The following is a 56578-nucleotide window of genomic DNA, read 5'->3' as shown; positions in this document are numbered from 1 at the left end:
GTGCACCGCGTGGTCGAGCAGCTGCTCGCGCGCGGGGCACGGGCCGAGGACCTCCGTGCCGCCGTCGGCCCTGCCGTCTGCGGCGACTGCTACGAGGTGCCGGCCGCGATGCGCGACGAGGTCGCGGCCGTCGTCCCCGAGACGTGGGCGACGACCACGGCCGGCACGCCGGCGCTCGACCTGCCGGCCGGCGTGCTCGCGCAGCTGGCGTCGCACGGCGTGGCCGCCACCCGGGTGGACCGGTGCACGCTCACGGACACCGACCTCTACTCCCACCGTCGCGCCACCGCCCAGGGCACGACGACGGGGCGCCAGGCGGGGGTCGTCGTCCTGACCTGAGGTGTCGTCGTCGCCGGGGGCGGCCTGACGCGCCCGCGACGCGCGACACACCGGCGTGTCGTGCGCGGATGCCGCCGCGGGCGTGGTTAACGTCATGACACCCGTCCGGGACGGAGGGCGGGGGACGTGGCGACGAACGGAGCAAGGCGATGGGCGGAGCGCTTCGCAAGACGATGCTGTACCTGGGGCTCGCCGACGACCAGGGTGAGTCGGAGGAGTACCTCGACGAGTACGAGGAGCTGGAGGCACCGGTGCGCGACCGTGACGACTACCAGGCGCAGGTCACCCCGCTGCACCGCGGCGGAGGGAGCGAGTCGGTGATCGCCTCCGACCTGCGACGCATCACGACCATCCACCCGCGCTCGTACAACGACGCCCGTACCATCGGCGAGGCCTTCCGGGGCGGCACGCCGGTGATCATGAACCTCTCCGACATGGACGACGCCGACGCGAAGCGCCTCGTGGACTTCTCGGCGGGCCTGATCTTCGGGCTGCGCGGCTCGATCGAGCGCGTGACGAACAAGGTCTTCCTGCTCTCGCCGGAGCACGTGGAGATCGCGGGCGAGGAGCCGCCGGCAGAGAAGGCCCCCGGACGCGGGGCGTTCTACAACCAGAGCTGACCGCGCTCCCGAGAGCGCGGATCGCACGCCGATCGCACCGTCCGGCACGGGCCGGGGCAGTTCTGCCCCGGCCCTGCGTCGTGCTCGGGTAGGTTCGACCCGTGAGTCTCGTCTTCAACCTGGTCTACCTGGTCCTGTGGCTGTTCCTGCTGTGCCTCATCGTCCGGCTCGTCTTCGACTGGGTGCAGTTCTTCGCGCGCGACTGGCGGCCGAAGGGCGTGCTGCTGGTGCTGGCGGAGGCGGTCTACACGGTCACCGACCCGCCGCTGCGCTTCCTGCGCAGGCTGATCCCGCCCCTGACCCTCGGCCAGATCCGTCTCGACATCGCCTTCCTCGTGCTCTTCATCGGCACGGGCATCCTCATGCGGGTGGCGTCGTTCCTGGCTGCGGCGTGACCCCGTGGCAGTGACCTCGGCAGCGCTCGCGCTGTGACCTGGGTCGGGGTTCGCCCCGGCCGTCGAGGGGCGCCCTGGTGCTGACCTGTGAAGACGTCGTGTGGGCGCGACGACCCGGCCTCGTCGGGCAGGTCGCCCGCCGACACGTCCGCTACCGTGGTCATCCAGACGGCCCGGGAACCGGGTCCCACCGACCCTGCAAGAACGATGAGGTGAGACGATGGCGCTGCTGACGGCAGAGGACATCCTGAACAAGAAGTTCGCCGCGACCAAGTTCCGCGAGGGCTACGACGTCGAAGAGGTCGACGACTTCCTCGACGAGGTCGTGCGGACCCTCACGGCGGTCCAGGAGGAGAACGACGACCTCCGCTCCAAGCTCACCGCGGCCGAGCACCGGGTCGCCGAGCTGAGCCGCTCGGACGCTGCGCAGCAGGCGCAGCCCACGCCGACCCCGGCACCGGCCCCGACGCCGGCGCCCGCCCCGGCCGCCGCGAAGCAGCAGCCCGCGGAGCCGGAGTCCGCCACCGGGATGCTCCAGTTGGCCCAGAAGCTGCACGACGACTACGTGCGGTCCGGTCAGGAAGAGGGCGACCGCCTCATCACGGAGGCCAAGTCCGAGGGCTCGCGCATCGTCCGCGAGGCCGAGGAGACCAGCCACCGCACGCTCTCGCAGCTCGAGCAGGAGCGGTCGCTCCTCGAGCGCAAGATCGACGAGCTCCGCCTCTTCGAGCGCGACTACCGCACGCGTCTCAAGAGCTTCCTGCAGAACCTGCTGGGCGACCTCGACGCCCGCGGCTCGGCCCTGCCGCCGCAGCGGCAGAACGCCAACGCCGGTCGCGGCTCGGAGCTCTGAGCGGGGGGCCGTCACCCCGCGCACCCCGCTCCTTCGTCACGCCTCACGCCGAGCGGCCCGCACGACACGCACGCCTCTACCGCGCGTGCTGTTGTGCGGGCCGCTCGGCGCACTTACGCTGCGGTGACTCGTCGTCGACGCACCAACGAAAGGGCACCGATGGCCAAGCTTTCGACCACCACGCGCGCGGCACTGCGCGAGAACTTCCCGCACCTCGCGCGCGACGTGAAGTCCTTCCCGGTCCGTGACGGCGAGGACCCCTGGACCCTGCACGAGGTGGAGGAGCTGGCGGCCTTCCTGCTCGAGGAGAAGGAGCGCCTCGAGCGCGAGCTCGCGGCCGCCGACCAGGAGCTGTCGGACCTGCTGCGCAACTCGGGCGACGGCGCGGGCGACGACCAGGCGGACTACGGCTCGAGCGCGCTCGAGCGCGAGCAGGAGCTCACCCTGGTGAACAACATGCGCGACCTGCTCGCCCAGACCGCGCACGCCGTCGACCGCATCCGCAAGGGCACCTACGCCACCTGCGAGATCACGGGGCTGCCGATCGGCAAGGCGCGCCTGCAGGCCTTCCCGCGCGCGACGCTCTCGGTCGAGGCGAAGGCGCGCGAGGAGCGTCGCTGACCGGACGGTCCCGGCCCGACGACCGGCGCGGTCCGCCTACACTTGCGGACGATGTCGACCACGCCCGCCGGCTCCGCCCCGGCCCCTGAGCCCGCGCCTCGCCACGGCGCCCCCGAGATGCCCGGGTCGGACGCGCCCGCCGGCGACGCTCCGCAGGACGCCGGGGCGCCGGTGTCCGCGGAGCGTCGCCGGAAGCTGATCACGGGAACCTTCGTGCTCGCCGCGCTGGTGCTGCTGATCGACCAGCTGACGAAGTGGTGGGCCGAGTCCGCCCTGGTCTGGGGCGACGACCCGAAGCCGCTGATCGGCGAGCTGCTGCAGCTCCGGCTGATCTACAACCCCGGTGCGGCGCTCTCCATCGCCACGGGCATGACGTGGATCCTCACGATCGTGGTGGTGATCGTCGTGGTGGTCATCGTCCGCGCCATCCGCCGGATCGGCTCGACGGGCTGGGCGGTGGCCCTCGGGCTGCTGCTCGGTGGCGCGCTGGGCAACCTCGGCGACCGCTTCTTCCGCGAGCCCGGCTTCGCCCGCGGGCACGTGGTCGACTTCATCGACTACGGCGTCTTCGTCGGCAACGTCGCGGACATCGCCATCGTCGCCGCCGCAGTGCTCATCGTCATCCTGTCCTTCCGGGGGATCGGCCTGGACGGCCGACGGCACGTCGAGGACGGGGACGCCCTGCCAGAGCCGTCCGAGCCGGCAGCGCCGTCAGATCCGACAGAGGGGCGATGACCGTGCCGACCGGGTCCACCCGCACCCTGCCCGTGCCCGACGGCCTCGCGGGCGAGCGCGTCGACGCCGCGCTCGCGCGGATGCTCGGCTTCTCCCGCACCCAGGCCGCGGAGCTGGCGGCCGCCGGCGCCGTGCTCCTCGACGGGCGTGAGGTCGGCAAGTCCGACCGGGTCGTCGCCGGCGGCCGGCTCGAGGTCACGGTCCCGGACGCGCGGCCCGCGGCGCCGGTCGTCGCCGAGCCGGTGCCCGGCATGGGGATCGCCTACGAGGACGACGACGTCGTGGTCGTCGACAAGCCGGTCGGTGTCGCGGCGCACCCGTCGCCCGGCTGGACCGGCCCCACCGTGGTCGGCGCGCTGGCCGCGGCCGGCTACCGCATCGCGACGTCCGGCGCGGCGGAGCGGCAGGGCATCGTGCACCGGCTGGACGTCGGCACGTCCGGCCTCATGGCCGTCGCGAAGAGCGAGGCGGCGTACACCGGGCTCAAGCGGGCGTTCAAGGAGCGCACGGTCGAGAAGGTGTACCACGCGTTGGCGCAGGGCCACCCGGAGCCCACGACGGGCACGATCGACGCGCCGATCGGGCGCCACCCCAGCGCCGACTACAAGTTCGCCGTGGTCGCGGACGGCAAGCACTCGGTGACGCACTACGAGGTGCTCGAGATGCTGCCGGCCGCATCGCTCGTCGAGGTGCACCTCGAGACCGGCCGCACCCATCAGATCCGGGTGCACTTCCAGGCGGTGCGGCACCCGCTGGTCGGCGACCTCACCTACGGCGCGGACCCCGTGCTCGCGTCGAAGGTGGCGCTGGAGCGCCAGTGGCTGCACGCCGTGCGGCTCGGGTTCGAGCACCCGCTCACCGGCCGCTGGGTCGAGGTCACCAGCGAGTACCCCGACGACCTGGCGCACGCGCTCGAGGTCGTCCGCGGGGCCTACCGGTAGCGCCCTCTTGTGCCCCGCGGGGGGAGCCCTTAGCGTTCGTCGCGACAGGTGACACGAGTCACCTGCACCCTCGACGAGGAGGATGCATGTCTTCACCCTTCGCTTCCCGGGCGACGGCACAGGGCCCGGCGTCGGCGTCACGCGGGGGAGGCGGCCGTCGCGGCGCCTCCGCGATCGCCGCCGGAGCCGCCGTCGTGACCGTGCTGACCGGCGCCCTCGCCGTGCCGGCGCACGCCGCGCCTCCCCAGCGTGTCGATCCCACCGACCCCGACTTCGGACCGAACGTCACCGTGTTCGGCCCCGACACCCCGCAGGACGAGATCCAGGCGACCATGGACGCCCTGCACGCGGCCCAGGTCGACGCGGAGATGGGCTCCGACCGGCACGCCGTCTACTTCCTGCCCGGCAGCTACGGCACGCCGGAGGACCCGTTGCAGGTGAACGTCGGGTACTACACCGAGGTCGCGGGACTCGGGGCGTCGCCCGGGGACGTCGCGGTCCAGGGCGCCATCGAGGTGCGCAACCGGTGCCTCGGGGACGACGCGAACCCGAACTGCATCGCCCTGGTGAACTTCTGGCGCACCGTGGCCAACCTGCGCCTGGACGTGAACACCGCCGGCCAGGACGGCTGCAAGGCCACCGCGAACTTCTGGGCGGTGTCGCAGGCCGTCTCGATGCGCCGGCTCGACGTGCGCGGGCCGGTGTCGCTCATGGACTACTGCACCGCGGGGCCCCAGTTCGCGAGCGGCGGGTTCATCGCGGACTCCCGCTTCGACACCGCGGTGACCAACGGCTCCCAGCAGCAGTGGCTCACGCGCAACAGCGAGCTCGGCGGCGGCTGGTCCAACGGCGTCTGGAACCAGGTCTTCTCCGGCGTCGTCGGGGCTCCGTCCGACGCCGGCTTCCCCGCCGAGCCGTACACCGTGCTCGAGAGGACCCCGGTCAGCAGGGAGAAGCCCTACCTGTTCGTCGACGACCGGGGCCGCTACGCCGTGCGCGTCCCCGCGGCGCGCACACAGACCCGCGGCGTCTCCTGGGCCGACGGCGTGACGGCAGGGCGGACCGTGCCGATCACGGACTTCTACCTCGCACGCCCGGGTGACTCCGTCGCGACGATCAACGCCGCGCTCGCCCGGGGGAAGAACCTCCTGCTCACGCCCGGCGTCTACGACGTCGACCGGAGCATCCGGGTGACGCGACCGGACACCGTCGTGCTCGGCATGGGCCATGCGACGCTCACCGCCGCGCGCGGCGCGGTGCCGCTCGTGGTGGGCGACACCGAGGGCGTGGTGGTCGCGGGGGTGACGATCGACGCCGGCGCCGAGGAGTCGCCGGCGCTGCTGCAGGTGGGCAAGCGTCACGGCGCCAACCACCGGTCGGACGCCGCCAACCCGGCCACGCTGTCCGACGTGTACTTCCGGGTGGGCGGCCCCCACGTCGGCAAGGTCGACACGGCCCTGCGGATCGACGCCGACGACGTGCTCGTCGACCACACGTGGGTGTGGCGCGGCGACCACGGCGTCGAGGGGTTCCCGACCGACGGGTCCGCCGGCGTCAACGGCGACACGGCTCGCTGGCGCACCAACACGGGGCGCAACGGGGTCGTCGTCGAGGGGGACCGGGTCACGGCCACGGGGCTGTTCGTGGAGCACTTCCAGGAGCACAACACGATCTGGAACGGCGAGGACGGCAGGGTGGTGCTCTACCAGAACGAGCTGCCCTACGACCCGCCGACCCAGGCCGACTGGACGCAGCCGGACGGCACCCTCGGGTGGGAGGGCTACGTGGTCGGCGACGCGGTACGGCGTCACCGGCTCGACGGCGGCGGCGTCTACGTGTTCAACCAGAACGACCCGGGCATCGTCACCGAGAACGGCTTCGCCGTCCCGGACCGCCCTGGCGTGCGGCTGCACCACGTCATGACCGTCAACCTCAGCGCCGGGACGATCAACCACGTCGTCAACGGCGTGGGCGACGCGGTGCCGCCCTCGACGTCGGGGGCGCCGGAGTACGTCGTCGACTACCCCGCTCGCTGACCCGGGCGTCGTCGGACCCGTGCGGCCCGGCCGGAACCTCGGCCGGGCCGCACCCGTCAGGCGGAGCGGCGCACGACGACGTGGGCACCGTCGTCGGGCCACGGTGGCGCGTCGCGGCCGTCGAGCGCCGCGAGGACCTCCGCGGCCAGGTGCTCCGCCTGGCGTTCCACGGGCTGGGCCACGGTCGTCAGGGGAGGTGCGGCGACCCGGGCCCCGGGGGAGTCGTCGACCCCGATGACGGCGAGGCGGGACGGCACGGGGACCCCCGCCTCGCGTGCTCCGGCGAGGACGGCGAGCGCGACCTCGTCGTTGTAGGCGGCGACGGCGGTGACGCCGGCGCCGCACAGGCCGCGCACCGTGGTCGTCGCCGGCTCGCCCGTGCGGACGGCGACGGTCGCGGGCACGGCCAGACCGCGCGCGGCGCAGGCCGCGCGGAGGCCCGCGAGCCGGGCCCGGGCGAACCTGTCGAGGCGCGGGTCGTCCGTCGTGACGTACCCGAGCCGCGAGTGGCCCGTGTCGGCCAGGCGGCCGGCCTGGAGGGCGCCGATCCCGCGCTGGGAGGCGTCGAAACCGCCCGCCGCGGCGCCGTCGGCCGGCTCGACGGCACCCACGACGCGGATCCCGGCCCGTGTCATGGCACGCGCGTCGTCGGGCAGGAACGGGGCGAGACCCACGACCGCGAGCGGCGTCACGGCCCGCCACAGGTCGGTCAGGGCACGGGTGTCGCGATGGTGGTGCACGAGGACGAAGAGGCCCCTGGCGGCGAGCGCGTCCGTGAGGTGGTCGAGCAGGCTCTCGACCACCGGACCGACGGGCCAGTCCGGCAGGACGGCGACGACGAGGTCGCTGCGCCCGCGCCGCAGCGCCCGCGCGGCGGCGGAGGGTGCATAGCCCAGGCGCTCGGCAGCGGCGTGGATGCGCTCGCGGGTGGCGTCGGAGACCGACGCGCCGGGAGTGTCGTTGAGCACGTAGCTCACCGTCGTGCGCGACACCCCGGCCGCGCGCGCGATGTCGGCGCTGGTCACCCGCGGCACGTGGTCTCCTCTCCGGCGGCTGGGCAGCACTGTATCGGGGGCGCCCCGAGCGGCGTGCCGGACGTGTCGGGGGAGCCGCCTAGACTCGCCGCATGCCCGACGCAGGTTCCTCCACCGCCCAGCCGACCGGTACCTCCGAGGACGACTTCGTCCACCTGCACGTGCACACCGAGTACTCGATGCTCGACGGCGCGGCGCGGATGAACGACCTGTTCAGCGAGGTGTCGCGGCTCGGGCAGAAGGCGATCGCGATCACCGACCACGGGTACCTGTTCGGCGCGTTCGACTTCTGGAGCACGGCGCAGAAGCACGGGGTCAAGCCGATCATCGGCGTCGAGGCGTACGTGACGCCGGGCACCAGCCGCCACGACCGCACCAAGGTGCTGTGGGGCGAGCAGCACCAGCGGCGCGACGACGTCTCCGCGGGCGGCGCCTACACGCACATGACGCTCTGGGCGCGCGACAACGAGGGGATGCACAACCTCTTCCGCGCGTCGTCGCTCGCGTCGCTGGACGGCCAGATGGGCAAGTGGCCGCGCATGGACCGCGAGCTCCTCGAGACGTACGGCAAGGGCCTCATGGGCACCTCGGGGTGCCCCTCCGGCGAGGTGCAGACGCGGCTGCGCCTGGGCCAGTGGGACGAGGCGGTGCGCGCGGCGGGCGAGCTGCAGGACATCCTCGGCAAGGAGAACTTCTTCGTCGAGCTGATGGACCACGGGATCGAGATCGAGTCCCGCACGTACAAGGACCTGCTGCGCCTCGCGGAGCACATCGACGCGCCGCTCGTGGCCACCAACGACCTGCACTACACGAAGCAGGAGGACGCGCACTCGCACGAGGTGCTGCTCGCGGTGAACTCGGGCTCGACGCTCGACGAGCCGACCTACGACCAGGGCGGCAGCCGGTTCGCCTTCAGCGGCGACAGCTTCTACGTGCGATCGGGCGCGGAGATGCGCCGCCTGTTCTCCGAGCTGCCGCAGGCGATCGAGAGCACGCTGCTCATCGCCGAGCGCTGCGAGGTCTCGTTCGACACCAAGGCGAACTACATGCCGCGGTTCCCGGTGCCGGACGGCGAGGACGAGGTCAGCTGGTTCGTCAAGGAGGTCGAGGCCGGCCTGCGCCGCCGCTACCCCGACGGCATCGCCGACGACGTGCGCAAGCAGGCGAACTACGAGGTCGAGGTCATCATCCAGATGGGCTTCCCGGGGTACTTCCTCGTGGTGGCCGACTTCATCAACTGGGCCAAGGAGCAGGGCATCCGCGTGGGTCCGGGCCGAGGCTCGGCCGCCGGCTCGATGGTGTCCTACGTCATGGGCATCACGGAGCTCGACCCGCTCAAGCACGGCCTGATCTTCGAGCGCTTCCTCAACCCGGAGCGCATCTCCATGCCCGACGTCGACGTCGACTTCGACGAGCGCCGGCGCGCCGAGGTCATCCGGTACGTCACCGAGAAGTACGGCGACGACCGCGTCGCGATGATCGTCACCTACGGCTCCATCAAGGCGAAGCAGGCGCTCAAGGACGGCTCCCGCGTGCTCGGGTTCCCCTTCGCGATGGGGGAGAAGCTCACCAAGGCGATGCCGCCCGCCGTCATGGGCAAGGACATCCCGCTGTCGGGCATCTTCGACCCGAAGCACGAGCGCTACGCCGAGGCGTCGGAGTTCCGCGCGGTGCACGACGCCGACCCCGAGGCCCAGCGCGTGGTCGAGACGGCCCGCGGCATCGAGGGCCTGAAGCGCCAGTGGGGCGTGCACGCCGCGGGCGTCATCATGTCGAGCCACCCGCTGATCGACATCATCCCGATCATGCGGCGCCCGCAGGACGGCGCGGTCATCACGCAGTTCGACTACCCGACGTCCGAGGGTCTCGGCCTCATCAAGATGGACTTCCTCGGGCTGCGCAACCTCACGATCCTCGACGACGCGCTCGAGAACATCGTCATGAACGGCAAGGAGCCGGTGGCGATCGAGACGGTCGAGCTCGACGACAAGGCCACCTACGACCTGCTCGCCCGCGGCGACACGCTCGGCGTGTTCCAGCTCGACGGCGGCGCGATGCGCTCGCTGCTGCGCCAGATGCGGCCGGACAACTTCGAGGACGTCTCCGCCGTCATCGCCCTGTACCGCCCCGGTCCGATGGGCATGAACTCGCACATCAACTACGCCCTGCGCAAGAACGGCATGCAGAAGATCGAGCCGATCCACCCGGAGCTCGAGGAGCCGCTCAGCGAGGTGCTCGGCGAGACGTACGGCCTCATCGTCTACCAGGAGCAGGTGCAGCGCGCCGCCCAGATCCTCGCCGGGTACTCGCTCGGCCAGGCCGACCTGCTGCGGCGCGCGATGGGCAAGAAGAAGAAGGAGATCCTCGACAAGGAGTTCGTCCCCTTCGAGGCGGGCATGAAGGAGCGCGGCTACTCCAAGCCCGCGATCCAGGCGGTCTGGGACACCCTGGTGCCGTTCGCCGGGTACGCGTTCAACAAGGCGCACTCCGCCGGGTACGGCGTCGTCTCGTACTGGACGGCGTACCTCAAGGCGAACTACCCGACCGAGTACATGGCCGGCCTGCTGCAGAGCGTGCGGGACGACAAGGACAAGATGGCGCTCTACCTGGGCGAGTGCCGTCGCATGCACATCACGGTGCTGCCGCCCGACGTCAACGACTCCGCCGCCAAGTTCACCGCCGTCGGCGACGACATCCGCTTCGGCCTGACGGCGATCCGCAACGTCGGCGCCAACGTCGTGGACGCGATCATCGCCGCGCGCGAGGAGAAGGGCGCGTTCACCTCGTTCACGGACTTCCTCGACAAAGTGCCGGCCGTGGTCTGCAACAAGCGCACCATCGAGTCGCTCATCAAGGCCGGGGCGTTCGACTCGCTCGGCCACCCGCGCCGGGCTCTCCTCGTGGTGCACGAGCAGGCCGTGGACTCGGTCATCTCCGTGAAGCGCAAGGAGGCCGAGGGCCAGTTCGACCTCTTCGCCGGCTTCGGCGGTGCGGAGGAGGACGCGGCGATGACGTTCGCCGTCGACGTGCCCGACCTGCCCGACTGGGACAAGAAGCAGCGGCTCGCGTTCGAGCGCGAGATGCTCGGGCTGTACGTGTCGGACCATCCGCTGTCAGGCCTGGAGCACGTGCTGGCGCGGGCGGCGGACACGTCGATCGCGTCGCTGATGGCCGACGAGGGGCGGCAGGACGGCTCCCAGGTCACGGTGGCGGGTCTGCTCACTAGCGTGCAGCGCAAGATGAGCAAGAACGGCAACCCCTGGGCGGCCGTCACGGTCGAGGACCTCGAGGGTGCCGTCGAGGTGATGTTCTTCGGCGAGACGTACCTCGCGTACTCGACGATCCTCGCGGAGGACCAGGTCGTCACGCTGCGCGGCCGCGTGCGGCGCCGCGACGACCAGATGCAGCTGCAGGCGATGGAGGTGTCGCTGCCGGACACGTCCGCCGTCGCCGACGCGCCCGTGCTGGTCACCGTGCCGCACACCCGCTGCGTCGAGCCCGTCATGGTGCGGCTGCGCGAGGTGCTCGCCACGCACCCGGGCTCGGCGGAGGTGCACGTGAGCGTCGCGGAGCCCGGCAAGCGGACGGTGGTGCGCGCGGCGGACACGCTGCGGGTCGAGAAGTCGCCCGCGCTGTTCGGCGACCTCAAGGCCCTCCTCGGCCCGAGCTGCCTGTCGTGAGCGCGACACACGGCACGACCGGCATCGCCACCTGGGACGACGGCTCCGCCGGCCACAGCTTCCGCGTGGTGCCGGCGGCGTACGTCTTCCTGCGCCGCGAGGGCCAGGTGCTGCTGCAGCTGCGGCAGGGCACGGGGTTCAGGGACGGGCACTGGTCGGCGGCGGCGGCCGGCCACGTCGAGGCTGACGAGTCCGTGCGGGAGGCGGCCGTCAGGGAGGCCCGCGAGGAGCTCGGCGTCGTCGTCGACCCCGCCGACCTGGTGCCCGTGACGACGATGCACCGCGGGGAGCCCGGCGGCCCGGCGCTCGAGCAGCGGGTCGACTTCTTCTTCACGGCGACCCGCTGGACGGGCAGCCCGCAGATCCGCGAGCCGGCCAAGGTCGCGGACCTGCGGTGGTTCCCGTTCGTCGCGCTGCCCGAACCGGTCGTGCCGCACGAGCTGGTGGTGCTGCGCGCCCTGCACGACGAAGGCCGGCACGGCACCCGCGTGCCGCCGATCCTCACCGACGGCTTCTGACGGCACGACCGCCGGGCGGTCTTCGGCGGCCGTTCGGTGGCGGTCGGGTTCTGCGGCCACCCGGCGGGGGAGTCCTCTTAGCGCTCCTGCCGCCCGAACACGGTCAGGTCGAGCAGCTGCGCCTGCGTCATGATCACCTCGACGCCGCGGTGCGTGGTCTCGTTCGTGAGGGAAGACCCCGTCGAGTACCAGGGCACGCGGTAGCCCCATGAGTCCCACGACGGGCGCGACCTCGCCCCGGGGCCTGGGCCCTCGCAGAGGACGGCGAACGTCACGCCGCGATGGTGCAGGTGCGCGGCGTCCTGCACGCTCCAGATGCCGGCCGTGCAGCCCTCGCGCCGCCCCTCGACCGGCTGCCCGGAGTGCCGCACGTGCTCGTCCGCGACGGATGGTCGCGCCCGTCGACGACGTCGAGCAGCCGGACCGGCTCGTCGGGGCCGACGAGCAGGGCCGTCCGGTCGGTCGTGGGACCGCAGCACGCCTCCGGACTCATCGGTGGGCGGCCACGGGCGGCCGTAGGCTCGGGGCGTGTTCCGCCTCAACCCCGAGCAGCTCGTGTTCGTCACCGAGCGCCACCTCGCCACCCTCACCACCCTGCGCGCGGACGGCAGCCCGCACGTCGTGCCTGTCGCCTTCACCTGGGACGCCGACGCCGGGATCGCGCGCACCACGGCACGGCGCACGTCGACGAAGGTCGCCAACGCGCGCCGGGCGACGGCCGACGGGGGCCGGCCGCGGGCCGCGCTCTGCCAGGTCGACGGCGGGCGGTGGCTGACGCTCGAGGGGACGATCGAGGTGAGCGAGGACCCGGACGAGGTCGCGGACGCCGTCGTGCGGTACAGGAAGCGCTACCGGCCGCTCGAGCACGATCCCGAGCGCGTCGTCCTGCGCCTCACCCCCGACCGCGCGATGGCCTCCACCTACATGGCCTGATCGTCGTGGGCGCTCGTTCGGTGCTGTCGGCGCACGCCACGGCGCCGCACGAACGCCCACCACGGTCCGCATCAGGCGACGACGGCGGTCTCGTCCCCCTCGGGGAGCGCCACGGTGACGCGGTCGCCGCGGACGAGCTGGCGACCGCGCCGGGTCTCCGCCTCGCCGTTGACGCTGACCTCGCCGTCGGCGACCAGGTCGCGGGCGTGCGTGCCGGACTCGGCCAGCCCCGCGAGCTTGAGGAACTGGCCCAGGCGGATCATGTCGTCGCGGATCGGGACGTCCGTGGTTGCGTGCTCGGCGCTCATGCGTCCATTCTCCGGCACCGGCGCCCGGGCGGCGGTGCGCGCTGCCTAGACTGGCCGGGTGATCCGACGCATCGACCTCCGCGGGCAGGACCTGACCCGCACCGAGCTGCTCGGGGTGCTGCCGCGCCCCGAGGTCGGGGTGGACCAGGCGATCCAGGCCGTCACCCCGATCATCGCCGACGTCCGGGCCCGCGGCGCCGCCGCGCTCCGGGACCAGTCGGAGCGCCTCGACGGTGTGCGACCGGAGCATCTGCGGGTCCCGGCGGCCGCGCTGGCCGACGCACTCCAGGGGCTCGACCCGCAGGTGCGGGCAGGCCTGGAGGAGGCGATCCGCCGCGTGCGCGCGGTGCACGCCGCTCAGGTGCCGACCGAGCACGCCACGCAGCTCGCGCCCGGCGCCGTCGTGCGCCAGCGGTGGGTCCCGGTGCAGCGCGTGGGCCTGTACGTGCCCGGCGGCCGCGCCGTCTACCCGTCGTCCGTGATCATGAACGTGGTCGCCGCGCAGGAGGCCGGGGTGCCCGGGCTCGCCGTCGCGTCGCCCCCGCAGAAGGACGCCGGCGGGCTGCCGCACCCGACGATCCTCGCGGCCTGCGCGCTGCTCGGCGTCGACGAGGTCTACGCGGTCGGCGGGGCGCAGGCGGTGGCGATGTTCGCGTACGGGGCCGCCGGCACCGAGCCGCAGGACGGCGACGTGCTGTGCGAGCCGGTGGACGTCGTGACGGGCCCGGGCAACGTGTACGTGACTGCGGCCAAGCGCCTGGTGCGCGGCGTCGTCGGCATCGACGCCGAGGCAGGGCCCACGGAGATCGCCGTGCTGGCCGACGCCACCGCCGACCCGGGGCACGTCGCCCTCGACCTCATCAGCCAGGCCGAGCACGACCCGATGGCCGCCTCCGTGCTGGTCACTCCGTCCGTGGAGCTCGCCGGTGCCGTGGAGGCCCGGCTGAGCGACCTGGTGGGGTCCACCAAGCACTCCGCGCGCGTCCTGCAGGCGCTCGGCGGGCCGCAGTCCGCCGTCGTGCTCGTCGACGACCTGGAGCAGGGCCTCGCGGTGGTGGACGCCTACGGCGCGGAGCACCTGGAGATCCAGACCGAGGGTGCCGCGGCGCTCGCCGAGCGCGTGCGTTCGGCGGGGGCGATCTTCGTCGGCCCGTGGTCGCCGGTCTCCCTCGGCGACTACATGGCGGGCAGCAACCACGTGCTCCCCACCGGCGGCTCCGCGCACTTCTCCAGCGGCCTCGGCGTGCACGCCTACCTCAAGTCCGTGCAGGTCGTGGAGTACACCCGCGACGCGCTCGAGGAGCTGGCCGACCGCATCGTCGCCGTCGCGAACGACGAGGACCTGCCCGCGCACGGCGAGGCCGTCCGCGGGCGTTTCCTCTGAGCTGCGGCACCTGAGCTGCGGCACCTGAGCTGCGGCACCTGAGCTGCGGCACCTGAACATCGGCGCCTGACCGTCGGCGCCGGAGCGAGGCCGTCGCGTCGACGCCCTGCTCCCACGGCTCGGACGAATAGTGTGCCAAGCGCCACGTGGCTCACGCCGGCGGCCGCGTCGGAGGGCCGTGCGAGCATGGACGCATGCCCGCGCCGCCACCCCGCCTCGACCCGGTCGTGGTGGGCGACCTCGTCGGGAGCGCGGCGTTCCGGAGGGCCCAGGGCTACCAGCGCGCGGGCATGGTGCGCGCGTGGCACTGGGACCCTGACGCGCGGGAGCTCACGGCCCGCGTCGCGGGCAGCGGGAGCCAGCCCTACAGCTGCCGCGTGTCGTTCACCGTCGGGCCCGACGGGCGGTACGGCTACGAGGGATCGACCTGCAGCTGCCCGGTCCGCGAGGACTGCAAGCACGTCGCTGCCGTGCTGCTGCACGTCGGCGCTGACCCCGAGGCGGCCGACGCCGCGGGGGCCGACGCCGGTGACGACGACGTGCCCGTCGGCTGGCGCGGGCGCCTGGCCGGGGTGACCGGGGCCCGGGACCCCGGATCGCGCGAGCCCGCCGCCCGCGACGGCGGTGTCCTCCCGGTCGCGCTGCGGTTCCGGCTCGACGAGGCGTTCGGCGGCCTGCCCCCGGAGCTCTCGGTGCGGCCGGTCGTGCCCGGCCGCACCGGCTGGAAGGTCGCCCCCGAGGCGAGCTGGGAGGCGCTGGCCACCGGCCTGTACGCGTTCGCCGACGTGCGTGCGACGCCCGCCCCCGAGGTGCGACGCTGGTTCGCCGACCTGGGGTCCGCGCTCGGCGACGGAGGCGGGTTCGGTCGCGGCCGTCGTGCCTGGCGCCCCCTGGCCGCCGGCGGGCGCGGTCTGTGGGCGTTGCTGGCCGAGGCGGCCGACCTGGAGATCCCGCTCGTCGCGCACGGGTCGCGCGACGAGGTGCTCCTGGCGGACGCGGCGGAGCTTCGGCTGACGGTCGGGGCGGCGGACGGTGGGGTGCGCCTCGACCCGGTCGTGGCGTTCGACGGCGTCGACGCGGAGCCCGGGTCCCCGCTCGGCGCGGTGGGCGACACGGGCCTGTACGCGGTCGAGGCCTCCGACCGGCGGACCGTGCTTCGGCTCGGTCCCGCGCCCCGCCGGTTGTCCGACGCCGCGCGCGAGCTCGTCGTCGTCGGCCGGGTGGAGGTGCCGGGCGACGACGTGGGGGAGCTCTACGCCGAGCACCTCCCCGTGCTCCGCCGCGCCGTGCGCGTCGTGTCCGACGGGTCCGTCGCGCTGCCCGACCCGCCGCGTCCCGTGCTGGTCGCCGAGGTGGCCTTCGCGTCGCCGGAGCACGCGCTCCTGTCGTGGTGGTTCGAGTACCCGGCGCCCGGGCACCCGGCGCCGGGCGCGGGCTCGGCGCGTCGCGTCCCGCTGGACGGGGCGGCGTCGGACCCGGTGCGGGACCCGGACGCCGAGGCCGAGATCCGCGCCAAGGCCCAGGCGACCGTCCGAGGCGTGCCGGGCTTCGAGCGCTTCGACCTCGCCGGCCGGACGGAGGTGAAGGGCCTGGACGCCCTCGACCTCGCCCACGGCGTGCTCCCCGCGCTGGCGGCCGCGACGGACGTGCGCGTCGACGCGAGCGACGTGCCGCACTACCTGCACCTGGACGCCGCCCCCCGCGTCGTCGTCTCCGGGGCGCCCTCGGGGGACGCCGACTGGCTCGACCTCGGGGTCTCGGTGACCGTCGCGGGCAAGGAGATCCCGTTCGCCCGGCTGTTCACGGCCCTCGCGCGCGGCGACAAGCGGCTGCTGCTGGTCGACGGGTCGTGGCTGCGCCTCGACAACCCGGTGCTGGGCCGCCTGCGCGACCTCATCACGGAGGCCACCGCGCTGAGCGACCGGCCGGGCAAGGCGCGGGTCAGCCGCTACGACGCCGACCTGTGGGGCGGGCTCGAGGACGTCGCCGACGTCGTCGAGGCCGCGGAGGCATGGCGGCGTTCGCTGGCCGGCCTGCGTGCGCTCGCGGCGGGGGAGCGCGTCGCTGAGGTGCTGGACGTCCCCGAGGGCGTGCGGGCCGAGCTGAGGCCGTACCAGCGGCAGGCGTTCGAGTGGCTGGCCTTCCTCTGGCGGCACGGGCTCGGGGGGATCCTGGCCGACGACATGGGACTCGGCAAGACGGTCGAGGCCCTCACGTTCCTGGCGCACGCGCGGACGACGGCACCGGACGCCCCGCCGTTCGTCGTCGTGGCGCCCGCGTCGGTGGTGGGGAACTGGGTGGACGAGGCGGCGCGCTTCACGCCCGGGCTGCGGGTGGTGGCGATGCCCGCCACGTCGCGCACGCTCGGCACCGACCTGGCCGAGCTCGCCCGCGGGGCCGACGTGGTCGTCACGTCGTACGCCGTATTCCGCCTCGAGTTCGACGCGTTCGACGCCCACGAGTGGGGTGGGCTGATCCTCGACGAGGCGCAGGTGGCGAAGAACCCCCGCACACGGGCGCACGAGACCGCCCGGATGCTGCGGGCCCCGTTCAAGCTCGCGATCACGGGCACGCCGCTCGAGAACAACCTCATGGAGCTGTGGGCCGCTCTCGCGATCGTCGCGCCGGGCCTCTACCCGTCGATGCACCGCTTCAAGGCCGAGACGGCGCGGCTGGTCGACGCCGCTGCCGCCGACGACGACCCCCAGGTGGTGGCGGCCGGGAACCGCGCGCTCGCGCGGCTCAAGCGCCGGATCCGCCCGCTCGTGCTGCGCCGCACCAAGGATCAGGTCGCCCCCGAGCTGCCCGAGCGCACCGAGCGCGTGCTGCGCGTCCCCCTCACGCCCGACCACCGCAAGGTCTACGACACGCACCTGCAGCGCGAGCGGCAGCGGCTGCTCGGGCTGCTGGAGGACTTCGACGCGAACCGGGTGGCGATCTTCCGGTCGCTGACCACGCTGCGGCGCCTCGCGCTCGACGCCTCGTTGCTCGACGACGCCTACGCGGGCGTGGGCTCCGCCAAGCTCGACGTGGTGACCGACGAGCTGACCGAGATCGCGGCCGAGGGGCACCGGGCCCTCGTCTTCTCGCAGTTCACGTCGTTCCTGCGGCGCGTCGAGCAGCGCGTCACCGCGGCCGGCCTGCCCGTCGTCTACCTCGACGGCGCCACCCGCCGGCGGGCCGACGTCGTCCGCGCCTTCAAGGAGGGCGACGCGCCGGTGTTCCTCATCTCGCTCAAGGCGGGTGGGGTCGGGCTCAACCTCACCGAGGCCGACTACGTCTACCTGCTCGACCCCTGGTGGAACCCCGCCACGGAGGCGCAGGCCGTGGACCGGACGCACCGCATCGGCCAGACCCGCAACGTCGTCGTGACGCGCCTCGTCGCGCAGGACACGATCGAGGAGAAGGTCATGGCGCTCGCGCAGCGCAAGGCCGCGCTGTTCGACGCCGTGCTCGACGACGCCGCGGGCACCTTCGCCCGGGCGCTCGCGGCCGACGACGTCCGGGGCCTGCTCGACGGCTGAAGCGCACCCACGCTCCCGGGCGTCGTCGGCGTGTCAGCGCACCCCGAGCACGAACGGGTGCACCGCCGCGGCACCGGCCTGTCGCAGCAGCCGGGCGGCCACCGTGAGCGTCCAGCCGGACTCGGTCCAGTCGTCCACCAGCAGGACGGTGCGCCCGGGAAGGCCGCGCAGGGCGGCCTCGCCCAGCTCCAGCTGCAGGCGCCGCGCCACCCCCGCCAGCCGCATCGCCGAGTTCACGTCGTGCCGGTCGGGCTGCTCGGCGCCGGCGACCGGGCCGACGGCGCCGATGAGCGGCACACCCAGGTAGGCGGCCAGCCCGGACGCCAGGTGGTACGTCAGCTGCGGGCGCGTCGTGGACCGCACCGCCACGACCCCCTCGATCGTCGTGCGGCGGCCGCCCTCCGCGGCGGGATCGGAGGTCTCGGTGCCGTCCGGGCGGATCGCGTCCCAGTCGTCGAGGACGCGAGCGGCGGCGTGCCGCAGCGGCACGGGCACCTCGCCGTCCGGGGCGCCGGCCGCGAACAGGTCCCGCAACGGACCGGACCACCCCAGGCCGTCGAGCCGGGCCACCGCACGACCGGGCTCGGCGCGCTCCTCGGGCGCGATCTTGCCCTTGAGGTCGAGGCCGAGGGCCGTGAGCCCGGACGGCCACATCGCGCGCGGCCCGACCTCCACGCCGGGTCGGTCCATGTCGGCCCGCGCGGCGGCGACGGCCTCCGCGTCGGGGACGGCGGGCAGGGTGACGCCGTCGCACCGGTCGCAGCGACCGCAGGCCCAGCCGTCGGGCAGCTCCGGGTCGTCGAGCTGGGCGCGCAGGTACGCCATCCGGCACCCGGAGGTGGCCACGTAGTCGACCATCGCCTGCTGCTCCGCCTGGCGGGTGGCCTCCACCCGCGCGTAGCGCTCGGCGTCGTACGCCCACGGGGTGCCGGTGGCGACCCAGCCGCCCTGCACGCGGCGCACGGCGCCGTCGACGTCGAGCACCTTGAGCATCGTCTCCAGCCGGGACCGCTTGAGGTCGACCTGCGTCTCCAGCGCGGCGGTGGACTGCGCGCCCTCGGAGGCCCCGAGGGCCCCGAGCGTGGCGCGGACCTGCGGCTCGGCGGGGAACGCCTGCGACCCGAACCAGTCCCAGATCGCGCGGTCCTCGTGCCCGGGGAGCAGCACGACGACGGCGTCGTCCACGCCACGGCCGGCGCGGCCCACCTGCTGGTAGTAGGCGATGGGGGAGGACGGGGCACCGAGGTGCACGACGAACGCGAGGTCGGGCTTGTCGAAGCCCATGCCGAGCGCGGACGTCGCCACCAGGGCCTTGACCCGGTTCTCCTTGAGGTCCTCCTCGAGCTGCTCCCGCTGGGTGGGGTCGGTCCGCCCGGTGTAGGCGGCGACGGCCAGGCCCGCGCCCCGGAGCTGCTCGGCCACCTGCTCGGCGGCGGACACGGTGAGGCAGTAGACGATGCCCGACCCCTCGACGTCCTGCAGCGCCTCGACGAGCCACGCCACGCGCGTGGGCTGGTCGGGGAGCTCGAGCACGGCGAGGTGCAGCGACTCGCGGTCCAGGCCGCCCCGCAGCACGAGCACGTCCTCGTCCGGGGCAGAGCTGCCGCCGGGCGCCGCGCCGTGCACGCCGAGCTGCTCGGCGACGTCGGCGGTGACGCGGGCGTTCGCCGTGGCCGTGGTCGCGAGCACGGGGATGCCGGGCGGCAGGTCGGCGAGCAGCGTGCGGATGCGGCGGTAGTCGGGCCGGAAGTCGTGGCCCCAGTCGGAGATGCAGTGCGCCTCGTCGATCACCACGAGGCCGGCGTCGGCCGCGAGGCGGGGGAGCACCTCGTCGCGGAACGCCGGGTTGTTGAGGCGCTCGGGCGAGCACAGCAGCACGTCCACCTCGCCGGCCGCGATGGCCGCGTGCACCTGGTCCCACTCGGTGACGTTCGACGAGTTGATCGTCACGGCGCGGATCCCGGCCCGCGCCGCCGCCGCGATCTGGTCGCGCATGAGTGCCAGGAGCGGCGAGACGATGACGGTGGGCCCCGCTCCCCGGGACCGCAGCAGCGACGTGGCGACGAAGTACACGGCGGACTTGCCCCACCCGGTGCGCTGCACGACGAGCGCACGACGGCGGAACGCGACCAGGGCCTCGATCGCGCGCCACTGGTCCTCGCGCAACGCGGCGTCCTCCCGGCCGACGAGCGCGCGCAGCGCCTCCTCGGCCTGCTCGCGCAGCGTGCCGCCGCCCTCGCCCGCGCTGTCGAGCAGGCCGCGGAGCATCGCGAGCTTCGCCCGCTTGGCTGCGTCGGGCCCCGGGGCGTCCGTCGGGATCGCGGGAGACGGGGCCGAGGGCGGGGCGCCGTGCTCGTTCTCGGGCTCGCGCTCGGGCGCCTGGTCGTCAGGCGGCGGGACGTCCTCGTCCGTCGGGTCGAACACGAGGTCGGCGTACGGGTCGTCGGGGTGGCTCACGTCCTCGATCGTAGGGGGCGCCGCCGACGACGTCGGCCCGCCCTCCACAGGCCCGTCAGCGCACGTACTCCCGCAGGAGCGCCACGGCCGACGCCACCACCGCGACCACCTCGGCCGCCGCGGCGACGATCTCGGTGGTGCCCGCGAACGTCTCGTTGACGCCGTAGAAGCCGACCGTCGTCGACAGCACGAACGCCAGCAGGGTCAGGCCGCCGAAGCCGATCCCTCCGACCAGCGGCAGCCAGTGCCGCCAGACGACCAGCAGCGCGGCCAGCACGACCCCGGCCACGGCGTTGAGGAGGAAGAGAGGGCCGACGACGGCGATGGTGTCGTAGCCGTCGACGTACAGCACGACGTGGACGACGGCCGAGACCAGGACCGCGAGCGCGGCGGCCAGCCGCCAGCCGCGCGCCGCGGGCGGTCGGGCCGGGCTCTGGGACCGCGGCCGAGGTGGCACCGCGCCGTGGGACGTGTCCATGATGATGATGCTCCCACTCCTCGGTGGTGCCGTCAGCGGAAGCGTCCGGCGGGCCGGGGCCCGACCCACCGGAGGCGCCATGACGATCAGCCCGTCGACCCACCCGACCGTGCCGACCGTGCCGGACGTGCCCGACGTGCCCCAGGCGAAGGGTGCGCTCGACAGGGCGGCCTGCGACTGCGGCCCGACCCGGCGACAGCTGCTGCGCGGCACGGGCGCGGCCGCGGGCGCGATCGCCGGCGCCGGGGTGCTCGCCGCCTGCGCCGAGCAGAAGCCGACGCCGCAGGAGGCGGCGGCCTCTGCGAGCGCGGCGGGGGCGGGCACCGTCGTGGTCGCGCTCGCCGACGTCCCGGTGGGCGGCGCCGTCGCCGCGAAGGTCGGGGGCCAGGACGTGCTCGTGACCCAGCCGACCCAGGGCGAGGTGCATGCGTTCAGCGCGATCTGCACGCACGCGGGCTGCACGGTCGCGCCCGGCGAGGGCGAGCTGCTGTGCCCGTGCCATCAGTCGCGCTACGCGCTGACGGACGCCGCCGTCCTCGGCGGGCCGGCGCCCGAGCCGCTCCCGGCGATCCAGGTCGAGGTCTCGGGGGAGGACGTCGTGCTCGCGTGACGGGCGCACGCACGGTTGCTCACCGGCGGGGCCCGGCGGCACGTGCCGCCGGGCTTGCCGTCCGCCGCGGTGACGTCAGCTCCGCATGTCCATGACGACGCGGCCGTCGATGCGCCCCGCGATCATCTCGTCGAAGATCGCGTTGATGTCGCCGAGGGGGCGCACGGTGTAGGTCGGGTCGACCTTGCCGCGGGCGAAGAAGTCGAGCGCCTCCGCCATGTCCTTGCGCGTGCCGACGATCGAGCCCCGCACGGTGAGCCCGAACAGGACCGTGGTGAAGATGTCCAGCGGGAACTTCTCCGGCGGCAGGCCGACGAGCGAGACGGTGCCGCCGCGGCGCAGCGCGCCGACGGCCTGGGGGAACGCGTGGGCGTTGACGGCCGTCACGAGCGCGCCGTGCACGCCGCCGCCGGTCTTCTCCTGCAGCTCGGACGCGGCGTCGGGGGAGGTGGCAGCGTTCACGGTCACCTCGGCGCCGTGCCGGCGCGCCAGCTCGAGCTTGGCGTCGTCGACGTCGACCGCGGCGACGCGGCGGCCCATGGCGACCGCGTACTGCACGGCGATGTGGCCGAGGCCGCCGATGCCGGAGATCAGCACCCACTCGCCGGGCTTCGTGTCGGTGACCTTGAGGCCCTTGTAGACGGTGACGCCGGCGCACAGGATCGGCCCGACGGCGGACAGGTCCACGCCCTCGGGGACGATCGGCGCGTACCGCGCGTCGACGAGCATGTACTGGCCGAACGAGCCGTCGACGGAGTAGCCGCCGTTCTTCTGGTCCGGGCAGAGGGTCTCCCACCCGGTCTCGCAGTACTCGCACTCGCCGCAGGCGCTCCACAGCCAGGCGTTGCCGACCGTGTCGCCGACCTTGACGCGGGTCACCTGGTCCCCGACGGCGACGACGTGCCCGACGCCCTCGTGGCCCGGGACGAACGGCGGGGCCGGCTTGACCGGCCAGTCGCCGTGCGCGGCGTGCAGGTCGGTGTGGCACACGCCGGTGTAGTCGACCTTGACCAGGGCCTCGTGCGGCCCGGGCGTCGGGATCTCGCGGTCCTCGACGGACAGGGGCTCGGTGAACGAGTGGACGACCGCGGCCTGCATGGTGCTCATCTGCTTCTCCCTCTCACGGGCCGCTCGGCGCGGCCCACACGAACGAACTGCTGATACCTCGACGGTAGGCACGATGCGCCCGCGTCGCAGCCCTGAAGCCTTGTGAAGGCTGTCACAAGGCGCGGAACCAGGCCGTTCGCGACATGTGCAATCCTTCACAAAGTGGTCCTGGGGGCCAGGTCGGCGGGTGACCCACGCGGCCGGTCCGCCGGCGGCGCGGGCACGAGGTCGAGGGACGGACGCCGCCACCGGGGGCTCCCGCGGTTCCGTAGACTGGCGCGGTGACCACCCCCCTGTCCGCCGCCGCACCCGCGGGCGGCGTCGACGGCGCGCGGCTGCCGCTGCGTCCCGAGCTCGCGGCCGAGGTGCCCTACGGCGCCCCGCAGCTCGACGTGCCCGTGCGGCTGAACGTCAACGAGAACCCGTACGCCCCGTCGGAGGCGGTCGTCGCGACGATCGCCCGCCATGTCGCCGACGCGGCGCGCGGGCTCAACCGCTACCCCGACCGTGACTTCACGGCCCTGCGCGGCGACCTGGCGGACTACCTGGCGCTCGAGTCCGGGGTACGGGTCGCGCCCGACCAGGTCTGGGCCGCCAACGGCTCCAACGAGGTCATGCTGCACCTGCTGCAGGCGTTCGGCGGCCCGGGCCGCACCGCGCTGTCCTTCGCGCCGACCTACTCGATGTACCCGGAGTACGCGCGGGACACGCACACGCGGTGGGTCACCGGCCGCCGCGAGAGCGACTTCACGCTCGACGTCGACCACGCGGTCGCGACGATCGCGGAGGTCCGGCCCTCCGTGATCCTCCTGGCCAGCCCGAACAACCCGACCGGTACGGCGCTGCCGCTCGCGACGGTGGAGGCGGTCCTGGACGCCGCGGCGAAGGTCGAGGTGCCCGACGCCCCCGAGCGCGACGGCCGCCGCGCCGGCGCCGTCGTCGTGGTCGACGAGGCCTACGCGGAGTTCCGCCGCCCCGGCACGCCGTCGGCCCTCGAGCTGCTCGGGGCGCACCCGCACCTCGCGGTCTCGCGCACGATGTCGAAGGCCTTCGCCGCGGCCGGGCTGCGGCTCGGCTACCTGGCCGCGTCCACCGGGCTCGTGGACGCCCTGCGCGTCGTCCGGCTGCCCTACCACCTGTCGGCCGTCACGCAGGCGGCCGCGCGGGGCGCGCTGGCGCACCACGACGAGCTGCGGGCGCAGGTGCGCGACCTGCGCGACGAGCGCGACGCACTGGTGGACTGGCTGCGTGCGCAGGAGGTCGACGGTCGCCCGCTGCAGGTGGCGGACTCCGACGCGAACTTCGTGCTGTTCGGCACGTTCGGCGACCGGCACGCCGTCTGGCAGGGCCTGCTGGACCGCGGGGTGCTCATCCGCGAGACCGGGCCCGAGGGCTGGCTGCGCGTCTCGGTCGGCACGCCCGACGAGAACGCCGCGTTCCGGTCGGCGTTCATCGAGGTCGTCAGCGAGACGGTCACCGGCGCCGCGGCGCCCGAGAAGGAGGACTGATGCAGCACCGCACGGCCCGCGTGGAGCGCACGACGAGCGAGTCGAGCGTCGTCGTCGAGCTGGACCTGGACGGCACGGGGCGCACGGAGATCTCGACCACCGTGCCGTTCTACGACCACATGCTCACCGCGCTCGGCAAGCACTCGCTGATCGACCTCACCGTGCGGGCGACCGGCGACACCCACATCGACGCGCACCACACCGTCGAGGACGTCGCCATCGTGCTCGGCGAGGCGCTGCGCGTGGCGCTCGGCGACAAGCGGGGCATCTCCCGCTACGGCGACGCGACCGTGCCGCTCGACGAGGCGCTCGCGCTCGCGGTCGTCGACGTCTCGGGACGCCCGTACCTCGTGCACTCGGGGGAGCCGGAGGGGCAGGAGTACCACCTCATCGGCGGGCACTTCACCGGGTCGCTCACCCGGCACGTGCTCGAGTCGATCGCCCATCACGCCGGCATCTGCCTGCACGTGCGGGTCCTCGCGGGCCGCGACCCGCACCACATCGTCGAGGCCCAGTTCAAGGCGCTCGCCCGTGCGCTGCGCGCCGCCGTCGCCCCCGACCCGCGCGTCGAGGGCGTCCCGTCCACGAAGGGTGCGCTGTAGCCGCATGACCACCGATCCCGACCGGCACCCCGACCCGCAGCCGGACCTGCCGGACGACCTGCCCGAGGGCTTCGAGATCCCCGACGACCTGTCGGGCCTCGACGGCGCCTCCGCGGACCCCGAGCTGGCGGTCCTCATCACCCAGATCGCGGGCGCCGAGCCCCTGGCGGCCGCGTGCTCGCTCGCCGAGCTCGACGTCGACGCCGCGCCGACCCCGGTCGGCGCGCTCGCGATCCTGCGCGACACGAGCGACGGCGCGCCCGCCCGGGCCGCCGCCGCGATCTCGAAGCTCGTGGCGGGGGTGCCCCTCGTCCTCGTGACCCGCCAGGGCGAGCAGCTCACCTGCGTGCGCTACGCCGACGGCGAGGCCGAGGGCGAGCTTCCGCCGGGCCTCGTGCTGGGTGGCGCTCCGGAGGCCCTCGAGGACCTCGTCACCGGTCAGCTCACGGTCGCCGACCTGCCGGGCGTCGTGCCGTCGTCGAGCATCGGCCGCTTCAAGGCGATGCGGATGCTCACCGGCGCCGCGCGCAAGGCACGCAAGAAGCAGTAGGGGAGACGCATGCCGGACACGCCCACCGACACGCCCAGCACGCCCGACCGGGAGCGGATCGCCGCGGCCCAGGAAGCCGCGGGGATCACGCCGCTGCTGCCGCACGGCGGCGCGGCGGCCGACCTCAACCCCGCGCCGACGCCCGCCCGCGCGGACGGGCGTTCCCACGTCGTGGTGCTCGACTACGGCTTCGGCAACGTCCGCTCGGCCGTGCGAGCCCTCGAGCGGGTGGGGGCCCACGTCGAGCTCACCGCGGACCTGACGCGGGCCGCGGAGGCCGACGGGCTGGTGGTGCCGGGCGTCGGCGCGTTCGCCGCCTGCATGGCCGGGCTCCGCGCCGTCCGGGGCGACCAGGTGATCGACCGGCGCCTCGCCGGTGGGCGCCCCGTGCTGGGCATCTGCGTCGGCATGCAGGTCATGTTCGACGCCGGTGTGGAGCACGGGGAGCGGGCGGAGGGCCTGGGCGAGTGGCCCGGCGTCGTCGAGCGCCTCGACGCCCCGGTGGTGCCCCACATGGGCTGGTCGCCCGTGGAGACCCCCGAGGGCTCCCGCCTCTTCGCGGGGGTGGAGCACGAGCGGTTCTACTTCGTGCACTCGTACGCGGCGCAGCAGTTCACGCAGGGGCACGACGGCGACGCGGACCCGCGCTACACGCCGCCGCTGGTCACCTGGGCGCGGCACGGCGCGCCTGGCTCCGAGGCCCGGTTCGTCGCCGCCGTCGAGAGCGGACCGCTCGCCGCCACGCAGTTCCACCCCGAGAAGTCCGGCGACGCCGGCGCGACCCTGCTCGAGAACTGGGTCCGCTCGCTCTGAGCGTCGTCGGCCCGATCACCGCCGCACCCGAACCCGCCGTCCAGAACCCGCAGTCGTAGAACCTGGAGACACCCTGATGACCGACCGCCTCGTGCTGCTGCCCGCCGTCGACGTCGCCGACGGCCAGGCCGTCCGCCTCGTGCAGGGGGAGGCAGGCTCCGAGACGTCCTACGGCGACCCGCTGGCCGCCGCCCGCGACTGGCAGGCGGGCGGCGCCGAGTGGATCCACCTCGTGGACCTCGACGCGGCGTTCGGTCGTGGCTCGAACGCCGACCTGCTCGCGCAGGTCGTGGCCGAGCTCGACGTCCAGGTGGAGCTGTCGGGCGGCATCCGTGACGACGCCTCGCTCGAGCGCGCCCTCGCCACGGGCGCGCGCCGCGTCAACATCGGCACCGCCGCCCTCGAGGACCCGGAGTGGACGGCGCGGGTCATCGCCGAGCACGGCGACGCCGTCGCCGTCGGCCTCGACGTGCGCGGCACGACGCTCGCCGCCCGCGGCTGGACCCAGGAGGGCGGCGACCTGTGGGAGGTGCTCGCCCGCCTGGACGACGCCGGCTGCTCCCGGTACGTCGTCACGGACGTCACCAAGGACGGCACGCTGCGCGGCCCGAACGTCGACCTGCTGCGGGAGGTCGCCTCGCGCACCCCGGCGAAGGTGGTCGCGTCGGGCGGGATCTCGTCCCTCGCCGACCTGGAGGCCCTGCGCGCCCTGGTGCCGGACGGCGTCGAGGGGGCCGTGGTGGGCAAGGCCCTGTACGCCGGGGCGTTCACGCTGCCCGAGGCCCTCGACGTGGCGGGTCGGCCGTGACGGCCGAGGGTGGCCGTGCCCTGCCGGGGCACCTGAAGTCGATCCAGCCGACGTCGCAGTTCGCGGGCGACGACGGCTCGGCCGACGCCGAGCTCGCCGCGCTGCTGAGCGCGCACGCCGCAGGCACCGGGTCGCTGGAGGACGTCGTGCGGCGCCTCGCCGTCACCCGGGTGCTCGTGCCCGTCCTCGCGGAGCTCGCCGTCGCCGACGTGGTCGAGCACGAGACGGCCGGCGGCACGCAGGAGCTGCACGTCGACAAGGAGGCCGCGGCCGGCGTGGTGGCCATCGAGGCGCCCGACGGTCGCCGGGCGCTCCCCGTCTTCACGTCGGTCGACGCGATGACGGCGTGGCGCGCCGACGCCCGCCCCGTCCCGGTCGAGGCCGCCCGTGCCGCCCTCTCGGCGGTGAGCGAGGACTGGTCGCTGCTGGTCGTGGACCCGGCCGGGCCGGCGACCGCCCTCGTGCCCCGGCCGGCGGTCTGGGCGCTCGCCCAGGGCGAGGAGTGGCGCCCGGCGCTCGTCCCCGCGGGCCCGGACGGCGCGCTCGAGGTGGAACCGGACGTCGCCGCGGCGGTCGCGGACGCCGCCGCGCCGGTGCAGCACGTGGTGCGCGCGCACGCCGAGCGCGGGCGCCGCGCCGAGGTCGCCGTCGTGCTCGCCCTCGACCCGGGCCTGGACCGGGCGGGGCTGGACCGCGTGCTCGCGCAGGTGAACGCCCGCCTCGGCGCCTCGACGGTGATCTCGGCCCGCGTGGACTCGCTCGAGCTGCGGGTGGGCGCGGCGCGCTGACCCGCGCCTCCTAGCGCGTCGGCGTCGCGGCGGGGCCGCCGTCGGAAGGCTGCCCGGACGGCTGGGCGCACGGCGGCAGCGCTCGGAACCCGTCGGCGTCGTCCAGCAGCCGCTCCAGGGTCGACAGCGGCACCAGCAGCGAGCGGCCGTCGGAGGTCTTCGCGTACACGACGCCGATCACCCGGCCCTGCTCGTCGAGCGCCGCCGACCCCGACGAGCCCGGCTCGACCGGGGCGTCGGTGAGCAGCACCTCGCCGAGGTTCTCGTGGAGCGGGTCGGTGGTCGGTCCGATGACCTCGCCGGCGGTGATCGTCAGCTCGCCTCCCTCGGGGTAGCCGACCACCGAGACGGCGTCACCGGGCCGCGGGTCGGCGTCCGCGAGCGTGGGATGGCTGGGCAGCGGTTCCTTGGTGCGCACCAGGGCGAGATCGGCCAGCGCCGCGCTGCCCGCGGCGGAGACCTCGAGGTCGCGCCCGTCGTAGGTGCTGACCTCCAGCGACTCCGAGTCGGCCACGACGTGCCGGTTGGTGACGAGCGTGTGCTCGTCGACGGCGAACCCCGACCCGGTCGACAGCCCGTCGCAGCCCACGTTCCGGATGCGCACGGCCATGCGCTGCACGGCGTCGAAGCCGTCGGGGGACAGGCCCTCCGCGCCGTCGGGCGCGAGCGACGCGGGAGCCGACGGCGCGACGCGCGTGGGGACGACGTCGTCCGGCACCGCGGGCGGCAGCGAGGGAAGCACCCCGCAGCCGGCGAGCGTCGCGGCGAGGAGGAGGGCCGGCGCCGGGCGCAGGCCCCGCGAGCGGCCCGGTCGGGTCACGGCTCGAGCTCCTGCTCGAGCTGGTCGTTCGCCTTCGAGGCCTGCCGGCACAGGGTCTCGACGTCCGAGGCGAACCGGTCGAGGTCCTTCGCGTCGTAGGAGCCGCGGTCCTCGAGGTACGTGATGAGCTGCGACTGGGCGTCGACGCAGTCGCCGAGCGCCGTGGTCACGACGCCGGCCGCCTCGCTCACGCGCCGCTGGTAGTCGAGGTACTGCTGCGAGGCGACGTTCTCGTCGCCGAGCTGGGCCTTCTCGTTGGCGAGGTCGGTGATGCGAGCCGTCGCGGTGGCGAGCTGCTCGCGGGCCGCCACGAGCTCGGCGTCGGTGGCGTCGAGCTCGGCGTCGAGGGACGCCACCCGGTCGGCGTACCCCCGCGCCTCGTCCTCCCAGGCCGCGCTGTGCGCCTGCCAGCGCGCGGTGGTCACCCACAGGTACGCGCCGATGCCGAGCGCCCCGGCCAGCAGCACGGCCAGGACGACCACGGCCGTGCGGCGGCCGCGGCGACGGGCGGGTGCGCCGGCCTCCGGCGGGGGCGGCGGGCGGTCCGGGGGCGGCGGCCAGGCGGACGGGGCGGACATCTCAGACGACGGAGCCCGTGAACTTCTCGCCGGGGCCCTCGCCGGGCGCGTCCGGCACGACCGACGCCTCGCGGAACGCGAGCTGCAGGGACTTCAGCCCGTCGCGCAGCGAGCGCGCGTGCTGGTTGCCGATGTCGGGGGCGCTCGCGGTGACGAGCGCGGCCAGCGCGGTGATCAGCTTGCGGGCCTCGTCGAGGTCCAGGTGCCCCTGGGCGTCGGCGTCCTCCGCCAGCCCGCACTTCACGGCGGCGGCGCTCATGAGGTGCACGGCCGCGGCGGTGATGACCTCGACCGCGGCGACGTCGGCGATGTCACGGGTGGCGTCGTCGGCCGCGGAGGGGCTCGTGGTCGTGGTAGCGGGGGACGAGGCGTCGGGCGAGGTGCTCATGGGGTCCATCTTCGCATCGGGCGGGACCGCGACGGCCCGCGGGGACGGCCGAGGCCGGGCCCCGCGGGGGGGCCCGGCCTCGGTGTGCGGGCGACGGCGGAGGGCCCGCCGTCGCCCGCCCTGTCAGATCCCGACGGGCTCGACGTCCGGGCCCGAGCCGGCGGCGGCCGGCGAGGGCACGTGACCCGCGGACACCTCGGCGCGGAGCTTGGCGCCGAGCTCGGCGTCCACGTTCGTCCAGTACTGGAAGAACCGCTCGCGGATCTCGTCGATCGTGATGGCGAGGCCCTGGCCCGTGAGGGTCTCGAGGAAGCGCGCCTTGGCGCCGTCGTCGAAGACCTCGCGGTACAGCGTGCCCGCCTGGCCGAAGTCGTCGTCCTCGGCGTGCAAGGTCTGCGCGGCGCGCACGAGCTCGCCGTCCGACTCCCACGAGGACTCGACGCCGCGCGCCGGGTCGGCCACGGGGCCGCCCTGGGTGCCGAACGAGTTCGGCGTGTAGACGCGGTGCTCGGGGCCGTTGAACTGGTACTGCATGTTGCCCTGGTGCATGTAGTTCGCGACCGGGGCGGCGTGCGGCTGGTTCACCGGCAGCTGGTTGTAGTTGGTGCCGATGCGGTAGCGCTGCGCGTCCGGGTAGGAGAAGACGCGGGCCATGAGCATCTTGTCGGGCGAGATGCCGGTACCCGGCACCTGGTTGCCCGGCGAGAACGCTGCCTGCTCGATCTCCGCGAAGAAGTTCTTCGGGTTCCGGTTCAGCGTGAACGTGCCGACCTTGATCAGCGGGTAGTCCGCGTGCGGCCAGACCTTGGTCATGTCGAACGGGTTGAAGCGGTAGGTCTTGGCGTCCTCGTAGGGCATGACCTGCACCTTGACGTCCCACGAGGGGTGCTCGCCGCGCTCGATGGCCTCGTACAGGTCGCGGCGGTAGTAGTCCGCGTCTTCGCCGGCGATCCGCTCGGCGTCCTCGGACGACATGTGCTCCACGCCCTGCTGGGAGATGAAGTGGTACTGCACCCAGAAGCGCTCGCCCTCGGCGTTGACCCACTGGTACGTGTGCGAGCCGTAGCCGTTGAGGTGGCGCCACGACTTCGACAGGCCGCGGTCGCCCATGACGTAGGTGACCTGGTGGGCCGACTCGGGGGAGAGGGTCCAGAAGTCCCACTGCATGTCGGCGTCGCGCAGGCCGGAGGCGCCGAGGCGCTTCTGGGAGTGGATGAAGTCCGGGAACTTCATCGCGTCGCGCAGGAAGAAGACCGGGGTGTTGTTGCCGACGATGTCGAGGTTGCCCTCGGTGGTGTAGAAGCGCAGCGAGAAGCCGCGCACGTCGCGCCAGGTGTCGGGGGAGCCCTGCTCGCCCGCGACGGACGAGAAGCGCAGCAGCGTCTCGCTCTTCGCGCCCTTCTGGAAGACGGCCGCGCGGGTGTACTGCGAGACGTCCTCCGTGACGACGAGCTCGCCGAACGCGCCGCCGCCCTTGGCGTGCGGGTTGCGCTCCGGCACGCGCTCGCGGTTGAAGGAGGCGAGCTTCTCGACCAGGTAGCGGTCGTGGAGGACGGTGGGCCCGTCCGCACCCAGCGTGAGGGACTGCGCGTCGCTCGCGACCGGGGTGCCGGTCTGCGTCGTCGTGAACGGCGTCGTCATGTGATGACGTCCTTTCTCAGGGGGGTTCCGGTTCAGAAGGTCGTGCCGGGGCCGGCCACCGGGACGGGGTCGGCGGCGGAACCCTCGGCACAGTCGGGGCACAGGCCCCAGAACGTGACCTCGGCGAGGTCGACGGCGAACCCGTGGGACGCGCTCGGCGTCAGGCAGGGCGCGTGCCCCACGGTGCAGTCGACGTCGGCGACGGCACCGCACGAGCGGCACACCACGTGGTGGTGGTTGTCGCCCGTGCGCCGCTCGTAGCGCGCGGGGTGCCCGGCCGGCTCCATGCGACGCAGGAGGCCGGACGAGGTGAGCGCGTGCAGGCAGTCGTAGACGGCCTGCACGGACACCGAGCCGAGGTCGGCCCGCACCGCGCGCACGACGTCGTCCGCGGTGGCGTGCTGGTGCTCGGAGAGCGCGCGCAGGACGGCGAGCCGGGAACCGGTGACGCGCAGGCCCCGCTCCTTCAGCAACGTCTCGTCCGTGCTCGCCGTGGTCATGGCCGCGACCCTGCCACACTTTCTGGAACGATTCCAGTAAAGGTCGCGACGTGGGCGGTCGAGACGCTCGCCACACCGGCCGGCCCGGCGCCGATCCCGTGCTAGCCTTGACAGCTGACCGACCTGGGTCCGTCAGCGCGTCGCTCCACGGAGCGGCCGCGGGGCCCAGGTGCATCAAGTGGATCTCATCCCACCCGAGCACCGACCGAGCGCCCCCGGGCGCCGACAGGGGCCGGGTCCCGGTCGGACGCCTCTCGTGGGCGTCCGCCTCGGTCGTCGGAGCGCTCGCGCCCCGGCGTCGGTAGATGGCCTCCACCTGTGCTCAGGTCGGGGGCCTTTCCCGTCCCTGGCGGTCTACCGACGAGTTTAGGAGCATCACCATCAGCGAGCCTCGCATCAACGATCGGATCCGCGTCCCCGAGGTCCGACTCATCGGCCCGGGCGGGGAGCAGGTCGGCGTGGTCGCCACGGGAGTCGCCCTGAAGCTTGCCCAGGACGCCGACCTCGACCTCGTCGAGGTGGCCCCGGACGCCCGTCCGCCCGTCGCCAAGCTCATGGACTACGGCAAGTTCAAGTACGAGTCGGACATGAAGGCGCGCGAGGCGCGGCGCAACCAGGCGAACACGGTCCTCAAGGAGATCCGGTTCCGCCTGAAGATCGACCCGCACGACTACGGCACCAAGAAGGGCCACGTCGTCCGCTTCCTGGAGGCCGGCGACAAGGTCAAGGTCATGATCATGTTCCGCGGTCGTGAGCAGTCGCGCCCCGAGATGGGCGTGCGTCTGCTGCAGCGGCTCGCGGAGGACGTCTCGGACCTCGGCTTCGTCGAGTCGATGCCGAAGCAGGACGGCCGCAACATGACCATGGTGCTCGGCCCGGTGAAGAAGAAGGCCGACGCCAAGGTCGAGCAGCGCAAGCGGTCCAGCGAGATCAACGCGCAGCGCAAGACCAAGTCCGAGGTCAAGGCCGAGGCCCGCGCCCAGGCCGCGCCGGCGCAGCCGACGCCGGAGCCCGAGCCGACCGAGCCCGAGGTCGAGGCGCAGGAGGCTCCGGCCCCCGAGGCCGCGCAGCCGGCGCCCGCCCCGCGCGCCGAGACGAAGCCTGCCGAGACGAAGCCTGCCGAGACCAAGCCTGCCGAGACCAAGCCTGCCGAGACCAAGCCTGCCGAGACGAAGCCCGCCGCAGCGCCGGCCGCCGCGTCGAAGCCCGCGACGTCGAAGCCTGCGGCCGCGTCGAAGCCTGCCTCCGCGCCGGCCAAGCCGGCTGCGGCCCCGAAGCCTGCGACCCCGGCGAAGCCCGCCGCGGCGACGCCGAAGCCCGCGACGCCGAAGCCCGCCACCCCGCGGCCGCCGGCGCCGCGTCCGAAGCCGAGCCCCCGCGCAGGTCGCTGAGGCCGCACCGCAACGTCCATCTGGCACCGGGCCGCTCGCCGGCCCCGGTCCGCACCACGTCCCCGCCACCCGGCGGGTGACCGACACGAGGAGAGACGGCAGTCATGCCGAAGAACAAGACGCACTCCGGCGCCAAGAAGCGCTTCCGGGTCACCGGCAGCGGCAAGATCATGCGGGAGCAGACGAACGCTCGCCACTACCTCGAGCACAAGTCCAGCCGCCGCACGCGTCGTCTGGCCCAGGACCAGGTGGTCTCGGCCGCCGACGTCAAGACCATCAAGAAGCTGCTCGGCAAGTGACGCCCTCGGCGGTCCGCTGATTCCGGTGACACCACCGGGACCCACGACCGCCGGGTCCACTTCCGGCCCCGACACTGCAAGGAGCATCACGTGGCACGCGTGAAGCGGGCGGTCAACGCCCACAAGAAGCGCCGTACGACCCTCGAGCGCGCCAGCGGCTACCGCGGCCAGCGTTCGCGCCTGTACCGGAAGGCGAAGGAGCAGGTCACCCACTCCCTCGTCTACTCGTACCGCGACCGCAAGGCGAAGAAGGGCGACTTCCGCAAGCTGTGGATCCAGCGCATCAACGCTGCGTCCCGCGCGCAGGGTCTGACCTACAACCGCCTCATCCAGGGCCTCAAGGCTGCTGGTGTCGAGGTCGACCGCCGCATGCTCGCCGAGCTCGCGGTCAACGACGTGGCGGCGTTCAACGCGCTCGTCCAGGTCGCCAAGGACGCGCTGCCGGCCGACGTCAACGCGCCGAAGGCCGCCTGAGCCACCCCGCTCAGCACCCCGGACGCCCGGACACCCCCGACCTGTCGATGCCGCGCATGATCCCAGGCATCCCCGACGTGACGCTCGCGAACCCGCGGGCGGACCGGGTCAAGCAGGTCAGGGCGCTGTCCGGGCGTCCTGCGCGTTCCCGGCACGGACAGTTCCTCGTCGAAGGGCCCCAGGGCGTGCGTGAGGCCGTGCGCCACGCGGCCGCCGGCGTCCGGGACGTCTACCTCACGCCCGCCGCCGCGGAGCGCTACACCGAGATCGTCGACGCGGCGCGCGGCGCCGGGCTGCACCTGCACGTCGGCACGGCGGAGGTGCTAGAGGCGATGAGCCCGGACGCGCAGGGCGTGCTCGCGGTGGTGCGCACCACCGCCCTACGCCTCGACGACGCCCTGGCCGGCGTCACCTCGCGGCCGCTGCTCGTCGCGGTGCTCGCGAACGTCCGCGACCCCGGCAACGCCGGCACGGTGATCCGCGCGGCCGATGCGGCGGGCGCGGACCTCGTGGTCCTCGCCGGCGAGAGCGTGGACGTCCACAACCCCAAGGTGGTGCGCTCCACCGCCGGCTCTCTCTTCCACCTGCCCGTGGTCACGGGCCTGCCCCTGGCCGACGCCGTCGCCGTCGTCCGCGCCGCGGGCTGCGTCGTCCTCGCCGCCGACGGCACGGGCGAGCACGACCTCGACGACCTGCTCGACGTGGCAGGCGACCCGGCCGTCGACGCCGGGCAGCCGGACCTGGCGGGCTCGACCGCATGGGTCTTCGGCAACGAGGCGTGGGGCCTGCCCGAGGCCGACCGCGCGCTGGCGGACGCCGTCGTGCGCGTGCCGATCCGCGGCCGCGCGGAGTCGCTCAACCTGGCCACCGCCGCCACGGTGTGTCTTTACGCGAGCGGGCGCGCGCAGCGCTGACGCCTCACGCCGCCCGGGGCGGGCCGCACCGCGGCGTGGCACGATGCGCGGATGCGCCTGTTCACGGCCGTGTACCCCTCCGCCGACGCCGGCGACCACCTGGAGCTCGCCCTCGCCGGGGTGAGCGGCGCGGCCCTCGCAGACCCGGGCCGCGGCCTGCGCTGGGTGGCGCCGGAGCAGCGCCACGTCACCCTCGCCTTCCACGGCGAGGTGCCGGACGGTGCCGTGCCGGACTACGTCGAGGCGCTGGGGATCGCCCTGGCCGACGTGCCGCCGTTCGCGCTGGCCCTGAGCGGCGGCGGCACCTTCGGCGGGCGGACGCTCTGGGTCGGTGTGACCGGGTCGGTCGACGACCTGCGGCGCGCCGGCGAGCTCGCGCAGGACGCCGCCGTCGGCGTGGCGGGCCTGCCCGCCTCCGACCGCACGTCGGGACGGCCGCACCTCACGGTCGCGCGCGCGACCCTGCGGGCCGTGGACGGCCGGCGGAGGGTCGACGGCGCCCGCGGCGGGACGCGCGGCCCGCGCGGACGCGAGCCGGAGGCGTCGCCCCTGGTGCCCTGGGCGCGGGCGCTGGCCGTGTACCGCGGCCCGTCGTGGGTGGTCGGTGCCGTGCACGTCGTCGCGTCCCGGCTCGGCGAGGGACGGTCGGGAGGCCCGCTGCACGAGGACGTCGCCGTGATCCCCCTGGCGGACCGGGACGGGACGGGACGGGACGTGCCATGATGGGTGCGTGACACGCCGCGACCGCCGATTTACCGGGCCCGCCACGGACCCGGCCCCGGTGACGCCCGCGCGCTGAGCGCGGTACCGCGGACGCCGACCTGACCGGCCCGGGCGGGCACATAAACTGACCCCGCCGCCCACACCCCTCGCAGGGCCCCTCTCAGGAAGGCACGCATGTCCACGCCCGCACCCACCCCAGAACCCGGCATCGAACGGCAGAGCCCCGACCCGCTGGACGTCGCGGCGCTCGACTCCGCCGTCGACGAGGCCCTCGCCGCGGTCGCCGCCGCGCGCGACCTCGACGAGCTGAAGACGGTCCGCACCGCGCAGACCGGGGACAAGAGCCCGCTCGCGCTCGCCAACCGTGCCATCGGGGCACTGCCGGGGCCGGACAAGGCCGCCGCCGGCAAGAACGTCGGCCCGCGCCGCGGACGCGTGAACCAGGCGATCGCCGCGCGCCAGGCCGAGCTCGAGGCCGAGCGCGACGAACGCGTCCTCGTCGAGGAGACGGTCGACGTCACGCTGCCGACCGACCGCCGTCCCGTCGGGGCGCGGCACCCGATCGAGCTGGTGCAGGAGCGCATCGCCGACTTCTTCGTGGGCCTCGGCTGGGAGATCGCCGACGGCCCCGAGGTCGAGGCGGAGTGGTTCAACTTCGACGCGCTGAACTTCGACCCGGACCACCCCGCGCGGCAGATGCAGGACACGTTCTACGTGTCCGGCGAGGGGGACAAGCCGTCCAACCTCGTGCTGCGCACGCACACGTCGCCGGTGCAGTCGCGCTCGATGCTGGAGCGGGGCGTGCCGCTGTACATCGCGTGCCCGGGCAAGGTGTTCCGCACCGACGCGCTGGACGCCACGCACACGCCCGTCTTCCACCAGGTCGAGGGCCTGGCGGTCGACAAGGGCCTGACGATGGCGAACCTCGTGGGCACCCTCGACGCGTTCGCGCGCGCCATGTTCGGCCCGGAGGCGCGCACGCGGCTGCGCCCGAGCTTCTTCCCGTTCACGGAGCCCAGCGCCGAGATGGACCTGTGGTTCCCGCAGAAGAAGGGCGGCGCCGGCTGGATCGAGTGGGGCGGCTGCGGCATGGTCAACCCGAACGTGCTGCGCGCGGCCGGGATCGACCCCGAGGAGTACCAGGGCTTCGCGTTCGGGATGGGCATCGAGCGGACGGCGATGCTGCGCCACTCGATCGCGGACATGCACGACATCGTGGAGGGCGACGTGCGCTTCTCCACCCAGTTCGGGACGGAGATCTGATGCCCCGCATCGTCACTGACTGGCTCGGCGAGCACGTCGAGCTGCCGGCGGACCTCACCACGGAGCAGCTCGCGGCGGCGCTGGTGAGGGTCGGCCTGGAGGAGGAGGAGATCCACCCCGCCGCGGTCACCGGCCCGCTCGTCGTCGGGCGCGTGCTCGCGCAGACCCCCGAGCCGCAGAAGAACGGCAAGACCGTCAACTGGTGCCTGGTCGACGTCGGCCCCGAGCACAACGCGACACAGATCAAGGGCGTCGACGACGCCGACGTCCCCGCGGGCGGCGCTCGCGGCGTCATCTGCGGCGCGCACAACTTCGGCGTGGGGGACTACGTCGTCGTGTCGCTGCCGGGCACCGTGCTGCCCGGCGGCTTCGCCATCGCGGCGCGCAAGACCTACGGCCACGTCTCCGACGGCATGATCTGCTCGGTGCGCGAGCTCGGCATCGGGGACGACCACGACGGCATCCTCGTGCTCACGCGCGCGGGCTTCGACGCCGCCGACCTCACGCCCGGCCAGGACGCGATCGCCCTGCTCGGCCTCGGCGACGAGGTGCTCGAGATCAACGTGACCCCGGACCGCGGGTATGCGTTCAGCTACCGCGGCGTGGCGCGCGAGTACGCCCACTCCACGGGTGCGCGGTTCACCGACCGCGGGCTGCCGCAGAACCTCGTCACGCCCCCGCCCGTTCCGACGGCCGACGGGTTCGTCGTCGAGGTCGACGATTCGGCGCCGATCCACGGGCAGGTCGGCTGCGACCGGTTCGTCACGCGCGTCGTGCGCGGCATCGACCCCGCCGCGCCCACCCCGCCGTGGATGAAGCGCCGCCTCGAGGGCTCGGGCATGCGGTCCATCTCCCTGGCCGTCGACGTCACCAACTACGTGATGCTCGACCTGGGCCAGCCGCTGCACGCCTACGACCTCGACAAGGTCGCGGCGCCGATCGTCGTCCGCCGTGCGGCTCCCGGCGAGCGCCTCACGACGCTCGACGACGCCGACCGCGCGCTCGACGGCGAGGACCTGCTCATCACCGACTCGCCCGCGGGCGAGCGCGGCGCTCGCGTGCTCGGTCTGGCCGGCGTCATGGGCGGTGCGTCGTCGGAGGTGAGCCCCACGACGACGGACGTCCTCGTCGAGGCGGCCCACTTCGACCCGATCACCGTGGCCCGCACGGCGCGGCGGCACCGGCTGCCGTCCGAGGCCGCCAAGCGGTTCGAGCGCGGCGTGGACCCGCGCCTGCCGGCCGTCGCGGCGCAGCGCGTGGTCGACCTGCTCGTGGAGCTCGGCGGCGGCACCGCGGACGCCGCGGTGAGCGACCTCGACACCACGACCGCCGCCAAGCCGGTGCGCCTGGACGTCACCCTGCCGACGCGCCTGTCGGGCGTGGAGTACGACCGCGCCACCGTGGTCGGCATCCTCGAGCAGATCGGCTGCACCGTGACGGACGCCGTCGCCGGGGCGAGCGTGGACGCGGTCCGCGTGACGCCGCCGTCGTGGCGCCCCGACCTCACCGAGCCGGCCGCGCTGGTCGAGGAGGTCGTGCGGATCGCGGGCTACGACCAGATCCCGTCCGTGCTCCCGGCCGCCCCGGGCGGTCGCGGCCTCACGCCCGAGCAGCGGGCTCGCCGGTCGGTGGCGCGCGCGCTCGCGGAGGCGGGCCTCGTCGAGGTGCTCTCCTACCCGTTCGTCGGCGAGGCGGACCTCGACGCGCTCGGCCTGCCCGACGAGGACGTGCGCCGTACCACGCTGCGCCTGGCCAACCCGCTGGCCGACGACCGGCCGTTCCTGCGCGCCGACCTGCTCTCGACACTGCTCGAGACCGCGCGGCGGAACGTCTCGCGCGGGCTGCCCGACGTGGCGGTCTTCGAGATCGGCCTGGTCACGCGGCCGACGCCGGGCACTCCGGCGCCGCCGCAGCTGCCGGTCGGCGTGCGGCCGTCCGACGACGACCTGGCGGCGCTCGTCTCCGCCGTCCCGGACCAGCCACGGCACGTCGCGGGCGTGCTCACCGGCCGGGCGGTGCCTGCCGGCTGGTGGGGCGACGGCCGCGCGGCCGACTGGACGGACGCGCTCGACGCCGCCCGCCTCGTCGCGGAGCGGGCGGGAGCGGAGGTCTCGGTCGCGGCCGACACGGGCACGATGCCGTGGCACCCCGGTCGCTGCGCGGCGCTGGCGCTGGCCGACGGCGCCGTCGTCGGGCACGCGGGCGAGCTGCACCCGAAGGTGGTCGAGGCCCTGGGCCTGCCTGCCCGGGCGGTGGCGTTCGAGCTCGACCTCGGCGCGCTGATCGCCGCCGGCGGGGGCGTGCCGGTCGTGGCCGAGCCGGTGTCGGCGTTCCCCGCGGCGAAGGAGGACTTCGCGTTCGTCGTCGACGCGGACGTGACCGCCGACGCCGTGCACGCCGCCGTCGTCGCGGGCGCGGGCCCGCTGCTTGAGGACGCGCGACTCTTCGACGTGTTCACCGGCGAGCAGGTGGGCGAGGGCAAGAAGTCGCTCGCCTACTCGGTGCGGCTGCGCGCCGCCGACCGCACGCTGACCGCCGACGACGTGCGCGCCGTCCGCGAGGGGGTCGTCGCCGCGGCGACCGAGCGCGTGGGGGCTGTGCTGCGTGGCTGAGTCGGCACCGCCGGCCGGGCCCGTCGAGCCCCCGCCCGCCCGGACCGCGCTGATCACGGGCGCGAGCCGCGGCATCGGCCGCGCGGTGGCGCTCGGGCTGGCGCGGGCCGGGTTGGACGTCGCTCTCGTCGCTCGGGACGCCGCCCGCCTGGCCGAGGTCGCGCGCGAGGTGCGCGACCTCGGCCGGACGGCCCTCGAGCTGCCCGCGGACGTCGCCGACGCCGCGGCGGTGGCAGTGGCCGTGGGGGTCGCGGAGGGGTCCCCGGCCGACGGCGGGCTGGGCTCCGTGGACCTGCTGGTCAACAGCGCCGGCCGCATCGACGCCGAGGTGCCGCTGTGGGAGGCCGACCCCGACGAGTGGTGGTCGGTGCTCGAGACGAACGTGCGCGGGCCGTTCCTGCTGGCCCGGCACGCCGTGCCGGGGATGCTGGCGCGCGGCGGCGGGCGGGTCGTCGACCTCAACAGCGGTGCCGGCTCGCACGACAACGCCGACGCGACCGCCTACAACGCGAGCAAGACCGCGCTGATGCGTCTCGGCGCCGGGCTGCACGCCGCCGGCCACGACCGTGGCCTGCGCGTGCTGGAGGTCGCCCCCGGCGTCGTGCGCACGGACATGACGGGGTCGATGCGCGCCCACGAGGGGCGGACGGAGTGGACGCCCGTCGAGCGGACCGTCGACCTGGTGACGGCGTTCGCGCGCGGCGACCTCGACGCCTGCTCCGGCTGGTTCGTCCGCGCCTCGCACGACACCCCGGAGTCGCTGGTCCGGCTGGCCCGTGCGGCCACGGCGCCCGCCGCACGGCGGCTGCGCGTGCAGCCGGCCGCGGACGACGACCCGCTGGCCGAGGTGCTCACCGGGCGCTGACCCTGGCACCCCGGCCGGGAGCGGATGGGCAGGTCAGCGGCGCTCGTCGCGCCAGCGGACCCACTGCTCGACGAGGGACAGGTCGTAGTCGGGCCCGCTCGTGCCGATCGTGAACAGGGTGGCGCCCGCGTCGAGCAGCTTCTGCCCGACCTCCTCCGGCGGGGCGCCCACGCCGACCGAGCGCTCCACGAGCGCGGCGGTGTCGCGCCCGACGGCCTCTCCGTGCTCGTCGAGGATCGCGGACTTGCGCGTCAGGGTGTCGACATCGCCGAAGGAGTGCCAGACGTCGGCGTGCTCCGCCACGAGGCGCAGCGTCTTCTTCTCGCCCCCGCCGCCGATCAGGATCGGGATCTCGCGCGTCGGTGCGGGGTTGCCGGCCGCGAGCCGCGCCTTGATGCGGGGGAGCGCCTCGCCCAGGTCGGCGATGCGCGAGCCTGCCGTGCCGAACTCGTACCCGAACTGCTCGTAGTCCTTGGCGAACCAGCCCGCTCCGACACCGAGGATCAGCCGGCCTCCGCTGATGTGGTCGACCGTGCGGGCCATGTCGGCGAGGAGCTCGGGGTTGCGGTAGGAGTTGCACGAGACGAGCGCGCCGATCTGCACGCGCTCGGTCTGCTCGGCCCAGGCGCCGAGCATCGTCCAGCACTCGAAGTGCTTGCCGTCGGGGTCGCCCGAGAGCGGGAAGAAGTGGTCCCAGTTGAAGATCACGTCGACGCCGGCGTCCTCGGCGCGCCGGACGGCGTCGCGCACCTGGGCGTAGTCGGCGTGCTGCGGCTGGAGCTGGACCCCGATGCGGATCGGGTGGATGGTGTCGGTCACGGCGCGAGCCTACGACCGTCCGTGCCCGCCGCCGTCAGGCCGTCCGCGTGGCGACCGCGAACACGCGGCGGAACGCCAGGGGGGTGCCGAACGGGCGCCGCGGATAGGCCGCGCGGAGCTCCGCCCCGAGCTCGGCGTCGAACCGCGCGCGCAGGGCCGTGCCGTGCGCGGCGTCGTGGGCGTCGAGGGCGTGCAGCACCGGTTGGGCGCCCGTGGCCGAGATCCAGCGCAGCACGGGGTCCGCGCCGTCGAGCACGTGCGTGTAGGTGGTCTCCCAGGTGTCGACCGACCAGCCGGGCGCGGCGAGGATCTCGAGGTACTCCGCGGGGTCGGCGACAGCGCGGCGCTCCACGGTCCCGACGGCGGCGGAGTAGGGCTCGCGGCCCGCCACCTCGCGCAGCAGCCGGTGGCTGGGGGCGTCGTGGTTGCCGGGCACGGAGAACGCGAACGTCTGCAGGGCCGTCGCGGCGAGCGCGGGGAGCAGCTCGCGGTGGCCGGGCACCCACTGCAGGGTGGCGTTGCTGATCACCAGGTCGGCCTCGGGGTCGGGGCCGCGGCCGGCGGCGTGGTCGCGCACGTCGGCGAGCTCGTACCGCCCCGAGGGGTCGGCGGCCCGGGCGCGCTCGATCATGGCGGGCGAGGCGTCGAGGCCGACGAACGAGGCGCTCGGCCACCGCTCGCGCAGCACGGGGGTGAGGTGGCCGGGACCGCAGCCGAGGTCGACGATGCTCGCCGGGTCGCGCACGACGCGCGCGACGAGTTCGCCGAAGGGGCGCGACCGCTCGTCGGTGTAGCGCAGGTAGGCGGAGGGGGACCAGTCGGCCATGACAAATCCTCTCGATATCAAGTCTCTTGACATCAAGAGACTAGCGCGCGCTCTCTCGCCGCGCCACGCTGGGGTCATGGACACCGGCGAGGACGCCGAGACCACCCCCGCGCCGCCCGGTCGTGGCGACCGGACCCCCGCGACGGTCGTGCCGTACCTCGCGGTGCGCGGCGCGGCGGGCGCCATCGACTACTACCGCCGGGCCTTCGGCGCGCAGGAGCGGTTCCGGATCGAGGACGACGGCGTCGTCGGGCACGCGGAGGTCGCGATCGGCGGCGCGACGATCTACCTGTCCGACGAGTGGGAGCAGCTGCGCGTGCACAGCCCCACGACGCTCGGCGGGTGGTCGGTGTCGCTGGCGATCGAGGTCGAGGACGTCGACGCCTTCGTCGCGCACCTCGTCGGCGGCGGGGCCCGGCTGGAGCGGGGCGTCGACGACGGGCCCCGAGGAGGGCTGGCGCAGCGCCTGGGTCGTGGATCCCTACGGGCACCGCTGGCACGTCTCGAGCCCTACGGCGGGCTGACCGCGCACCGTCCGGGAGGCGCCGCTCAGGGGACCTCGCTCAGGGGACCAGGAGGACCTTGCCCGTCGTGGCCCGTCCCTCCAGGGCACGGTGCGCCTGCGCCGCGTCGGCGAGCGGGAGCCGCTCGCCGATCCGGACGTCCAGGTCTCCCTCGGCGGCCGCCCCGAGCACCTCCGACGCCCGCCACTCGAGCTCGGCCCGGGTGAGGACGTAGTGCGCCAGGGTCGGCCGGGTGAGGTAGAGCGACCCGCCGGAGTTCAGCCGCTGCGGGTCGAACGGCGGCACCTGGCCGGACGCCCCGCCGAACAGCACGAGCGTGCCGCGCGGCCGCAGCGACGCGAGCGACGCGTCGAACGTGGCGCGTCCCACGCCGTCGTACACGACGTGCACGCCGCGGCCGTCGGTGAGGTCGCGCACGACGGCGGGCAGCTCGGTCGCGAGGTCGTCCATCGCCGCGTAGTCGACGGTGTGCGCCGCGCCGGCCGCCGACGACAGGGCCGCCTTCTCGGGCGAGGACACCGTGGTGACGACGCGCCCGCCGCGCGCGACCGCCAGCTGGGTGGCGAGCAGGCCGACGCCGCCGGCCCCGGCGGTGAGGAGGACGTCGTGGCCCGGCCCGACCTCGAAGGTCGACGCGACGAGGTAGTGCGCCGTCATCCCCTGCAGCGGCAGGGCGGCGGCCGTGACGAGATCGAGGCCCGCGGGGACGCGCACGGCGTTCGCTGCGGGGACGACGGCGAGCTCGGCGTACGACCCCGGCGCCTCGTTCCAGGCCACTTCGTCGCCGACGGCGAAGCCCTCCACGCCCTCGCCGAGGGCCTCGACCGTCCCGGCCCCCTCGACGCCCACGACGTGCGGGTAGCTCATCGGGTAGACGCCCGCCCGGCGGTAGGTGTCGATGAAGTTGACCCCCGCCGCCGCGACGCGGACGAGCAGCTCGCCCGCGCCGGGCGCGGGGTCGGGCTGCTCGACGTACTCCAGGACCTCGGGACCACCCGCCGCGCGGGCCACGACTGCGTGCATGCGTCCGAGCCTACGCAGCCGGGGGCGCGTCCAGCCTCTCGCCCGCGCGGACCGGCACGTCGACGCGGTTGCCCGCCGGGGCGAGCGGGCAGGTCCACGCCGGGTCGTAGCGGCACGACGGGTGGTAGGCGAGATTGAGGTCCACCACGACGAGGCCGTCGTGCCCGCCGAGGTCGGCGCCCTTCGCCGTGTCGAGCAGGTACCGCCCGCCGCCGTAGGTCTCGTCCCCGGCGGTGCCGTCGCGCAGAGGGACGAACAGGCCGCCGCCGTACTGCGCGAGCCACCAGGCGTCGAGCGTCCCCACGCCGGGCAGCTCGAGCACCCCGACGCGCTCCATCGTCGTCGTGCCGTCCGCGCCCGTGTCGAGCTCCAGCCGCGCCGCAGGCGCCGGGCGCAGCGGCACCTCGAAGCGCAGGGCGGCGTCGTACGGCCAGGACGGGAGCCCGGTCGCCCGCAGCGGGTCGTCCGCCGGCAGCGGGCTCTGCGGGTGGTCGCGGAAGAGCGCGTCGCGACCCGCCTGCCACGTCGCGTGCCCGCTCGCGGGGTCGGGCGCGGCACGGACCGCGGCGTACAGCTCGGCGACGCGCCGCCGCCAGTTTGCGAGCTCGACGGCGGTGCCGGGCGTCACCGGAGGGCTCCCGCGTCGAGCGCAACGGTGGGCATGGCGGTGGGCATGGCGGTGGGCACAGCGGTGGGGAGGGAGGTCACAGCCTCGACCCTATGCTTCGCCTGTGATCCGAGACACTCGCGCACCGTTCACGATCCGTCCTGCGACCGAGGACGACTGGCCCGCCCTGTGGCCGACCGTCGAGGCGGTGGTGCGTGAGGGCGAGACGTACGTCTACCCGCTGGACCTCACGAGCGAGCAGGCGCGGGAGATCTGGATGGAGCGCGCCCCGGGCGCGACGGTCGTCGCGGAGGCTGCGGACGGCACGCTGCTGGGCACGGCCAAGATGGGGCCGAACCGGCCGGGCCACGGCGACCACGTGGGCACGGCGTCGTTCATGGTGTCGCCCGCCGCGCGCGGGCTCGGGGTGGGCCGGGCGCTCGGCGAGCACGTCGTCGCCTGGCACCGCGAGCAAGGCTTCCGCGGCATCCAGTTCAACGCGGTGGTGGAGTCGAACGAGGTCGCGGTGCGCCTGTGGCGGGCGCTCGGTTTCGAGGTGGTCGGCACCGTGCCGGGCGCCTTCCGCAGCCCGGCGCACGGCTACGTGGGTCTGCACGTGATGTACCTGCCGCTCGTCGCCTGACCCGCGGCGCCCGGGGCGCGAGAAGCAGGTTCCGGCGCACTGCATAGGTATGTATAGTGCTGCATATGGTCAGCACTGAGTCGCGCACGTTCCGTGTCGCCGTCGCCGGTGCCTCCGGGTACGCCGGGGGCGAGTTCCTGCGCCTCGCGGCGCGTCACCCCGCGCTGGAGGTCGGGACGCTCACGGCGCACACAAACGCCGGCGCGCGGCTCGGCGCGACGCAGCCGCACCTGCGTTCCCTCGCGGATAGGGTGCTCGAGCCGACCACGCCCGAGGCGCTCGCGGGCCACGACGTCGTCGTGCTCGGCCTGCCGCACGGCGCGTCCGGCGAGATCGCCGCGCAGCTGCCCGACGACGTGCTCGTGCTCGACCTCGGCGCCGACCACCGCCTCGCGTCCGCCGCCGACTGGGAGAAGTTCTACGGCTCGGCCCACGCGGGCACCTGGCCCTACGGTCTGCCCGAGCTGCTCCACGCCGACGGCGCGGGGGCGGTCACCGGCGCGCAGCGCGACCACCTGGCGGGCGCCCGCCGGATCGCGGTGCCCGGCTGCAACGTCACGGCCGTCACGCTCGGCCTGCAGCCCGGCGTCGCCGCCGGCCTCGTGAGCCCGGCCGACGTCGTCGCGGTCCTCGCCAACGGGTACTCGGGCGCCGGCAAGTCGCTCAAGCCGCACCTGCTCGCCGCCGAGGGCCTGGGCTCCGCCGTGCCGTACGCGGTGGGCGGCACGCACCGGCACATCCCCGAGATCGTCCAGAACCTGCGCACCGCCGGGGCGCCGGAGGTGTCGATCAGCTTCACCCCGACGCTCGTGCCGATGTCGCGCGGCATCCTCGCCACCGTCACGGCCCGCCTCGCGCCGGGCCACGAGGACGCCACGGCCGCCGACGTCCGCGCCGCCTGGGCCGCGGCCTACGCGGACGAGCCGTTCGTCGAGCTCCTCCCGGAGGGCCAGTGGCCGACGACGGCCGCCACCCTCGGCGCCAACACGGCCCTCGTGCAGGTCGCGCTCGACGCCGCCGCCGGGCGCGTGGTGACCGTCACCGCCATCGACAACCTGGTCAAGGGCACCGCCGGCCAGGCGGTCCAGGCCATGAACCTCGCCCTCGGCCTGCCGGAGACGGCCGGCCTCGTCACCGAAGGAGTCGCACCGTGAGCGTGACCGCAGCGAAGGGGTTCCGGGCCGCCGGGATCACGGCCGGCCTCAAGGCCTCCGGCACCCCCGACCTCGCCCTGGTCGTCAACGACGGCCCGCAGCACGCGGCCGCCGCCGTCTTCACCACCAACCGTGTGGTCGGCGCGCCGGTGATGTGGTCGCGCCAGGCGATCAAGGACGGGGTCGCCCGCGCCGTCGTGCTGAACTCGGGTGCCGCGAACGTGTGCACCGGCCCGGGCGGGTTCCAGGACTCGCACGCCACGGCGGAGAAGGTCGCCGAGGTGCTCGGGATCGGCGCGATCGACGTCCTCGTGGCCTCGACCGGCCTCATCGGCGTGCGGCTCGCGGCCGAGAAGCTGCTCGCCGGGATCCCGGTCGCGGCGGAGGCGCTGGGACCGGACGAGGCGTCGGGCACGAGCGCGGCCACGGCCATCATGACGACGGACTCCGTCCCGAAGACCGCGGTGCGCACGATCGAGACGCCGTCCGGCACCGTGACGGTGGGCGGGATGGCCAAGGGCGCGGGCATGCTCGCTCCCGCGCTCGCCACGATGCTCTGCGTCATCACGACCGACGCCGTCGTGGACGCCGGGGCCACGGACGCGGCGCTGCGCGCCGCGACCCGCACGACGTTCGACCGCGTCGACTCCGACGGCTGCATGTCGACCTCCGACACCGTGGTGCTCATGGCGTCGGGCGCGTCCGGCGCGACGCCGGACGACGCCGCGTTCGCCGAGGCCGTGACCGCCGTCTGCGCCGACCTCGCGCGCCAGCTCGTGGCCGACGCGGAGGGCGCGTCCCACGACATCGCCATCACGGTCACGCACGCGACGACCGAGGACGCCGGGCTGGCCGTGGCCCGGGCCGTGAGCCGGTCCAACCTGGTCAAGGCCGCGATCTTCGGCAACGACCCCAACTGGGGCCGCATCCTCTCGCAGGTCGGCACGGTCCCCGAGGAGGTCGCGCCGTTCGACCCGCTGGAGCTCGACGTCAGCGTCAACGGCGTCATGGTGTGCAAGGCGGGCGGGGCGCACGAGTCGCCGGAGAACGTCGACCTCGCCGCGTCGCGTGACGTGTCGATCACGATCGACCTGCACGCCGGCGACGCCGAGATCACGCTGTGGACCAACGACCTCACCCACGCGTACGTCCACGAGAACAGCGCGTACAGCTCATGAGCAGCGACGTCGTGAACGGGCTCGCGCCCGAGCAGAAGGCCGAGGTGCTCCTCGAGGCGCTCCCGTGGCTCCAGGAGTTCGCGGGCGCGCTCGTCGTCGTCAAGTACGGCGGCAACGCGATGATCGACGACCGGCTCAAGGCCGCGTTCGCCCAGGACATGGTGTTCCTGCGCCAGGTGGGGCTGCGCCCCGTCGTGGTGCACGGCGGAGGCCCGCAGATCAACGCCATGCTGGAGCGCCTGGACATCCACAGCGAGTTCCGCGGCGGCCTGCGGGTCACCACGCCCGAGGCGATGGACGTGGTGCGCATGGTGCTCACCGGCCAGGTCTCGCGCGAGCTCGTCGGCCTCATCAACGCGCACGGCCCGCACGCCGTCGGCATGTCGGGGGAGGACGCCGGGCTGTTCCGCGCCGCCCGCCGGCACGCCGTCGTCGACGGCGAGCCGGTCGACGTCGGCCTCGTGGGCGACGTCGTCCAGGTGGACGCCGGGGCCGTGCAGGACCTGCTCGACGCCGGCCGCATCCCGGTCGTGTCGACCGTAGCGCCCGACGTCGACGACCCGACCCAGGTGCTCAACATCAACGCCGACACGGCGGCGTCGGCGCTCGCGGTGGCGCTCGGCGCGAGCAAGCTCATCATGCTCACCGACGTCGAGGGCCTGTACACGTCGTGGCCCGACAAGGACTCCCTCGTCGAGGAGATCTCCGCGCCGGACCTCGCCGCCCTCCTGCCGAGCCTGACGTCCGGCATGGTGCCCAAGATGGAGGCGTGCCTGCGCGCCGTCCAGGGCGGCGTGCCGCGCGCGACCGTGATCGACGGCCGCCAGCCGCACTCGGTGCTCCTGGAGGTCTTCACCACCCGCGGCAACGGCACCATGGTCGTGCCCGCCCCGGCGACCACGACCGGTACCACCGGAAGCAAGGAGGCAGGCGCGTGAGCGACACCCTGCAGTCGGTGAGCGGCGGCGCCCTCGCCGACGCCTCGAACGCCGCCTGGACCGATCGCTACACCCACGCGGTGATGGACACCTTCGGCCCGCCCCAGCGTGTGCTGGTGCGCGGCGAGGGTGCCTACGTGTGGGACGCCGACGGGCGGCGCTACCTCGACCTGCTCGCCGGGATCGCGGTGAACGCGCTCGGCCACGCCCACCCCACGCTGACGGCGGCGATCAGCGCGCAGCTCGGCACCCTCGGGCACGTGTCGAACTTCTTCGCGACGCCCACCCAGATCGGCCTGGCCGAGCGGCTGCTGCACCTCGCGGGTGCCCCCGAGGGCTCGCGGGTGTTCTTCACCAACTCGGGCACCGAGGCGGTGGAGGCGGCGTTCAAGATGGCGCGCCGCAACGCCGGCGACGACGGCGCCCGCACCCGCGTCCTGGCCCTGGAGGGCGGCTTCCACGGCCGCTCGATGGGCGCGCTCGCCCTCACGGCGAAGGCCGCGTACCGCCAGCCGTTCGAGCCGCTGCCCGGCGGCGTCGAGCACGTGCCGTTCGGCGACACCGCCGCCCTCGACGAGGCGTTCTCGCCGGAGGCGGTCGCGGAGCGCGGCGGCGTCGCGGCGCTCGTCGTGGAGCCGCTGCAGGGCGAGGCCGGTGTGCGGCCGCTGCCCGCGGGCTACCTGGCGCACGCCCGCCGGCTCACCGCCGAGGCGGGCGCGCTGCTCGTGCTCGACGAGGTCCAGACGGGCGTCGGGCGCACGGGCTCCTGGTTCGCCTTCCAGCAGCCGGAGATCGGCGGCGGCGTCGTGCCCGACGTCGTCACCGTGGCCAAGGGCCTGGGCGGCGGCTTCCCCGTGGGCGCCGCGATCGCGTTCGGCGAGCGCGCCGCGACCCTGCTCGGCCGCGGCCAGCACGGCACCACGTTCGGCGGCAACCCCGTCGCTGCGGCCGCCGGCCTCGCGACGCTCGGCGTCATCGAGCGCGACGGCCTGCTCGAGAACGTGCGCCGCGTCGGCGCCGTCCTCACCTCCGAGATCGAGGCCGCGGGCAACCCGCTCGTCGCCGGAGTGCGCGGGCGGGGGCTCCTGCTCGCCGTCCAGCTCGCGCGGCCCGTCGCGGCCGACGTCGCGGCGGCCGCGCTGGAGGCCGGCCTCGTCGTCAACGCCGTCGCCCCGGACGCGATCCGCCTCGCGCCGCCGCTGATCCTCACGGCCGACCAGGCGCGCGACGTCGCCCGGTTCTTCGCCACCGTCACCGTCCCCGCCTCTGCCGACAGGGAGTCCTGATGCCCCGCCACTTCCTCCGCGACGACGACCTCACGCCGGACGAGCAGCGGGAGGTCCTCGAGCTCGGCATGGCGTTCCGGGAGGACCGGTTCGTGCGCGCGCCGCTCGCGGGCCCGCAGGGCGTCGCCGTGCTGTTCGACAAGCCGACGCTGCGCACCCAGGTCTCGTTCTCGACGGGCGTCGCCGAGCTCGGCGGCTTCCCCGTGATCGTGGACGGCCGGCTCGCCCAGGTGGGCGTGCGCGAGTCCGTCGCCGACGTCACCCGCGTGCTCGACCGCCAGGTGTCCGCCATCGTGTGGCGCACGTTCGGCCAGGACCGGATCGACGAGATGGCCGCGGTCTCGCGCGTCCCCGTGGTCAACGCCCTCACGGACGGCTTCCACCCGTGCCAGATCCTCGCCGACCTGCTCACGGTCGCCCAGCACCGCGGCGGCATCTCCGCCCTGGCCGGTCAGCGGCTGGCCTACGTGGGCGACGCCGGTAACAACATGGCCGCGTCGTACCTGCTCGGCGGGGTCACCGCCGGCCTGCACGTCGCGGTCGCCGGGCCGGAGGGCTACCTGCCGCCCGAGGACGTCGTCGCCCGCGCCCAGGAGATCGCCGCCACGACCGGGGGCTCGGTGTCCGTCACGACCGACGCCCGGGCCGCCGTCGCCGGGGCCGACGTCGTCGCCGCGGACACCTGGGTCTCGATGGGCGACGAGGACGAGGCCGCCGAGCGGCTCGCCGCCCTGGACGCCTACCGCGTGGACGACGCGCTCCTGTCCGGCGCGGCCGACGACGCGATCTTCCTGCACTGCCTGCCCGCCTACCGCGGCAAGGAGGTCACGGCGTCCGTGATCGACGGCCCCGCGTCCGTCGTCTGGGACGAGGCGGAGAACCGCCTGCACGCCCAGAAGGCCCTGCTCACCTGGCTCCTGGAGCACCGATGAGCGCCGTCGAGGGCGCGTCGGCGGGCCAGGCCGCAGGGCCGACGACGAAGGCCGCGCGCCACGCGCGGATCGTCGAGATCGTGCGGCGCACGGCGATCCACTCGCAGGCCGAGCTGGCCCGCGAGCTCGCCGACGCGGGCGTCAGCGTCACGCAGGGCACCCTGTCGCGCGACCTCATCGAGCTGCGCGCGGAGAAGGTGCGCAACGCGGCGGGGGCGCTCGTCTACGCCGTGCCCGGCGAGGGTGGCGACCGCAGCGTGCAGGCCGCGGGCGTGGGGGATCACGACGTCGAGTACGTCGCCGCGCGCCTCGCCCGGCTCTGCAACGACCTGCTCGTGTCGGCGGAGGCGTCCGCCAACCTCGTGGTGCTGCGCACGCCCCCCGGCGCGGCCAACTACCTCGCGTCCGCGATCGACCACTCGGTCTTCCCGGGCGTCCTCGGCTCCATCGCGGGCGACGACACGATCCTCGTGATCGCGCGCGACCCGCTCGGCGGCGACGAGCTGGCCCGCCGCTTCCTCGAGCTGACCGGTCCCTGACCCGTCCTCCCGGCGGCCGTGGCCTCCGCGGACCCGCACTGCCAGACTTGACCCGAACCCCTCGCAAGAAAGAGAACTGTGATGACTGATCGCGTCGTGCTCGCCTACTCGGGCGGCCTGGACACCTCCGTGGCCATCGGCTGGATCGCCGAGGCCACCGGGGCCGAGGTCGTCGCCGTGGCCGTCGACGTCGGCCAGGGCGGCGAGGACATGAACGTCATCCGCAAGCGCGCGCTCGACTGCGGCGCCGTCGAGGCGTACGTCGCCGACGCGCGCGACGAGTTCGCGGCGGAGTACTGCATGCCCGCGCTCAAGGCCAACGGCATGTACCTCGACCGCTACCCGCTGGTCTCGGCGATCTCCCGCCCGGTGATCGTCAAGCACCTCGTGCGCGCCGCGCGCCAGTTCGGCGCGACGACGGTCGCGCACGGCTGCACCGGCAAGGGCAACGACCAGGTCCGCTTCGAGGTCGCGACGACGTCTCTGGCCCCGGACCTGAAGTCCATCGCCCCGGTGCGCGACCTCGCGCTCACGCGCGAGAAGGCCATCGACTACGCGGAGCGCCACGACCTGCCGATCGCGACCACCAAGAAGAACCCGTTCTCGATCGACCAGAACGTGTGGGGTCGCGCGGTGGAGACGGGCTTCCTCGAGGACATCTGGAACGAGCCCACCAAGGACGTCTACTCCTACACCGACGACCCGACGTTCCCGCCGGTCGCCGACGAGGTCGTCGTCACCTTCGACCAGGGCGTGCCGGTGGCGCTGGACGGCGTGGCGGTCACCCCGCTGCAGGCCATCCAGGAGATGAACCGCCGCGCCGGCGCCCAGGGCGTGGGCCGCATCGACATCGTCGAGGACCGCCTCGTGGGCATCAAGTCCCGCGAGATCTACGAGGCGCCCGGCGCGATCGCGCTCATCGCCGCGCACCAGGAGCTCGAGAACGTCACGCTCGAGCGCGAGCAGGCCCGCTTCAAGCGCCAGGTCGAGCAGCGCTGGACCGAGCTGGTCTACGACGGCATGTGGTTCTCCCCGCTGAAGAAGAACCTCGACACGTTCGTCGACGAGACGCAGAAGTACGTGTCCGGCGACATCCGCATGGTCCTGCACGGCGGCCGCGCCACCGTGACGGGGCGCAGGTCGGAGTCCAGCCTGTACGACTTCAACCTCGCCACCTACGACGAGGGCGACGCGTTCGACCAGTCGCACGCCAAGGGCTTCATCGAGATCTACGGCCTCGCCGCCAAGCAGGCCGCGGCCCGCGACGAGAAGTTCGGCAACGGCGTGGACTTCGGCGTCGGGGAGTTCTGACGTGGGCTCCGAGGTCACGCCGGGCGCCCGGGACGGCGCGCTGACGACGCAGGGTGACAACGTCTCCCTGTGGGGCGGCCGGTTCTCCGGCGGCCCGTCTCCGGAGCTGCAGGCGCTGTCCCAGTCGACGCACTTCGACTGGGTGCTCGCCCCGTACGACATCCGGGGGTCCCGGGCGCACGCGCGGGTGCTGCACGCCGCGGGCCTGCTCACGGACGACGAACTGGCCGGCATGCTCGAGGCGCTCGACGTGCTGCTCGCCGACGTCGAGTCGGGGGCCTTCCTCCCCGTGCTCGGCGACGAGGACGTGCACACGGCCCTCGAGCGCGGCCTCATCGAGCGCGCGGGCACGGAGCTCGGCGGCAAGCTTCGCGCGGGCCGGTCGCGCAACGACCAGATCGCCACCCTGGTGCGGCTGTACCTGCGCGACCAGTCGCGCGTCGTCGTTCGCCAGGTGCTCGACGTCGTGGACGCGCTCATCGTGCAGGCGGAGGCGGCCGGGGAGGCCGTCATGCCGGGCCGCACGCACCTCCAGCACGCGCAGCCGGTGCTGCTGGCGCACCAGCTCCTGGCGCACGCGTGGCCGCTGCTGCGCGACGTCGACCGGCTGGTCGACTGGGACGTGCGCGCGGCGCGCTCGCCCTACGGTTCGGGGGCGCTCGCGGGCTCGTCGCTGGGCCTCGACCCGGCGGCGGTCGCGACGGAGCTGGGCTTCGACGGGCCGGTGGAGAACTCGATCGACGGCACCGCCGCGCGCGACGTCGTCGCGGAGTTCGCGTTCGTGTCGGCGATGGTGGGCATCGACCTGTCCCGGCTGAGCGAGGAGATCATCCTCTGGAACACGAAGGAGTTCGGCTTCGTGCGGCTGGACGACTCGTGGTCGACCGGGTCGAGCATCATGCCGCAGAAGAAGAACCCGGACATCGCGGAGCTCGCCCGCGGCAAGGCGGGCCGGCTCGTGGGCGACCTCACCGGACTGCTCACCACCCTCAAGGGCCTGCCGCTGGCGTACAACCGCGACCTGCAGGAGGACAAGGAGCCGGTCTTCGACCAGGTCTCCACCCTCACGGTGCTGCTGCCCGCGTTCGCGGGGATGGTCCGCACCCTCACGTTCGACACGGCACGGATGGCCGAGCTCGCCCCGCAGGGCTTCTCGCTCGCCACGGACATCGCCGAGTGGCTGGTGCGCCAGGGCGTGCCGTTCCGCGTCGCGCACGAGGTCGCGGGCGCGTGCGTCCGGGTCTGCGAGGAGCGCGGGATCGAGCTGTGGGACCTGTCCGACGCGGACCTCGCCGCGATCTCCGAGCACCTGACGCCGGGCGTGCGCGAGGTGCTGAGCGTCGAGGGCTCCGTGGCCTCGCGCGACGGCGTCGGCGGCACCGCGCCCGCGCGCGTCGTCGAGCAGGTCGAGGCCGCCAAGGAGCGGTCGGCCGAGTTCCGCATCTGGGCGGACAGCTGAGCCGACCCGTTCCCCGGCCCGGGCTCGTCGGCCGCACGCTCCCTCGGGACGTGCGGCCGTCGTCGTCCGGGCGGGCACGACGGCGGACGGACGAGACGCGTCAGCGGGTACGGTCGGCGGGCCGGAGGAAGGAGCGGGCGTGACGACGAGCGAGGAGGTGCTCGACGCGCTGGTGGCGCGCGTGCACGCGGCGGAGCCGCGGCTCCCTGGCCCGGGGGCGCCGGAGCCGTGGCGGCGCACGCGGCTCGTGTGCGTCGACGGGCCGGCGGGCTCGGGCAAGACGACGCTCGCGACGCAGCTCGCCCTGCGGTTCGCGTGCCAGGTCGTGCACCTGGACGACCTCTACGAGGGCTGGGAGGCCGGCCCCGACGGCGGCGCGCGGCGCCTGGCGGAGTGGGTCCTCGAGGCTCTCGAGGCGGGCCGTCCGGGCAGGTATCTCCGCTACGACTGGGGGCGGGGCGAGTACGCCGAGGCGCACGACGTCGAGCCCGCCCCGGTCCTCGTCGTCGAGGGCTGCGGCGCCGGCGCCCGTCAGGTCGACGGCCGGGCAGCGCTGCGGGTGTGGGTGGAGGCCGACGACGCGGTGCGCCTCTCCCGCGGCCTCGCGCGCGACGGGTCGGACGCCCGCGAGCACTGGCTGCGCTGGATGGCCGACGAGCGCACCCACTACGCGGTCGAGCGCACGCGCGAGCGTGCCGACGTCCGGCTCGACGGCGTCGGCCGGCTCCTCGAGGCGGTGCGATGACGTCGGCGAGGCGGGCGCAGGCCGGTGTCCCCGCAGCCGACCGGGAGCCGCTGGCGGACGCGGCGGCGGGCGCGGGCCTGGCCGTCCCGGGCCGCGCCTGGTTCGCGCGGGAGGTGCACGTCGTCGCGCACGACCTGCTCGGGGCGCTGCTCACCCGCCGCACGCCGGACGGTGCGGTGACGGTGCGGCTCACGGAGGTCGAGGCGTACGCGGGCACGGCCGACCCGGGGTCGCACGCGTACCGGGGCGAGACGGCACGGAACCGGACGATGTTCGGCGAGCCCGGCCGTGTCTACGTCTACCGGCACCTGGGGCTGCACCACTGCATGAACGTCGTGTGCAGCCCGCCGGGCGAGGCGTCGGCCGTCCTGCTCCGGGCGGGCGAGGTGGTCGAGGGGGCGGACCTCGCGCGCGAGCGGCGCGCGGCCGCGGGCGTCACGCGGGGCGACGTCGACCTGGCGCGCGGCCCGGCCCGCCTGACCGTCGCGCTCGCGATCGACCGGGACGACGACGGCGCGGACGTCACGGATCCGGGCGGCGATCTGGTGCTGCGGGTGCCGCAGCCCCGGGATCGCGCGGACGGTGCCGGTCGCGAGGTCGCCACGGGTCCTCGCGTCGGCGTGAGCGGCGAGGGCGGACGCGCCGACCTGTTCCCCTGGCGGGCATGGCTGGCGGGCGAGCCCACCGTGTCGGCGTACCGGGCGGCGGAATCACGGCGCCGACGGCGGTAGGCGTCGGGCACACTAGGAGGGCGGCCCGCCCGGGCCGTGATCCCTTTCCCCGAGGAGCACACGGTGACCGACGTTCTCGACGAGCTGCACTGGCGAGGCCTGGTGGCGCAGTCCACCGACGAGGCCGCGCTGCGTTCTGCGCTGGCCGAGGGACCCGTCACCTATTACGCGGGCTTCGACCCGACGGCGCAGAGCCTGCACGTCGGGCACATGGTCCAGCTGCTGAACATGCGCCGGCTCCAGCTTGCGGGGCACCGTCCCCTCGCGCTGGTCGGTGGCGCGACGGGGCTCATCGGCGACCCGCGCCCGACCACGGAGCGGTCGATGCAGTCGCGCGATGTCGTCGCGGGCTGGGTCGAGCGCATCCGGGGTCAGATCGAGCCGTTCCTGGACTTCGAGGGACCGGCGGCAGCGCGCATGGTCAACAACCTCGACTGGACCGGGGCGATGTCCGCGATCGACTTCCTGCGTGACGTCGGCAAGCACTTCCGCGTGGGCACGATGCTCGGCAAGGACATCGTCGCCCGGCGCCTGCGCTCGGACGAGGGCATCAGCTACACGGAGTTCAGCTACCAGGTGCTGCAGGGCATGGACTTCCGGGAGCTGTACGAGCGCCACGGGTGCACGCTGCAGCTCGGCGGCAACGACCAGTGGGGCAACCTGCTGTCCGGCGTCGAGCTCATCCGCAAGACGGACGGCGCGGCCGTGCACGCCCTGACGTCGCCCCTCATCACGAAGGCCGACGGCACCAAGATGGGCAAGTCCGAGGGCGGCGCCGTCTGGCTCGACCCGGAGCTCACGAGCCCGTACGCCTTCTACCAGTTCTGGGTGAACACGGCGGACGCGGACGTCGTGAAGTACCTCAAGGTCTTCACCTTCCGCACCAGGGAGGAGATCGAGGCGCTCGAGCAGGAGGTGGCCGAGCGGCCGTTCGCCCGCGAGGCGCAGCGGGCGCTGGCCGGCGACCTCACCACCCTCGTGCACGGCCAGGCGGCGACGGACGCCGTCATCTCGGCGAGCCAGGCCCTGTTCGGCCGGGGCGAGCTGCGGGGCCTGGACGAGGGGACCCTCGGTGCCGCCGTCGCGGAGCTCCCGCGCACGACGGCGAAGGCGGGCGACCTGGTCGTCGACGCGTTCGTGGGCTCGGGCCTGGTCGCATCGAAGGCCGCCGCCCGACGCGCGATCTCTGAGGGCGGCGCGTACGTGAACAACGCGAAGGTCGAGTCCGAGGACGCCGCGCTGCGGACCGAGGACCTGCTGCACGGCCGGTACGCCGTCCTGCGTCGGGGCAAGCGGACCCTGGCCGTGGCCGTCGCGGAGTGACGGCGGCGGTGCCGTCGGACGCGTGACGTCGAGGGCCCCGGGGGAGCGCGAGCTCCTCCGGGGCCCTCGACGTTCGTCGGGCGGCGCCGGAGCGGGGGCCGCGGGGTATCACCGCAGGTCAGGGGGCGATTTGGCACCTGCGCCAGACTGTGTGTAATGTTCTGGTCGTTCGCCCGACAGGGAGAACGGACACCGAGGAGACAGCCGAGCGGCTGGGTACCGGTGGCCGGCCTGGGGCGGACACCCGAATCCTTCTTCACGAGGTCGACCAGTGCGCCCTCGTTCGGGACCGGGACGTTCGAACCCAGCACCTCAGGCCAACGGCCGGGAGTTGACGGGGAAGAGCGAACCGAGTAAGTTTGAGGGGTTGCCCCGGCGGGGTCGGAACTGAGAGTGGTTCTGGTTCTGCGGTGTGCGTCGGTTGTTTGAG

The 56578-nt window shown here is 74.3% G+C and carries 55 protein-coding genes and 1 pseudogene (1 of these 56 cut by a window edge); 41 read left to right on the top strand and 15 right to left on the bottom strand.

Going from position 1 to position 56578, the window contains the following annotated elements:
- The 8 genes from pgeF to ACQP6G_RS00245 form a co-directional block, all read left to right on the top strand.
- Positions 1-339, top strand: the final stretch of a protein-coding gene (gene pgeF, locus ACQP6G_RS00280; protein ID WP_429762175.1) for a peptidoglycan editing factor PgeF. 435 nt of this gene lie to the left of the window's left edge; the window shows 339 of its 774 coding nt (coding positions 436-774); its start codon lies off the left edge, out of view; the stop codon is at positions 337-339.
- Positions 340-488: 149 nt separating this feature from the next.
- A complete protein-coding gene (locus ACQP6G_RS00275) occupies positions 489-959 on the top strand; it encodes a cell division protein SepF (protein WP_429762174.1) in 471 nt (156 codons plus the stop codon).
- 101 nt (positions 960-1060) lie between these two features.
- Positions 1061-1354 carry a YggT family protein gene (locus ACQP6G_RS00270; RefSeq protein ID WP_429762173.1) on the top strand — a complete coding sequence of 98 codons (294 nt, stop codon included), beginning with the start codon at positions 1061-1063 and terminating at the stop codon, positions 1352-1354.
- A 220-nt stretch (positions 1355-1574) separates the two neighbouring features.
- Entirely contained in the window at positions 1575-2207 is a 633-nt protein-coding gene (locus tag ACQP6G_RS00265) for a DivIVA domain-containing protein (protein ID WP_429762172.1), read from the top strand.
- A gap of 159 nt (positions 2208-2366) precedes the next feature.
- Positions 2367-2828, top strand: a complete 462-nt coding sequence (locus ACQP6G_RS00260) for a TraR/DksA family transcriptional regulator (RefSeq protein WP_429762171.1) — start codon at positions 2367-2369, stop codon at positions 2826-2828.
- Positions 2829-2879: 51 nt separating this feature from the next.
- Complete coding sequence (locus ACQP6G_RS00255) at positions 2880-3563, top strand: signal peptidase II (RefSeq protein WP_429762170.1); 684 nt, start codon at positions 2880-2882, stop codon at positions 3561-3563.
- Positions 3560-4504, top strand: a complete 945-nt coding sequence (locus tag ACQP6G_RS00250) for an RluA family pseudouridine synthase (protein ID WP_429762169.1) — start codon at positions 3560-3562, stop codon at positions 4502-4504. The genes ACQP6G_RS00255 and ACQP6G_RS00250 overlap by 4 nt, the downstream gene beginning before the upstream one ends.
- A gap of 194 nt (positions 4505-4698) precedes the next feature.
- A complete protein-coding gene (locus tag ACQP6G_RS00245) occupies positions 4699-6540 on the top strand; it encodes an adenylyl cyclase (protein WP_429762168.1) in 1842 nt (613 codons plus the stop codon).
- 56 nt (positions 6541-6596) lie between these two features.
- On the opposite strand, the gene ACQP6G_RS00240 is transcribed toward ACQP6G_RS00245, so the two are convergent.
- Positions 6597-7574, bottom strand: coding sequence for a LacI family DNA-binding transcriptional regulator (locus ACQP6G_RS00240; RefSeq protein ID WP_429762167.1), 978 nt, complete (start codon positions 7572-7574; stop codon positions 6597-6599).
- A 92-nt stretch (positions 7575-7666) separates the two neighbouring features.
- On the opposite strand from ACQP6G_RS00240, the gene dnaE reads away from it, so the two are divergent.
- Both dnaE and ACQP6G_RS00230 read left to right on the top strand, forming a co-directional pair.
- Entirely contained in the window at positions 7667-11254 is a 3588-nt protein-coding gene (gene dnaE, locus ACQP6G_RS00235) for a DNA polymerase III subunit alpha (RefSeq protein WP_429762166.1), read from the top strand.
- A gap of 23 nt (positions 11255-11277) precedes the next feature.
- The gene (locus tag ACQP6G_RS00230) at positions 11278-11772 is read left to right on the top strand and encodes an NUDIX hydrolase (RefSeq protein ID WP_429762670.1); all 495 of its coding nucleotides are present in this window, start codon (positions 11278-11280) and stop codon (positions 11770-11772) included.
- Positions 11773-11849: 77 nt separating this feature from the next.
- Here ACQP6G_RS00230 and ACQP6G_RS00225 read toward each other — a convergent pair whose 3' ends face one another.
- A complete protein-coding gene (locus ACQP6G_RS00225) occupies positions 11850-12143 on the bottom strand; it encodes a thioredoxin domain-containing protein (protein WP_429762165.1) in 294 nt (97 codons plus the stop codon).
- 157 nt (positions 12144-12300) lie between these two features.
- On the opposite strand from ACQP6G_RS00225, the gene ACQP6G_RS00220 reads away from it, so the two are divergent.
- The gene (locus ACQP6G_RS00220; RefSeq protein WP_429762164.1) at positions 12301-12705 is read left to right on the top strand and encodes a pyridoxamine 5'-phosphate oxidase family protein; all 405 of its coding nucleotides are present in this window, start codon (positions 12301-12303) and stop codon (positions 12703-12705) included.
- Between the two features lie 71 nt (positions 12706-12776).
- On the opposite strand, the gene ACQP6G_RS00215 is transcribed toward ACQP6G_RS00220, so the two are convergent.
- A complete protein-coding gene (locus tag ACQP6G_RS00215; RefSeq protein ID WP_429762163.1) occupies positions 12777-13013 on the bottom strand; it encodes an RNA-binding S4 domain-containing protein in 237 nt (78 codons plus the stop codon).
- A gap of 58 nt (positions 13014-13071) precedes the next feature.
- Between ACQP6G_RS00215 and hisD the strand changes: the two genes are divergently transcribed.
- On the top strand, positions 13072-14397 hold the full coding sequence (gene hisD, locus ACQP6G_RS00210) for a histidinol dehydrogenase (RefSeq protein ID WP_429762162.1): 1326 nt from the start codon (positions 13072-13074) through the stop codon (positions 14395-14397).
- Positions 14398-14591: 194 nt separating this feature from the next.
- The gene (locus tag ACQP6G_RS00205; RefSeq protein WP_429762161.1) at positions 14592-17921 is read left to right on the top strand and encodes a DEAD/DEAH box helicase; all 3330 of its coding nucleotides are present in this window, start codon (positions 14592-14594) and stop codon (positions 17919-17921) included.
- Between the two features lie 33 nt (positions 17922-17954).
- Here ACQP6G_RS00205 and ACQP6G_RS00200 read toward each other — a convergent pair whose 3' ends face one another.
- The gene (locus ACQP6G_RS00200) at positions 17955-20189 is read right to left on the bottom strand and encodes a RecQ family ATP-dependent DNA helicase (protein ID WP_429762669.1); all 2235 of its coding nucleotides are present in this window, start codon (positions 20187-20189) and stop codon (positions 17955-17957) included.
- A gap of 244 nt (positions 20190-20433) precedes the next feature.
- The gene (locus ACQP6G_RS00195) at positions 20434-20856 is read right to left on the bottom strand and encodes a hypothetical protein (RefSeq protein ID WP_429762160.1); all 423 of its coding nucleotides are present in this window, start codon (positions 20854-20856) and stop codon (positions 20434-20436) included.
- A 79-nt stretch (positions 20857-20935) separates the two neighbouring features.
- On the opposite strand from ACQP6G_RS00195, the gene ACQP6G_RS00190 reads away from it, so the two are divergent.
- Positions 20936-21466 carry a Rieske (2Fe-2S) protein gene (locus ACQP6G_RS00190; RefSeq protein WP_429762159.1) on the top strand — a complete coding sequence of 177 codons (531 nt, stop codon included), beginning with the start codon at positions 20936-20938 and terminating at the stop codon, positions 21464-21466.
- A gap of 75 nt (positions 21467-21541) precedes the next feature.
- Here the strand turns inward: ACQP6G_RS00190 and adhP are convergent, their stop codons facing one another.
- Positions 21542-22573 (bottom strand): alcohol dehydrogenase AdhP, encoded by a 1032-nt coding sequence (adhP, locus tag ACQP6G_RS00185; protein ID WP_429762158.1) that lies wholly within the window; start codon positions 22571-22573, stop codon positions 21542-21544.
- A gap of 281 nt (positions 22574-22854) precedes the next feature.
- Here adhP and ACQP6G_RS00180 point away from each other — a divergent pair, with 281 nt between their 5' ends.
- The 6 genes from ACQP6G_RS00180 to ACQP6G_RS00155 all read left to right on the top strand — a co-directional run bounded on the left by ACQP6G_RS00180 (position 22855) and on the right by ACQP6G_RS00155 (position 27642).
- On the top strand, positions 22855-24081 hold the full coding sequence (locus tag ACQP6G_RS00180) for a histidinol-phosphate transaminase (RefSeq protein ID WP_429762157.1): 1227 nt from the start codon (positions 22855-22857) through the stop codon (positions 24079-24081).
- The gene (gene hisB, locus ACQP6G_RS00175; RefSeq protein ID WP_429762156.1) at positions 24081-24683 is read left to right on the top strand and encodes an imidazoleglycerol-phosphate dehydratase HisB; all 603 of its coding nucleotides are present in this window, start codon (positions 24081-24083) and stop codon (positions 24681-24683) included. Before ACQP6G_RS00180 ends, hisB begins: the two co-directional genes overlap by 1 nt.
- A gap of 4 nt (positions 24684-24687) precedes the next feature.
- Positions 24688-25233 carry a hypothetical protein gene (locus ACQP6G_RS00170; protein ID WP_429762155.1) on the top strand — a complete coding sequence of 182 codons (546 nt, stop codon included), beginning with the start codon at positions 24688-24690 and terminating at the stop codon, positions 25231-25233.
- 9 nt (positions 25234-25242) lie between these two features.
- The gene (gene hisH / locus ACQP6G_RS00165) at positions 25243-26046 is read left to right on the top strand and encodes an imidazole glycerol phosphate synthase subunit HisH (protein ID WP_429762154.1); all 804 of its coding nucleotides are present in this window, start codon (positions 25243-25245) and stop codon (positions 26044-26046) included.
- Positions 26047-26122: 76 nt separating this feature from the next.
- Positions 26123-26854: a bifunctional 1-(5-phosphoribosyl)-5-((5-phosphoribosylamino)methylideneamino)imidazole-4-carboxamide isomerase/phosphoribosylanthranilate isomerase PriA gene (priA, locus tag ACQP6G_RS00160; RefSeq protein ID WP_429762153.1), complete on the top strand. Its 732-nt coding sequence runs from the start codon at positions 26123-26125 to the stop codon at positions 26852-26854.
- Complete coding sequence (locus tag ACQP6G_RS00155; protein ID WP_429762152.1) at positions 26851-27642, top strand: SseB family protein; 792 nt, start codon at positions 26851-26853, stop codon at positions 27640-27642. Before priA ends, ACQP6G_RS00155 begins: the two co-directional genes overlap by 4 nt.
- 10 nt (positions 27643-27652) lie before the next feature.
- On the opposite strand, the gene ACQP6G_RS00150 is transcribed toward ACQP6G_RS00155, so the two are convergent.
- The 5 genes from ACQP6G_RS00150 to ACQP6G_RS00130 form a co-directional block, all read right to left on the bottom strand.
- Positions 27653-28462 carry a S1C family serine protease gene (locus tag ACQP6G_RS00150; RefSeq protein ID WP_429762151.1) on the bottom strand — a complete coding sequence of 270 codons (810 nt, stop codon included), beginning with the start codon at positions 28460-28462 and terminating at the stop codon, positions 27653-27655.
- Positions 28459-29040, bottom strand: a complete 582-nt coding sequence (locus tag ACQP6G_RS00145; protein WP_429762150.1) for a hypothetical protein — start codon at positions 29038-29040, stop codon at positions 28459-28461. Before ACQP6G_RS00145 ends, ACQP6G_RS00150 begins: the two co-directional genes overlap by 4 nt.
- 1 nt (position 29041) lies before the next feature.
- Positions 29042-29428 carry a DUF1844 domain-containing protein gene (locus ACQP6G_RS00140; protein WP_429762149.1) on the bottom strand — a complete coding sequence of 129 codons (387 nt, stop codon included), beginning with the start codon at positions 29426-29428 and terminating at the stop codon, positions 29042-29044.
- Positions 29429-29551: 123 nt separating this feature from the next.
- Positions 29552-31069 carry a catalase gene (locus tag ACQP6G_RS00135; RefSeq protein ID WP_429762148.1) on the bottom strand — a complete coding sequence of 506 codons (1518 nt, stop codon included), beginning with the start codon at positions 31067-31069 and terminating at the stop codon, positions 29552-29554.
- Positions 31070-31101: 32 nt separating this feature from the next.
- A complete protein-coding gene (locus tag ACQP6G_RS00130) occupies positions 31102-31569 on the bottom strand; it encodes a Fur family transcriptional regulator (protein WP_429762147.1) in 468 nt (155 codons plus the stop codon).
- 374 nt (positions 31570-31943) lie between these two features.
- On the opposite strand from ACQP6G_RS00130, the gene infC reads away from it, so the two are divergent.
- The 8 genes from infC (at position 31944) to ACQP6G_RS00090 (ending at position 40110) form a co-directional block, all read left to right on the top strand.
- Entirely contained in the window at positions 31944-32960 is a 1017-nt protein-coding gene (infC, locus tag ACQP6G_RS00125) for a translation initiation factor IF-3 (protein ID WP_429762668.1), read from the top strand.
- Positions 32961-33064: 104 nt separating this feature from the next.
- The gene (rpmI, locus tag ACQP6G_RS00120) at positions 33065-33259 is read left to right on the top strand and encodes a 50S ribosomal protein L35 (protein ID WP_079576291.1); all 195 of its coding nucleotides are present in this window, start codon (positions 33065-33067) and stop codon (positions 33257-33259) included.
- Positions 33260-33349: 90 nt separating this feature from the next.
- Complete coding sequence (rplT, locus tag ACQP6G_RS00115; protein ID WP_079576292.1) at positions 33350-33733, top strand: 50S ribosomal protein L20; 384 nt, start codon at positions 33350-33352, stop codon at positions 33731-33733.
- A gap of 56 nt (positions 33734-33789) precedes the next feature.
- A complete protein-coding gene (locus ACQP6G_RS00110) occupies positions 33790-34647 on the top strand; it encodes a TrmH family RNA methyltransferase (protein WP_429762146.1) in 858 nt (285 codons plus the stop codon).
- A gap of 51 nt (positions 34648-34698) precedes the next feature.
- Positions 34699-35370, top strand: coding sequence for a 2'-5' RNA ligase family protein (locus ACQP6G_RS00105; protein WP_429762145.1), 672 nt, complete (start codon positions 34699-34701; stop codon positions 35368-35370).
- A gap of 174 nt (positions 35371-35544) precedes the next feature.
- Positions 35545-36633, top strand: a complete 1089-nt coding sequence (gene pheS / locus ACQP6G_RS00100; RefSeq protein WP_429762144.1) for a phenylalanine--tRNA ligase subunit alpha — start codon at positions 35545-35547, stop codon at positions 36631-36633.
- Positions 36633-39245, top strand: a complete 2613-nt coding sequence (gene pheT, locus ACQP6G_RS00095; RefSeq protein ID WP_429762143.1) for a phenylalanine--tRNA ligase subunit beta — start codon at positions 36633-36635, stop codon at positions 39243-39245. Before pheS ends, pheT begins: the two co-directional genes overlap by 1 nt.
- Positions 39238-40110, top strand: coding sequence for an SDR family NAD(P)-dependent oxidoreductase (locus ACQP6G_RS00090; protein ID WP_429762142.1), 873 nt, complete (start codon positions 39238-39240; stop codon positions 40108-40110). Before pheT ends, ACQP6G_RS00090 begins: the two co-directional genes overlap by 8 nt.
- Before the next feature lie 33 nt (positions 40111-40143).
- Here the strand turns inward: ACQP6G_RS00090 and ACQP6G_RS00085 are convergent, their stop codons facing one another.
- Both ACQP6G_RS00085 and ACQP6G_RS00080 read right to left on the bottom strand, forming a co-directional pair.
- Complete coding sequence (locus ACQP6G_RS00085) at positions 40144-40929, bottom strand: LLM class F420-dependent oxidoreductase (RefSeq protein ID WP_429762141.1); 786 nt, start codon at positions 40927-40929, stop codon at positions 40144-40146.
- 34 nt (positions 40930-40963) lie between these two features.
- On the bottom strand, positions 40964-41755 hold the full coding sequence (locus ACQP6G_RS00080; protein ID WP_429762140.1) for a methyltransferase domain-containing protein: 792 nt from the start codon (positions 41753-41755) through the stop codon (positions 40964-40966).
- On the opposite strand from ACQP6G_RS00080, the pseudogene ACQP6G_RS00075 reads away from it, so the two are divergent.
- Positions 41754-42203 (top strand): annotated as a pseudogene (locus ACQP6G_RS00075) (VOC family protein); the annotation flags it as partial. The gene ACQP6G_RS00080 and the pseudogene ACQP6G_RS00075 sit on opposite strands and share 2 nt — an antisense overlap.
- Positions 42204-42318: 115 nt before the next feature.
- On the opposite strand, the gene ACQP6G_RS00070 reads toward ACQP6G_RS00075, so the two are convergent.
- Positions 42319-43302 (bottom strand): quinone oxidoreductase family protein, encoded by a 984-nt coding sequence (locus tag ACQP6G_RS00070; RefSeq protein WP_429762139.1) that lies wholly within the window; start codon positions 43300-43302, stop codon positions 42319-42321.
- A gap of 10 nt (positions 43303-43312) precedes the next feature.
- The gene (locus tag ACQP6G_RS00065; protein ID WP_429762138.1) at positions 43313-43930 is read right to left on the bottom strand and encodes a DUF1684 domain-containing protein; all 618 of its coding nucleotides are present in this window, start codon (positions 43928-43930) and stop codon (positions 43313-43315) included.
- 103 nt (positions 43931-44033) lie between these two features.
- On the opposite strand from ACQP6G_RS00065, the gene ACQP6G_RS00060 reads away from it, so the two are divergent.
- The 12 genes from ACQP6G_RS00060 to tyrS all read left to right on the top strand — a co-directional run bounded on the left by ACQP6G_RS00060 (position 44034) and on the right by tyrS (position 56148).
- Positions 44034-44552 carry a GNAT family N-acetyltransferase gene (locus tag ACQP6G_RS00060; protein WP_429762137.1) on the top strand — a complete coding sequence of 173 codons (519 nt, stop codon included), beginning with the start codon at positions 44034-44036 and terminating at the stop codon, positions 44550-44552.
- 65 nt (positions 44553-44617) lie between these two features.
- Positions 44618-45706 carry an N-acetyl-gamma-glutamyl-phosphate reductase gene (argC, locus tag ACQP6G_RS00055; RefSeq protein ID WP_429762136.1) on the top strand — a complete coding sequence of 363 codons (1089 nt, stop codon included), beginning with the start codon at positions 44618-44620 and terminating at the stop codon, positions 45704-45706.
- Positions 45703-46884 (top strand): bifunctional glutamate N-acetyltransferase/amino-acid acetyltransferase ArgJ, encoded by a 1182-nt coding sequence (gene argJ, locus ACQP6G_RS00050; protein ID WP_429762135.1) that lies wholly within the window; start codon positions 45703-45705, stop codon positions 46882-46884. The genes argC and argJ overlap by 4 nt, the downstream gene beginning before the upstream one ends.
- Entirely contained in the window at positions 46881-47822 is a 942-nt protein-coding gene (gene argB, locus ACQP6G_RS00045; protein WP_429762134.1) for an acetylglutamate kinase, read from the top strand. The genes argJ and argB overlap by 4 nt, the downstream gene beginning before the upstream one ends.
- Complete coding sequence (locus ACQP6G_RS00040) at positions 47819-49108, top strand: acetylornithine transaminase (RefSeq protein WP_429762133.1); 1290 nt, start codon at positions 47819-47821, stop codon at positions 49106-49108. Before argB ends, ACQP6G_RS00040 begins: the two co-directional genes overlap by 4 nt.
- On the top strand, positions 49108-50040 hold the full coding sequence (gene argF, locus ACQP6G_RS00035; protein ID WP_429762132.1) for an ornithine carbamoyltransferase: 933 nt from the start codon (positions 49108-49110) through the stop codon (positions 50038-50040). Before ACQP6G_RS00040 ends, argF begins: the two co-directional genes overlap by 1 nt.
- On the top strand, positions 50037-50579 hold the full coding sequence (locus tag ACQP6G_RS00030; RefSeq protein ID WP_429762131.1) for an arginine repressor: 543 nt from the start codon (positions 50037-50039) through the stop codon (positions 50577-50579). The genes argF and ACQP6G_RS00030 overlap by 4 nt, the downstream gene beginning before the upstream one ends.
- An 81-nt stretch (positions 50580-50660) precedes the next feature.
- Complete coding sequence (locus ACQP6G_RS00025; protein WP_429762130.1) at positions 50661-51890, top strand: argininosuccinate synthase; 1230 nt, start codon at positions 50661-50663, stop codon at positions 51888-51890.
- 1 nt (position 51891) lies between these two features.
- The gene (gene argH / locus ACQP6G_RS00020) at positions 51892-53349 is read left to right on the top strand and encodes an argininosuccinate lyase (protein WP_429762129.1); all 1458 of its coding nucleotides are present in this window, start codon (positions 51892-51894) and stop codon (positions 53347-53349) included.
- Between the two features lie 139 nt (positions 53350-53488).
- Entirely contained in the window at positions 53489-54094 is a 606-nt protein-coding gene (locus ACQP6G_RS00015; protein WP_429762128.1) for a uridine kinase family protein, read from the top strand.
- A complete protein-coding gene (locus ACQP6G_RS00010; protein WP_429762127.1) occupies positions 54091-54825 on the top strand; it encodes a DNA-3-methyladenine glycosylase in 735 nt (244 codons plus the stop codon). Before ACQP6G_RS00015 ends, ACQP6G_RS00010 begins: the two co-directional genes overlap by 4 nt.
- Before the next feature lie 63 nt (positions 54826-54888).
- A complete protein-coding gene (tyrS, locus tag ACQP6G_RS00005) occupies positions 54889-56148 on the top strand; it encodes a tyrosine--tRNA ligase (protein WP_429762126.1) in 1260 nt (419 codons plus the stop codon).
- The last annotated feature ends 430 nt before the right edge of the window (positions 56149-56578 follow it).

The organism is Isoptericola nanjingensis, from assembly GCF_050311635.1.
GTDB lineage: Bacteria > Actinomycetota > Actinomycetes > Actinomycetales > Cellulomonadaceae > Isoptericola > Isoptericola nanjingensis.
This window is presented reverse-complemented; position numbering and strand designations above follow the sequence as displayed.

Excerpts from the sequence above, each read along its gene's own strand:
- ACQP6G_RS00275 (WP_429762174.1), top strand. The coding sequence starts at position 489 with ATGGGCGGAGCGCTTCGCAAGACGATGCTGTACCTGGGGCTCGCCGAC.
- ACQP6G_RS00265 (WP_429762172.1), top strand. The coding sequence starts at position 1,575 with ATGGCGCTGCTGACGGCAGAGGACATCCTGAACAAGAAGTTCGCCGCG.
- ACQP6G_RS00260 (WP_429762171.1), top strand. The coding sequence starts at position 2,367 with ATGGCCAAGCTTTCGACCACCACGCGCGCGGCACTGCGCGAGAACTTC.
- ACQP6G_RS00255 (WP_429762170.1), top strand. The coding sequence starts at position 2,880 with ATGTCGACCACGCCCGCCGGCTCCGCCCCGGCCCCTGAGCCCGCGCCT.
- ACQP6G_RS00250 (WP_429762169.1), top strand. The coding sequence starts at position 3,560 with ATGACCGTGCCGACCGGGTCCACCCGCACCCTGCCCGTGCCCGACGGC.
- dnaE (WP_429762166.1), top strand. The coding sequence starts at position 7,667 with ATGCCCGACGCAGGTTCCTCCACCGCCCAGCCGACCGGTACCTCCGAG.
- ACQP6G_RS00215 (WP_429762163.1), bottom strand. The coding sequence starts at position 13,013 with ATGAGCGCCGAGCACGCAACCACGGACGTCCCGATCCGCGACGACATG.
- ACQP6G_RS00205 (WP_429762161.1), top strand. The coding sequence starts at position 14,592 with ATGCCCGCGCCGCCACCCCGCCTCGACCCGGTCGTGGTGGGCGACCTC.
- ACQP6G_RS00200 (WP_429762669.1), bottom strand. The coding sequence starts at position 20,189 with ATGCTCCGCGGCCTGCTCGACAGCGCGGGCGAGGGCGGCGGCACGCTG.
- ACQP6G_RS00195 (WP_429762160.1), bottom strand. The coding sequence starts at position 20,856 with ATGGACACGTCCCACGGCGCGGTGCCACCTCGGCCGCGGTCCCAGAGC.
- ACQP6G_RS00190 (WP_429762159.1), top strand. The coding sequence starts at position 20,936 with ATGACGATCAGCCCGTCGACCCACCCGACCGTGCCGACCGTGCCGGAC.
- adhP (WP_429762158.1), bottom strand. The coding sequence starts at position 22,573 with ATGAGCACCATGCAGGCCGCGGTCGTCCACTCGTTCACCGAGCCCCTG.
- hisB (WP_429762156.1), top strand. The coding sequence starts at position 24,081 with ATGCAGCACCGCACGGCCCGCGTGGAGCGCACGACGAGCGAGTCGAGC.
- ACQP6G_RS00170 (WP_429762155.1), top strand. The coding sequence starts at position 24,688 with ATGACCACCGATCCCGACCGGCACCCCGACCCGCAGCCGGACCTGCCG.
- hisH (WP_429762154.1), top strand. The coding sequence starts at position 25,243 with ATGCCGGACACGCCCACCGACACGCCCAGCACGCCCGACCGGGAGCGG.
- priA (WP_429762153.1), top strand. The coding sequence starts at position 26,123 with ATGACCGACCGCCTCGTGCTGCTGCCCGCCGTCGACGTCGCCGACGGC.
- ACQP6G_RS00145 (WP_429762150.1), bottom strand. The coding sequence starts at position 29,040 with ATGTCCGCCCCGTCCGCCTGGCCGCCGCCCCCGGACCGCCCGCCGCCC.
- ACQP6G_RS00140 (WP_429762149.1), bottom strand. The coding sequence starts at position 29,428 with ATGAGCACCTCGCCCGACGCCTCGTCCCCCGCTACCACGACCACGAGC.
- ACQP6G_RS00135 (WP_429762148.1), bottom strand. The coding sequence starts at position 31,069 with ATGACGACGCCGTTCACGACGACGCAGACCGGCACCCCGGTCGCGAGC.
- ACQP6G_RS00130 (WP_429762147.1), bottom strand. The coding sequence starts at position 31,569 with ATGACCACGGCGAGCACGGACGAGACGTTGCTGAAGGAGCGGGGCCTG.
- rpmI (WP_079576291.1), top strand. The coding sequence starts at position 33,065 with ATGCCGAAGAACAAGACGCACTCCGGCGCCAAGAAGCGCTTCCGGGTC.
- ACQP6G_RS00110 (WP_429762146.1), top strand. The coding sequence starts at position 33,790 with ATGATCCCAGGCATCCCCGACGTGACGCTCGCGAACCCGCGGGCGGAC.
- ACQP6G_RS00105 (WP_429762145.1), top strand. The coding sequence starts at position 34,699 with ATGCGCCTGTTCACGGCCGTGTACCCCTCCGCCGACGCCGGCGACCAC.
- pheS (WP_429762144.1), top strand. The coding sequence starts at position 35,545 with ATGTCCACGCCCGCACCCACCCCAGAACCCGGCATCGAACGGCAGAGC.
- pheT (WP_429762143.1), top strand. The coding sequence starts at position 36,633 with ATGCCCCGCATCGTCACTGACTGGCTCGGCGAGCACGTCGAGCTGCCG.
- ACQP6G_RS00080 (WP_429762140.1), bottom strand. The coding sequence starts at position 41,755 with ATGGCCGACTGGTCCCCCTCCGCCTACCTGCGCTACACCGACGAGCGG.
- ACQP6G_RS00070 (WP_429762139.1), bottom strand. The coding sequence starts at position 43,302 with ATGCACGCAGTCGTGGCCCGCGCGGCGGGTGGTCCCGAGGTCCTGGAG.
- argC (WP_429762136.1), top strand. The coding sequence starts at position 44,618 with ATGGTCAGCACTGAGTCGCGCACGTTCCGTGTCGCCGTCGCCGGTGCC.
- argB (WP_429762134.1), top strand. The coding sequence starts at position 46,881 with ATGAGCAGCGACGTCGTGAACGGGCTCGCGCCCGAGCAGAAGGCCGAG.
- argF (WP_429762132.1), top strand. The coding sequence starts at position 49,108 with ATGCCCCGCCACTTCCTCCGCGACGACGACCTCACGCCGGACGAGCAG.
- ACQP6G_RS00030 (WP_429762131.1), top strand. The coding sequence starts at position 50,037 with ATGAGCGCCGTCGAGGGCGCGTCGGCGGGCCAGGCCGCAGGGCCGACG.
- ACQP6G_RS00025 (WP_429762130.1), top strand. The coding sequence starts at position 50,661 with ATGACTGATCGCGTCGTGCTCGCCTACTCGGGCGGCCTGGACACCTCC.
- ACQP6G_RS00010 (WP_429762127.1), top strand. The coding sequence starts at position 54,091 with ATGACGTCGGCGAGGCGGGCGCAGGCCGGTGTCCCCGCAGCCGACCGG.